At 56.8% G+C, this 52,211-nt stretch carries 53 protein-coding genes and 5 pseudogenes (1 of these 58 only partly in view); 44 read left to right on the top strand and 14 right to left on the bottom strand.

What is annotated here, in order from left to right:
- On the bottom strand, positions 1-354 hold a 354-nt coding region (locus AC2TCY_RS19395; protein ID WP_480849925.1), incomplete at its 3' end, for an IS6 family transposase.
- A 1,042-nt stretch (positions 355-1,396) separates the two neighbouring features.
- Between AC2TCY_RS19395 and comD the strand changes: the two genes are divergently transcribed.
- From comD to AC2TCY_RS19375, 4 genes are all read left to right on the top strand, one after another.
- Positions 1,397-1,903 (top strand): sulfopyruvate decarboxylase subunit alpha, encoded by a 507-nt coding sequence (gene comD, locus AC2TCY_RS19390; protein WP_480849923.1) that lies wholly within the window; start codon positions 1,397-1,399, stop codon positions 1,901-1,903.
- A complete protein-coding gene (gene comE, locus AC2TCY_RS19385; RefSeq protein ID WP_480849921.1) occupies positions 1,900-2,454 on the top strand; it encodes a sulfopyruvate decarboxylase subunit beta in 555 nt (184 codons plus the stop codon). The genes comD and comE overlap by 4 nt, the downstream gene beginning before the upstream one ends.
- Positions 2,455-2,517: 63 nt before the next feature.
- Positions 2,518-3,450 carry a hydroxyacid dehydrogenase gene (locus AC2TCY_RS19380; RefSeq protein WP_480849919.1) on the top strand — a complete coding sequence of 311 codons (933 nt, stop codon included), beginning with the start codon at positions 2,518-2,520 and terminating at the stop codon, positions 3,448-3,450.
- Entirely contained in the window at positions 3,434-4,546 is a 1,113-nt protein-coding gene (locus AC2TCY_RS19375; RefSeq protein ID WP_480849929.1) for an alpha-hydroxy acid oxidase, read from the top strand. The genes AC2TCY_RS19380 and AC2TCY_RS19375 overlap by 17 nt, the downstream gene beginning before the upstream one ends.
- On the opposite strand, the gene AC2TCY_RS19370 is transcribed toward AC2TCY_RS19375, so the two are convergent.
- Complete coding sequence (locus AC2TCY_RS19370; protein WP_480849917.1) at positions 4,527-5,408, bottom strand: LysR substrate-binding domain-containing protein; 882 nt, start codon at positions 5,406-5,408, stop codon at positions 4,527-4,529. The genes AC2TCY_RS19375 and AC2TCY_RS19370 overlap by 20 nt on opposite strands.
- Before the next feature lie 198 nt (positions 5,409-5,606).
- On the opposite strand from AC2TCY_RS19370, the pseudogene AC2TCY_RS19365 reads away from it, so the two are divergent.
- Both AC2TCY_RS19365 and AC2TCY_RS19360 read left to right on the top strand, forming a co-directional pair.
- Positions 5,607-6,299, top strand: a pseudogene (locus AC2TCY_RS19365) (DDE-type integrase/transposase/recombinase).
- A gap of 421 nt (positions 6,300-6,720) precedes the next feature.
- A pseudogene (locus AC2TCY_RS19360) lies at positions 6,721-6,911 on the top strand (DDE-type integrase/transposase/recombinase); the annotation flags it as partial.
- Positions 6,912-6,986: 75 nt separating this feature from the next.
- Here the strand turns inward: AC2TCY_RS19360 and AC2TCY_RS19355 are convergent.
- Positions 6,987-7,934, bottom strand: a complete 948-nt coding sequence (locus AC2TCY_RS19355) for a LysR family transcriptional regulator (protein WP_480849915.1) — start codon at positions 7,932-7,934, stop codon at positions 6,987-6,989.
- Positions 7,935-8,037: 103 nt separating this feature from the next.
- Between AC2TCY_RS19355 and AC2TCY_RS19350 the strand changes: the two genes are divergently transcribed.
- The 6 genes from AC2TCY_RS19350 (at position 8,038) to AC2TCY_RS19325 (ending at position 15,056) form a co-directional block, all read left to right on the top strand.
- Positions 8,038-9,411 carry an aminotransferase gene (locus AC2TCY_RS19350; protein ID WP_480849913.1) on the top strand — a complete coding sequence of 458 codons (1,374 nt, stop codon included), beginning with the start codon at positions 8,038-8,040 and terminating at the stop codon, positions 9,409-9,411.
- A 25-nt stretch (positions 9,412-9,436) separates the two neighbouring features.
- Positions 9,437-10,867, top strand: a complete 1,431-nt coding sequence (locus AC2TCY_RS19345) for an NAD-dependent succinate-semialdehyde dehydrogenase (RefSeq protein ID WP_480849911.1) — start codon at positions 9,437-9,439, stop codon at positions 10,865-10,867.
- A 264-nt stretch (positions 10,868-11,131) separates the two neighbouring features.
- Entirely contained in the window at positions 11,132-12,127 is a 996-nt protein-coding gene (locus tag AC2TCY_RS19340; protein ID WP_480849910.1) for a taurine ABC transporter substrate-binding protein, read from the top strand.
- A 76-nt stretch (positions 12,128-12,203) separates the two neighbouring features.
- Positions 12,204-13,010 (top strand): taurine ABC transporter ATP-binding protein, encoded by an 807-nt coding sequence (locus AC2TCY_RS19335; RefSeq protein WP_480849908.1) that lies wholly within the window; start codon positions 12,204-12,206, stop codon positions 13,008-13,010.
- Positions 13,007-14,272 carry an ABC transporter permease gene (locus AC2TCY_RS19330; RefSeq protein WP_480849906.1) on the top strand — a complete coding sequence of 422 codons (1,266 nt, stop codon included), beginning with the start codon at positions 13,007-13,009 and terminating at the stop codon, positions 14,270-14,272. The genes AC2TCY_RS19335 and AC2TCY_RS19330 overlap by 4 nt, the downstream gene beginning before the upstream one ends.
- A gap of 397 nt (positions 14,273-14,669) precedes the next feature.
- A complete protein-coding gene (locus AC2TCY_RS19325) occupies positions 14,670-15,056 on the top strand; it encodes a hypothetical protein (RefSeq protein ID WP_480849904.1) in 387 nt (128 codons plus the stop codon).
- A 198-nt stretch (positions 15,057-15,254) separates the two neighbouring features.
- On the opposite strand, the pseudogene AC2TCY_RS19320 reads toward AC2TCY_RS19325, so the two are convergent.
- Both AC2TCY_RS19320 and AC2TCY_RS19315 read right to left on the bottom strand, forming a co-directional pair.
- Positions 15,255-15,410 (bottom strand): annotated as a pseudogene (locus AC2TCY_RS19320) (aldehyde dehydrogenase family protein); the annotation flags it as partial.
- Positions 15,411-15,644: 234 nt separating this feature from the next.
- Positions 15,645-15,815 (bottom strand): hypothetical protein, encoded by a 171-nt coding sequence (locus AC2TCY_RS19315; protein WP_480849902.1) that lies wholly within the window; start codon positions 15,813-15,815, stop codon positions 15,645-15,647.
- Between the two features lie 226 nt (positions 15,816-16,041).
- On the opposite strand from AC2TCY_RS19315, the gene AC2TCY_RS19310 reads away from it, so the two are divergent.
- From AC2TCY_RS19310 to AC2TCY_RS19275, 8 genes are read left to right on the top strand one after another with little or no spacing between them, the layout of a single operon-like run.
- Positions 16,042-16,779, top strand: a complete 738-nt coding sequence (locus AC2TCY_RS19310) for a succinate dehydrogenase/fumarate reductase iron-sulfur subunit (RefSeq protein WP_480849900.1) — start codon at positions 16,042-16,044, stop codon at positions 16,777-16,779.
- Positions 16,780-16,782: 3 nt separating this feature from the next.
- Positions 16,783-17,124: a succinate dehydrogenase gene (locus tag AC2TCY_RS19305; RefSeq protein ID WP_480849898.1), complete on the top strand. Its 342-nt coding sequence runs from the start codon at positions 16,783-16,785 to the stop codon at positions 17,122-17,124.
- A complete protein-coding gene (sdhC, locus tag AC2TCY_RS19300; protein ID WP_480849896.1) occupies positions 17,121-17,462 on the top strand; it encodes a succinate dehydrogenase, cytochrome b556 subunit in 342 nt (113 codons plus the stop codon). Before AC2TCY_RS19305 ends, sdhC begins: the two co-directional genes overlap by 4 nt.
- 3 nt (positions 17,463-17,465) lie before the next feature.
- Positions 17,466-19,265, top strand: coding sequence for an L-aspartate oxidase (locus AC2TCY_RS19295; RefSeq protein WP_480849894.1), 1,800 nt, complete (start codon positions 17,466-17,468; stop codon positions 19,263-19,265).
- Positions 19,262-20,230, top strand: coding sequence for a fumarate hydratase (locus tag AC2TCY_RS19290; protein WP_480849892.1), 969 nt, complete (start codon positions 19,262-19,264; stop codon positions 20,228-20,230). The genes AC2TCY_RS19295 and AC2TCY_RS19290 overlap by 4 nt, the downstream gene beginning before the upstream one ends.
- Positions 20,194-20,874 (top strand): fumarate hydratase C-terminal domain-containing protein, encoded by a 681-nt coding sequence (locus AC2TCY_RS19285; protein ID WP_480849890.1) that lies wholly within the window; start codon positions 20,194-20,196, stop codon positions 20,872-20,874. Before AC2TCY_RS19290 ends, AC2TCY_RS19285 begins: the two co-directional genes overlap by 37 nt.
- A gap of 5 nt (positions 20,875-20,879) precedes the next feature.
- Positions 20,880-21,884, top strand: coding sequence for a YeiH family protein (locus AC2TCY_RS19280; RefSeq protein ID WP_480849927.1), 1,005 nt, complete (start codon positions 20,880-20,882; stop codon positions 21,882-21,884).
- A 16-nt stretch (positions 21,885-21,900) separates the two neighbouring features.
- The gene (locus AC2TCY_RS19275) at positions 21,901-22,215 is read left to right on the top strand and encodes an NIPSNAP family protein (RefSeq protein WP_480849888.1); all 315 of its coding nucleotides are present in this window, start codon (positions 21,901-21,903) and stop codon (positions 22,213-22,215) included.
- Between the two features lie 150 nt (positions 22,216-22,365).
- On the opposite strand, the pseudogene AC2TCY_RS19270 reads toward AC2TCY_RS19275, so the two are convergent.
- From AC2TCY_RS19270 to AC2TCY_RS19260, 3 genes and pseudogenes are all read right to left on the bottom strand, one after another.
- Positions 22,366-23,343 (bottom strand): annotated as a pseudogene (locus tag AC2TCY_RS19270) (NAD(P)/FAD-dependent oxidoreductase); the annotation flags it as partial.
- 59 nt (positions 23,344-23,402) lie between these two features.
- Positions 23,403-24,140: a sulfite exporter TauE/SafE family protein gene (locus AC2TCY_RS19265; RefSeq protein ID WP_480849886.1), complete on the bottom strand. Its 738-nt coding sequence runs from the start codon at positions 24,138-24,140 to the stop codon at positions 23,403-23,405.
- A 22-nt stretch (positions 24,141-24,162) separates the two neighbouring features.
- Positions 24,163-25,053, bottom strand: coding sequence for a LysR family transcriptional regulator (locus AC2TCY_RS19260; RefSeq protein ID WP_480849884.1), 891 nt, complete (start codon positions 25,051-25,053; stop codon positions 24,163-24,165).
- A 154-nt stretch (positions 25,054-25,207) separates the two neighbouring features.
- Here AC2TCY_RS19260 and AC2TCY_RS19255 point away from each other — a divergent pair, with 154 nt between their 5' ends.
- The 16 genes and pseudogenes from AC2TCY_RS19255 to AC2TCY_RS19180 form a co-directional block, all read left to right on the top strand.
- Positions 25,208-26,191: a Bug family tripartite tricarboxylate transporter substrate binding protein gene (locus AC2TCY_RS19255; protein ID WP_480849882.1), complete on the top strand. Its 984-nt coding sequence runs from the start codon at positions 25,208-25,210 to the stop codon at positions 26,189-26,191.
- A 114-nt stretch (positions 26,192-26,305) separates the two neighbouring features.
- Positions 26,306-26,770 carry a tripartite tricarboxylate transporter TctB family protein gene (locus AC2TCY_RS19250; protein ID WP_480849880.1) on the top strand — a complete coding sequence of 155 codons (465 nt, stop codon included), beginning with the start codon at positions 26,306-26,308 and terminating at the stop codon, positions 26,768-26,770.
- On the top strand, positions 26,767-28,281 hold the full coding sequence (locus AC2TCY_RS19245; protein ID WP_480849878.1) for a tripartite tricarboxylate transporter permease: 1,515 nt from the start codon (positions 26,767-26,769) through the stop codon (positions 28,279-28,281). Before AC2TCY_RS19250 ends, AC2TCY_RS19245 begins: the two co-directional genes overlap by 4 nt.
- A 331-nt stretch (positions 28,282-28,612) precedes the next feature.
- Positions 28,613-28,897: a DDE-type integrase/transposase/recombinase gene (locus tag AC2TCY_RS19240; protein WP_480849876.1), complete on the top strand. Its 285-nt coding sequence runs from the start codon at positions 28,613-28,615 to the stop codon at positions 28,895-28,897.
- Positions 28,898-29,284: 387 nt separating this feature from the next.
- A complete protein-coding gene (locus AC2TCY_RS19235) occupies positions 29,285-29,863 on the top strand; it encodes a sigma-70 family RNA polymerase sigma factor (protein WP_480849874.1) in 579 nt (192 codons plus the stop codon).
- Entirely contained in the window at positions 29,860-30,162 is a 303-nt protein-coding gene (locus tag AC2TCY_RS19230; RefSeq protein WP_480849872.1) for an anti-sigma factor family protein, read from the top strand. Before AC2TCY_RS19235 ends, AC2TCY_RS19230 begins: the two co-directional genes overlap by 4 nt.
- A 90-nt stretch (positions 30,163-30,252) precedes the next feature.
- A complete protein-coding gene (locus tag AC2TCY_RS19225) occupies positions 30,253-31,530 on the top strand; it encodes an alpha/beta hydrolase (RefSeq protein ID WP_480849871.1) in 1,278 nt (425 codons plus the stop codon).
- A gap of 132 nt (positions 31,531-31,662) precedes the next feature.
- Entirely contained in the window at positions 31,663-32,910 is a 1,248-nt protein-coding gene (locus AC2TCY_RS19220; RefSeq protein ID WP_480849869.1) for a cation:proton antiporter domain-containing protein, read from the top strand.
- A 48-nt stretch (positions 32,911-32,958) separates the two neighbouring features.
- Positions 32,959-34,569: a glutamate synthase-related protein gene (locus tag AC2TCY_RS19215; protein WP_480849867.1), complete on the top strand. Its 1,611-nt coding sequence runs from the start codon at positions 32,959-32,961 to the stop codon at positions 34,567-34,569.
- Positions 34,566-34,943, top strand: a complete 378-nt coding sequence (locus AC2TCY_RS19210; RefSeq protein WP_480849865.1) for a hypothetical protein — start codon at positions 34,566-34,568, stop codon at positions 34,941-34,943. Before AC2TCY_RS19215 ends, AC2TCY_RS19210 begins: the two co-directional genes overlap by 4 nt.
- Positions 34,940-35,986: a Rieske 2Fe-2S domain-containing protein gene (locus tag AC2TCY_RS19205; protein WP_480849863.1), complete on the top strand. Its 1,047-nt coding sequence runs from the start codon at positions 34,940-34,942 to the stop codon at positions 35,984-35,986. Before AC2TCY_RS19210 ends, AC2TCY_RS19205 begins: the two co-directional genes overlap by 4 nt.
- Positions 35,986-36,750 (top strand): hypothetical protein, encoded by a 765-nt coding sequence (locus AC2TCY_RS19200; protein ID WP_480849861.1) that lies wholly within the window; start codon positions 35,986-35,988, stop codon positions 36,748-36,750. The genes AC2TCY_RS19205 and AC2TCY_RS19200 overlap by 1 nt, the downstream gene beginning before the upstream one ends.
- On the top strand, positions 36,747-37,013 hold the full coding sequence (locus AC2TCY_RS19195; RefSeq protein WP_480849859.1) for a hypothetical protein: 267 nt from the start codon (positions 36,747-36,749) through the stop codon (positions 37,011-37,013). The genes AC2TCY_RS19200 and AC2TCY_RS19195 overlap by 4 nt, the downstream gene beginning before the upstream one ends.
- A gap of 53 nt (positions 37,014-37,066) precedes the next feature.
- Positions 37,067-39,049: a thiamine pyrophosphate-binding protein gene (locus AC2TCY_RS19190; RefSeq protein WP_480849857.1), complete on the top strand. Its 1,983-nt coding sequence runs from the start codon at positions 37,067-37,069 to the stop codon at positions 39,047-39,049.
- An 86-nt stretch (positions 39,050-39,135) separates the two neighbouring features.
- Positions 39,136-39,792 (top strand): hypothetical protein, encoded by a 657-nt coding sequence (locus AC2TCY_RS19185; protein WP_480849855.1) that lies wholly within the window; start codon positions 39,136-39,138, stop codon positions 39,790-39,792.
- Positions 39,793-39,961: 169 nt separating this feature from the next.
- Positions 39,962-40,162: pseudogene (locus tag AC2TCY_RS19180) on the top strand (IS6 family transposase); the annotation flags it as partial.
- A 123-nt stretch (positions 40,163-40,285) separates the two neighbouring features.
- On the opposite strand, the gene pcaQ reads toward AC2TCY_RS19180, so the two are convergent.
- On the bottom strand, positions 40,286-41,215 hold the full coding sequence (pcaQ, locus tag AC2TCY_RS19175; protein ID WP_480849853.1) for a pca operon transcription factor PcaQ: 930 nt from the start codon (positions 41,213-41,215) through the stop codon (positions 40,286-40,288).
- Between the two features lie 100 nt (positions 41,216-41,315).
- On the opposite strand from pcaQ, the gene pobA reads away from it, so the two are divergent.
- Genes pobA through AC2TCY_RS19135 form a run of 8 tightly spaced genes read left to right on the top strand, consistent with a single transcriptional unit; the run spans position 41,316 to position 47,832 of the window.
- Positions 41,316-42,485, top strand: a complete 1,170-nt coding sequence (gene pobA, locus AC2TCY_RS19170) for a 4-hydroxybenzoate 3-monooxygenase (RefSeq protein WP_480849851.1) — start codon at positions 41,316-41,318, stop codon at positions 42,483-42,485.
- Positions 42,485-43,270, top strand: coding sequence for a 3-oxoadipate enol-lactonase (gene pcaD, locus AC2TCY_RS19165; RefSeq protein ID WP_480849849.1), 786 nt, complete (start codon positions 42,485-42,487; stop codon positions 43,268-43,270). Before pobA ends, pcaD begins: the two co-directional genes overlap by 1 nt.
- Positions 43,267-43,644 carry a 4-carboxymuconolactone decarboxylase gene (gene pcaC / locus AC2TCY_RS19160; RefSeq protein ID WP_480849848.1) on the top strand — a complete coding sequence of 126 codons (378 nt, stop codon included), beginning with the start codon at positions 43,267-43,269 and terminating at the stop codon, positions 43,642-43,644. The genes pcaD and pcaC overlap by 4 nt, the downstream gene beginning before the upstream one ends.
- Before the next feature lie 45 nt (positions 43,645-43,689).
- The gene (pcaH, locus tag AC2TCY_RS19155; RefSeq protein WP_480849846.1) at positions 43,690-44,418 is read left to right on the top strand and encodes a protocatechuate 3,4-dioxygenase subunit beta; all 729 of its coding nucleotides are present in this window, start codon (positions 43,690-43,692) and stop codon (positions 44,416-44,418) included.
- A 2-nt stretch (positions 44,419-44,420) separates the two neighbouring features.
- Positions 44,421-45,041: a protocatechuate 3,4-dioxygenase subunit alpha gene (gene pcaG, locus AC2TCY_RS19150; protein ID WP_480849844.1), complete on the top strand. Its 621-nt coding sequence runs from the start codon at positions 44,421-44,423 to the stop codon at positions 45,039-45,041.
- 59 nt (positions 45,042-45,100) lie between these two features.
- A complete protein-coding gene (locus AC2TCY_RS19145; protein ID WP_480849842.1) occupies positions 45,101-45,946 on the top strand; it encodes a 3-oxoadipate:acetyl-CoA acetyltransferase in 846 nt (281 codons plus the stop codon).
- On the top strand, positions 45,943-46,761 hold the full coding sequence (locus tag AC2TCY_RS19140) for a universal stress protein (RefSeq protein WP_480849840.1): 819 nt from the start codon (positions 45,943-45,945) through the stop codon (positions 46,759-46,761). The genes AC2TCY_RS19145 and AC2TCY_RS19140 overlap by 4 nt, the downstream gene beginning before the upstream one ends.
- Before the next feature lie 3 nt (positions 46,762-46,764).
- Entirely contained in the window at positions 46,765-47,832 is a 1,068-nt protein-coding gene (locus tag AC2TCY_RS19135; RefSeq protein WP_480849838.1) for a 3-carboxy-cis,cis-muconate cycloisomerase, read from the top strand.
- 15 nt (positions 47,833-47,847) lie between these two features.
- Here the strand turns inward: AC2TCY_RS19135 and AC2TCY_RS19130 are convergent, their stop codons facing one another.
- The 5 genes from AC2TCY_RS19130 to AC2TCY_RS19110 all read right to left on the bottom strand — a co-directional run.
- Positions 47,848-48,786, bottom strand: coding sequence for a ketopantoate reductase family protein (locus tag AC2TCY_RS19130; protein ID WP_480849836.1), 939 nt, complete (start codon positions 48,784-48,786; stop codon positions 47,848-47,850).
- Positions 48,787-48,797: 11 nt separating this feature from the next.
- Entirely contained in the window at positions 48,798-50,153 is a 1,356-nt protein-coding gene (locus AC2TCY_RS19125; protein WP_480849834.1) for a TRAP transporter large permease, read from the bottom strand.
- 1 nt (position 50,154) lies between these two features.
- Positions 50,155-50,676 carry a TRAP transporter small permease gene (locus tag AC2TCY_RS19120; protein ID WP_480849832.1) on the bottom strand — a complete coding sequence of 174 codons (522 nt, stop codon included), beginning with the start codon at positions 50,674-50,676 and terminating at the stop codon, positions 50,155-50,157.
- A 3-nt stretch (positions 50,677-50,679) separates the two neighbouring features.
- Positions 50,680-51,726: a TRAP transporter substrate-binding protein gene (locus AC2TCY_RS19115; protein ID WP_480849830.1), complete on the bottom strand. Its 1,047-nt coding sequence runs from the start codon at positions 51,724-51,726 to the stop codon at positions 50,680-50,682.
- A gap of 88 nt (positions 51,727-51,814) precedes the next feature.
- Positions 51,815-52,211, bottom strand: the 3' portion of a protein-coding gene (locus AC2TCY_RS19110) for an acyl-CoA thioesterase (protein ID WP_480849828.1). Its footprint extends 17 nt past the window's final position; 397 of the gene's 414 nt are visible here — the last part of the coding sequence; its start codon lies beyond the right edge, outside the window — the gene reads right to left on this strand; it ends in the stop codon at positions 51,815-51,817.

Below are 52,211 nucleotides of genomic sequence, written 5' to 3'. Positions count from 1 at the left end.
GAAGATCTTCGTCGCAGCGGCTTTATTCCGGCGCTCAGACAACATGAAATCCAGGATTTTGCCGTGTTTGTCGATCGCTCGGTAAAGATAAACCCAGTCGCCCTTCACTTTCACATGTGTTTCATCCATGCGCCACGAACGGTCTGCGGGACGCTTTCTATACCGCGCTGCTTCACCAATGAGGCCTGCATATCGACTGACCCAGCGGTTTAGCGTTACATGATCCAGATCAACACCACGTTCCGACATGATTTCTTCCAGATCCCGGTATGAAACACCGTAGCGCAGGTAGAAGAAAACCGCGTGCAAGATCACGTCCTTCGGAAGATGCGTGCCCTTAAATGTGACCGTCACGGCCTGCTCCTGTCATGTTCTAGTGCGCGCTACCAGAAATGCACTCGACCTGACAGGTAAGGGCGAAGTTTGCGACAGAACCCGAATCGCCTCTTCGGACCATCCGGGCCGTACGCCGCGATACGGTCGAAAAACTGATATTGCTCCTTTTATGTTCGATCGGCGCGACCTGGACTTGTCGAGGTTTGCAGGCGACGAATGCGAAGGTGGTAGCACACCTCGTTCAGCAATGGATGTTCGATTATTGCACATGTCGATGCTTGCCCGATGGCAATAAGCGGCCCAATCCCTGTTGCCGTCATCAGGCGACGCGCCATTTCATTGTCTCGCGCATGACGTACTATCTCCGTATCAAGTCGCTTATCCGGCTGTTAAACGGGTCAGCATTTCTATTAGCCCCTTTACGCAAGACTGCGCCGCTTCCAGTATCGCGGTCTCATAATCTTCTACTATCTCGACCAGCTTGCGGCTGTTGCCAACCCGCCGCGGAGCTACGTGACCCAGTTCTTTGCGGTGGTCCTGCAGGGCATTGATCAGTTGTGGGCGTTACCGAACCAGAAGCTCAAGGGTCCGAAACATGATCACCGCCGCTTATGCCTCTTCGCTCTTTACAGGGACACACTGCATCGTTTTTTTGTCGCTTCACAAACGGTCTCACATACAGTGGAGGATTAAGCCTGACATCACGACCCAGTCGCCACCTAACACCTCGGTAACCAGGCAAAAACTCAAGGACTTGACCTCTACGTAATCTCCTCTGAAAAACTGCGTGACTCGTCGGATCCATTTCGTGCACCCGGGAAATGTTCTTCTCCAAGTCCGGGCCAATCACGGTATCCGCTTCCTTAGATGCCTCCATTCAGGTCGTCTGCAAACCCGCCATGACACATCAAGGCCAGCTGGGGCGTCTACACCTTCAGTGCCACCGATGGTTCGGCTTGTAAGTAAATGTTTGATTTACATTATGTCAAAAAACTATGGATTGATTTCAAGTTCCGCTTGCGCGACAGAAGGATGAAATCTTCAGAAAGCGAAATCAATCATGTCCATCCATGCCAGGATAGCGGATGATCTGATTGCCAATCAGATCGAGTTCGTGACCACGGTACCCTGTAAGCAACTCGCCGGAGTTATCGAAGAAATCGATGTGCGCGCCGAAATCCACCACGTTCCTTCTAACAAGGAGGACGAGGGTATGGGGCTCTGCGCGGGTGCGTGGATGGGCGGCAAACGCCCGGCTATAATCATGCAGAACACTGCCATCGGTGTGACGATCAACACGCTGGCAACGCTAATTCAGTTCTATCGTATGCCTTTGCCGATGCTGATCTCTTATCGTGGCGAGTTACGGGAACCGGTTGCATGTCAGGTTGAGATGGCGGTGCACACCAAGGCCTTGCTAGCCCAGCTCAACATCCCGACCTATCACTTCCACAAACAGTCCGATGTCGAAGAACTCGACATGATCCTGAAATACACTTTCATGTGCAACAAGCCGGTTGCGATCCTGACCGATGCCAATTTCTGGGGAGGCTACGGCGACCAATGATCCGTTCTGAAGTTCTAAAGAGAATTGCACCGATCCTCAGCGATCAACTGGTTGTCTGCAACATCGGCATTCCCAGCCAGGAACTGCATGCCATCGACGACCAGCCGACCAACTTTTACATGCTGGGCACGATGGGATTGGCTTCATCCATTGGTCTTGGATTGGCGTTGTCACAGCCGAAAACGGTCATCGTGATTGACGGCGACGGTTCGGTCCTGACCAATCTGGGCACGTTGCCGACCATCGCGAACAATGTGGCGGACAACTACATCCTACTGATCGTGGACAATGGTTCTTACGGCTCCACCGGGGACCAGCCAACCTATGCGGGCCAAAAGACCTCGCTGGCGGCCGTGGCGCAGGCTTGTGGCTGCGAGAATGTGGTCGAGTGCCGGGCCGAAGATACCGGGGCCGCCCTGCAGGCGGCACTGGATAGCTGCAAAATGACAGTCATCGTCTGTAAATGCGAAAGCGGGAATGCCAAGATGCCGGTAATCACCATGGACCCGGTAATCATCCGCGACCGCTTCATGAAGGCGGTTCAGGCTTGATCTCAAACTCTTGCGGGATAGCCAACGGCATTCCCCAACCATCCTCCCACGGAGACACCGGCCATGGCCGAACGCATAGTCATTTCCGAATTTATGGATGAGGCTTCGGTCGCTGATCTCGCCTCGGATCATGACGTTCTCTATGATCCTTTTCTGGTAGATGATCCGCAGCGCCTGCATCGGGAGTTGGGGACTGCTGCAGCTTTGATTGTCCGGAACCGGACCCGCGTGAATCAGGCTTTGCTGGAGGCCGCACCCGGCCTGAAATGCGTCGGTCGGCTTGGAGTCGGTCTCGATAATATCGATCTGGAAGGTTGCAGGGAACGTGGGGTCACCGTGCATCCCGCAAGCGGTGCCAACGATAGCTCGGTTGCCGAATACGTCATCACCAGCGCTCTGGTGTTGTTGCGCGGGGCTTATCTGGGCAATGCCCGGATGGTATCTGGCACCTGGCCCCGGCAGGAGATGGCCGGACGAGAAGCCAATGGAAAGGTTCTAGGGTTGGTTGGCTTCGGATCGATCGCACGAGAGACGGCACGGCTGGCGAGGGCGATAGGATTGAAAGTTGCCGCAATGGATCCGTTCCTCATGGCCAATGACCCGGTCTGGAACGGTGTGATCCGGCAGGATTCATTGAAAGAACTGTTGGCGGTAAGCGATGCGCTCAGCCTGCATGTTCCGTTGACGGATCAGACACGGCATATGATTGACCGCAAAGCGATTGCGGCGATGCGAACCGGTTCAGTTCTGATCAACACCGCGCGGGGTGGGGTCGTTGACGAGGCCGCCGTGATCAGGGCGCTGAAAGCAGGCCATCTTAGCGGGGCGGCGCTGGACGTATTCGAAATTGAACCGTTGACAGAGGCTGCGGCCGGTTTTTTTCAAGATGTGCCCAACTTGATCCTGACGCCTCATATCGGTGGGGTGACCGAGGAATCAAACGTACGGGCGAGCGCAGTAACGGCACGAAATGTCCGAAATGCTCTGGCGAGGTGACATTCACACCCATCGGGACGCGCAACGTCTTGCCCGCAAGCGGTTGCCATGGATGGTCTTTGACTACATGGAAGGGGCCGCCGGGACCGAGCTTGGTGTCTCGCGAAACCGTCAATCTCTGGATCGGGTTCTGCTGGCCCCGCGCGTATTGCGGGACGTGCAACACCGCAGTCTGGCCGTCCCAGTTTTTGGAACTGAACGCAGCTTGCCCTTTGGGATAAGCCCCATGGGGATGTGCAATCTGGCGGCGCCTGGCGCCGATCTGATGTTGGCGCGGCTATCCGCGCGGCATCAGTTGCCGCATGGCGTGTCAACGCTGGCCTCTACCAGCCTTGAGCGCATACAGGAGGTTGCCGAGGGGTATGCGTGGCTGCAACTCTACTATGGTGAAGACTCCTGGCGACTGGTCCCGCGCGCGCAAGCGGCCGGTTACGATACCATCATTCTGACCGTTGACGTCCCTGAGGTTGGTCGCCGACCGCGAGATTTGAAAAACGGATTCAGGATGCCATTCCGCATCGGCCCGCGTCAGTTTCTCGATTTCGCACTACATCCCCGCTGGTCACTGTCCGTGTTGTTCAAAGGCAAACCGACGCTCGCCAATTTCGGTGGACAGTTCGGGGATTTTGACCGCGAGGCAAGCCGGGCCGCTGCCGATTGGGACTATCTGAAACGACTGCGACAGGAGTGGCCTGGCAAACTGGTAGTCAAAGGGGTAATGGATCCTGGCGATGCCCTTACGCTGCGCGACGAAGGCGTTGATGCTGTGCAGGTTTCCAACCATGGCGGGCGTCAATTGGAATGTGCGCCAGGAGCAATTGATGCATTGTGTCGGGTTCGCGAAGCTGTTGGTCCTGATTATCCGGTGTTCTTCGATAGCGGAGTTCGGTCAGGTGAGGATATCGTCAAAGCATATGCTGTAGGGGCTGATTATGTCTTCCTCGGGCGTCCACTGCTTTATGCCATTGCCGGGGCGGGTGAGGCTGGTTTGGTACAGTATTGCGAGGCTCTGCAAGCTGAGATGCACCAGGTCCTGGCGCAGATTGGCATCTGCTCGTTATCCGAAATCGGTCAACCTAACCTTTCCGTCTTGTGACCGTCGCAGTGACTGCGTCATGAAGCCCATCCACGAGCTTTGTTTTTGCGCAATCAGCGCGGGTCATAATGCCTAACTGCCGCTCCATCCCATTTGCATCGAGTGGAAGGCGGCGCAGCGCCGAGAAAACCGTGTCCGGCACGCAGATATCTGGAACAACGGATACGCCAAGATTATGCGCAACCATGCTGGACAGAGATTCCAGCGAATCCATTTCCATCGAAACCTGAACCGACAACCCCGATTTTGCCAACCACCGGTCCACGAGCTGCCCGACCGCAGCGCGACGGGTGTGGCGGATGAATGGCATGTTCCGCAATATCCGGCGAGGATCCGTTTCGGTGATTTCCTTGGCCGTGATCAGGACTAGAGGTTCGGCCGCAAAGCGGCGCCAGACCAGTTCCGGCCCTAGCGGTCCGGATACGCTAAGAATAGCGGCGTCCAGCGCGTTACGTTCGACCTGTTCCACAAGGTCTCCGGACAGACCAGGCACCACGCGCACGTGGATTTGCGGATATAGCTCCATCAGGTGCTTGAGCGCTCTGGGTACCAACTCGCGAATGGTCGAAGGAACGGCACCTAGCGTCAGCTCACCGTACAAACGAGCTTCGCCGACCAGGTCGTCGACCAGATCGTCATAGGCCAGCAGGACCGCTCGGGCACGGGGGATCAATGCTAGCCCGGTTGCATTGAGTTTCGGCGACTTCTGGCTGCGGTCGAACAGTTCGGTTCGCAACAGATCCTCAAGCCGGCGCATCTGCTGACCAACGGCGGCGTGGGTGACACAAACCTGATCTGCGGCTCGAGAAAAACTGCCGCGCTCGGCCACGGCGACAAGCGTGCGAAGCAAGATCAGCGACATCGTTCAGACCTCTTACTTGGGCTGACCATCAAACATCTCCCGGTGCTGCCGGGGCCGCGTTGGTCGCAAAATAGTCCTGACAATTGTCGATAAAGGCCTGTGTTGATATTGCCAAGTTGCTTTTGCCCGTCGCTCGGGTATCCAGTGTTAACGATTTGGATGCCTCGCCTGAAAGGCTTTCGCTGTCCTTGAGAATTTATCGCTAACACTGTCTGGGCCTATCACCAGTTCAACATGAGCACTGCCGACGTCAAAGACCTGCTTGCAGAACGGGGTGTGATTTCCATCAGGGAAGCGATCGGGCTCAGGTGCTACCGCTTTGGCCGGCGTTTTCCCAGACTGCATCAGGCGCGACCGCCCCGTACCGCGCGAGAAAATGGTACTTCAATGAGATGGTTATCTTGATCTGCGATAAGAGATATGGCTATGGCTGGTCATCGAAACGGATAAGAACGTGCCGGATATCCTCGGAAAATCCAGAGAATATGTCCCGGCGACAAAGCGCTTTCTGAACCGGTTGGTCCTGCTTTTTAGCCAACTCCGTGTTGGGATAACGGACAAACTGCATAGCTTTATCAAACCAATAAAGGCACTGTCGCCAACCACGGATCATCGGGTTCAAAAAGAGTTTTAGCAACTCAGTTGAGGTTTCGCACAGGTACCTTGAAAACAAAATGATTCCTGGTCGCTTCAAATTGTCGTGGCAAGACCCAAAGTTCCTCACCGTTCACGATCTGGTCGATCTAATCTTTCACCCTCGTCGCTATAAATTTTCCGCTGTCATATTTCGCTAAACCCGATCAGATGTTTTTTAGCCTGTGGGCAGACTACACCTTGGAAATGGCGGCTAGGTCGCCGTTCAATCGGTTTAATAGCACAAAGCTTAAATAACTTGGCGATACCATCCCACCTCATCTGCCCTTCTCCACCATTTCTACAAAGCCGACTGCTGCAGGGGAAGACGTTGCATGGGGATGCACAGCGAGGCCGACGGTGCGCTTTCTGGCCGGATTTGGTGATTTGTCCGCTTTTAGAGGTTTTGTGCCAGTTGGCCACCTGATCTAAGAGAGGATCTGGCTCACACTGTTGGCTTGATTATGCTGCGGAATAGCTGTGAAGCAGGCGCCGGGTTTCGATGGCCCTTCGTTCGATCCTTTCTCTTTGTTTCAGAATGACTTGGCCGCGCCCGAAGATGACGTCAGCGGGAATTATTGCTATCGACAAGAGTGGTGCGAACATTGTGGGAATCAAAGCAGTCAACAAAATGCTAAAGGGCTTTGGCTGCCCGACCCCGATTCAGATGATCCGGCGGAAACTTCTCAATAACTTGGTTGAGCAAGATCACCGCTTTATCAAACGACGGATACGGCCGGTACTTGGCTTAAGTCCTTTGTTTCCGTATCCGCGACGTTGGATGGATTCGAAGTAGCTCAGATGGTCGCTAAAGGCCAGATCGGAGGCCGAGTCTGTCCGTTCGAGCAGTTTGCTCAGTTGGCGGCTTGAGACCTAAAACCTTTCCGCGAAGTTCCTTCTTCAGGTATATTGCGGTGGATCCCCATCACCGACAAACAAGCCGGATCACTTAGTTGAAGCAAATGGGTTCGTTATCACGCGGTGTGATTGGGCGGTTTCAGACCGGAAATAATCCAGACAACCGTCTATAAAGGCCTGCGTCAGCATTCTGAGCTGGCCGGGCAAATAACCGATAACAAGATCGAGCGTCCGATCCGGCGGATCTTTTAATGGAATGCATCTGATCTCCGAACCATAATAAGTCAAATTGACATTGGGCCGCATGTTCAGAACCGAATACCCCACTCCCGCAGCCACCAGAGAACGGACAGCTTCTACGCTGGAGGCCCCGACAATTACGTTCGGACTTACGCCAAATCGCTTCAACATCGAAGTATAATATTCAAGTGTGGCTGGTAGATTCAGAATAATGAAATTTTCGCCTTCCAATTCGGAAAACCGGACGCTTTCGTTTGAGGAGAACCTGCTGATCTTAGGGGCCACCAAATAGGGTGGAATCGACAAAAGCGGTTGCCACGAAATTTCGGGGCGAACTGCATAATCTTGAAAGATGGCCACATCGAATGAACCGTCAAGGAGACCGTTTTGGGCTTGCTCGTTATTGCAGTCTACCAGGTCGATCTGAACGCCATCGCTTTGTTGAAGAAGGGGACGGATGATTGATGGCAAAAAGGCAGGGCCGACAGGTGCAAAATACCCGACCTTCAGATTGCCGCGAAATGGTGCGCCCAACCTATCATTACCACTTGAGAAAAGATCGAATTCCTCAAGTAGGCGCTTGGCCCTGGCCAGAACCTCGCGCCCAGCCGGCGTCATTGTGATCCCCTTGGCGCGCTGACGGAAAATGAGCTGGGTGCCGAACTCTTCTTCGAGGGTCGAGATCGCAACAGAAATGGCAGAGTTGGAAATCCTAAGTTGATGGGCTGCTTTTGTCAGACTGCCCAGCTCACATGCGGTGGCGAAGTAGCGTATGGCCTTAATGGATACATTCATCGGATTTTTCGACATTAATTCGCAGTTTTATACATTTTTCTAAATAGCTTGTCGAGTGCTAGAAGCTTCAAAGAAGATCAGCGGCTACATCCAGGAGGTTGTCGTGGCAACAGAACCTAATAACACTTTGTCCAGGTTGGATGCTAAGCATCATATCCATGGCAATACGGACCCCCATCAGGTGGCCGAGAACGGTGCGATGATCGTGACCGGTGGGCGGGGCATCCGCATCACCGACGATAACGGCGACAGCTATATTGAAGGGCTGGCAGGGCTTTGGTGCGCCTCGCTAGGCTTTAATGAGGAGCGCTTGGTCAAAGCGGCCGAAATGCAGATGCGCGAGTTACCGTATTATCACGGCTTTTTTGGGCGCGCACCGGTGCCGACGGTCAAGTTGGCGCAGCGGCTGGCTGAGATCACACCCAATGGCATTGAGAAATTTTTTTTCGCCTGCTCAGGATCGGAAGCGATTGATACTGCGATCAAGATGATCTGGTACTACAACAACGCAATCGGGCGGCCGAAGAAAAAGAAGATGATCTCGCGCCTGAACTCCTATCACGGTGTGACCGTTGCGGGGGCCAGCATGACTCGGATTAAGATCAATCAGGACGGATTCGACATTCCCATTGATGGTTTTCTTCAAGTGTCCTGCCCGCATTATTATCGTTTTGGCAAGGATGGCGAGACCGAAGAAGAGTTCTCGGCGCGTCTGGCAGCAGAACTGGAACAGACCATCCTGGAAGAAGGCCCCGATACGATTGCGGCATTCTTTGCCGAACCAGTGCAGGGTGCGGGCGGTGTAATACCTCCTTCGAAAGGGTATTTCGACCTGATCCAGCCGATTCTTAAGAAATATGACATCCTGCTGGTCGTGGACGAGGTGATCTGTGGTTTTGGTCGCACCGGCAATATGTTCGGTGCGAACACCTACGGGTTGAAGCCCGATCTGATGACCATGGCCAAGAGCCTGTCGGCCGGCTATCAGCCGATCTCGGCCGTGGGTGTGACCAACGAGGTTTTCGAAGGTATCGAAAAGCTTGCGGGCGAGAAGGGCGTCTTTGGCCACGGCTTTACCTATGGCGGCCATCCGGTGGCGGCGGCGGTGGCGCTGGAAACTCTGAAAATCTATCGCGAGCGTGACACCATCGGTCATGTACAGCGCGTCGCGCCCAAATTTCAAACCCGCCTGAAGGCACTGTCGGATCACCCGCTGGTGGGGGAGACGCGCGGCGTCGGCCTGCTGGGCGCCGTCGAAATGGTGGCCAACAAGAAGACCAAGGACAAATTCGACCCCGCCATGGGCATGGGGGCCAGGGTTTTTTCCGAGACCAGGAAGAACGGCCTTTTGTTCCGCAATGCTGGTGACACGCTTTTGTTCTCGCCGCCGCTGATCATCAACGAAAGCGAGATCGACGAGCTGTTCGACATTCTTGAAAATGCGTTGAACACCGTTGCGGCGCAGGCATTGGCTTAATCCAAACCCTGACTGGAGGGACAGAATGAACCAAGACGTCAAACTGTTTATCGACGGAGCTTGGGTGGATGCTTCGGACGGCGGCACTCAGGATTTGGTGAATCCTTCGAACGGAGAGCTGATCGGCCAGGTCGCCGTCGCCACACCCGACGATATCGAGCGCGCGCTGCACGCTGCAAAAAAGGGGTTCGCCATCTGGCGCAAGACCTCGGCCTGGGACCGGGCGGCGGTCCTGCGCAAGGCGGCGCAATTGATCGACGCGCGTCAGGAAGAGATGGCGCGGCTGTTGACGCGCGAGCAGGGCAAGCCCCTGGCCGAAGCACGCGGCGAGTTGAGCCGCTGCGCCGAGACCTTCGAATGGTGCGCCGCCGAGGCAATCCGGTCCTATGGGCGGGTCTATCCGCAGCGCGCCGCCTCGGGCCGTCAGATGACGGTTAAGGAACCGGTTGGTCCGGTTGCCGCCTTTACCCCGTGGAATTTCCCGGTGGTGCTGAGCTGCCGAAAACTGGCAGCGGCCCTGGGGGCGGGATGCTCGATCATTCTCAACCCCGCTGATGAGGCCCCAAGCGCGGTGTCAGGCATCATTCAGGCGCTCCACGAGGCGGGCGTGCCCGCAGGTGTTATCGGCCAGTTGACCGGCAACCCGGCGCAACTGTCGGAAACGCAGGTCAATTCTGCGGTCATTGCCAAGGTCTCTCTGACCGGTTCGATCCGGGTGGGCAAACTGCTAAGTTCGATGGCTGGGGCGCAGTTGAAACCGGTGACGATGGAACTGGGCGGCCACGCGCCGGTCGTGGTGTTCGACGATGCCGATATCGAACGCGCCGCCGCCCTGACCGCCGGGTTCAAATACCGCAACGCCGGGCAGGTCTGCCTGGGCGTCAGTCGCATCTATGTGCAGGATGGCTGCTTCGAGCAATTCTATGAAGCTTTCGCCAAGCATGTCGAGGCCATTCGCATGGGTGACGGGATGGACCCGGAATCCACCATGGGACCGATGGCCAACGAACGCCGGGTCGAGGCAATGGAGCAGATCGTGGCGGATGCAATCGCGCATGGAGCAACGGTCACCCATGGCGGCAAGCGCGGCGAACAGGGCTGCTATTTCGAGCCGACACTGCTGCGCGACGTGCCTGACAACTCGGTCCTAATGACCGAGGAGCCGTTCGGCCCGGTCGCACCTGTCGTGTCCTTCAGCACCTATGACGAGGTTGTCGAGCGCGCCAACGCATTGCCCTATGGGCTTGCCGCATATGCGTTCACCAATTCGCTGAAGACTGCAACCGATATCGCCGACGATTTCGAGGCGGGCTGGGTCGGCGTTAACGAATTCACTCCTGCCCTGGCCGAGGCGCCGTTCTGCGGGTTCAAAGACAGCGGGTTGGGTGCTGAAGGTGGCCCGGAAGGGTTTGACGCCTATTTGACAACGAAATTCGTTAGCCAGCTTGGCCTGTAATCTCCCAAACTTGTCCCCGCAGCACCGGTTGCGGGGATTTTTTTGGCCCCTAAGACACCGGCGACTATCCGAGTTATGCGGATTTCTGTTGAAACGTTGAATTTCACCAACCGGCAGGCAAACTCTACTTCATCGGTTTTTCGAAACAAAATTAGCGATATTTTGTTTTTTTTATTTGTTTTGACGCGGTGCTAAGGTTTTTGCGCATTCAAATGCGCGGGCGGTTCACGTCTAGATCCCGCCTATCCAACAAGGGAGAAGAATATGAAGAAGATAGTTTGCGGCGTGCTGACCTCGGCGCTGACGATTTGCACAGCGGTAAATACCGCCCTTGCCGCGGATGAGATCACGGTGGCTTACTTCTTGGAATGGCCGATGCCTTTCCAATATGCGAAGGTCAACGGAACCTATGAGGAAGAGCTTGGTGTCAAGATCAACTGGGTTTCCTTCGATACCGGAACTGCAATGTCGGCGGCGATGGCATCAGGTGACGTGCAGATTGCCGTTAGCCAAGGTGTACCGCCCTTCGTGGTGACCACTTCGGCAGGTCAAGACCTGCAGATCGTTGATGTGGCGGTCAGCTATTCCGACAATGACAACTGCGTTGTGGCCGAAGCGCTGGAAATCGACAGGGACAACGTCGAGGAACTTAACGGCAAGAAAGTCGGTGTGCCGATCGGAACCGCGGCCCATTTCGGCTTCTTGTCGCAGATGGCGCACTTCGGCGTTGATGTCAGCACAATGGAAATCGTCGACATGGCACCGGCCGATGGCGCCGCTGCTTTTGCCCAGGGTAATCTCGACATGGTTTGCGGTTGGGGCGGAGCGCTGCGACGGATGATGGAGCACGGGAACATCCTTCTGACCGGCGCAGAAAAGGAAGAGCTGGGTATCCTGGTGTTTGACGTCACCAGCGCCCCAGCAAGCTTTATCGAGGCGGAAGGCGACTTGCTATCCAAATTCCTGAAGGTCACCGCCGATGCCAACGAGCAGTGGAAATCTGGCTCCAAGAACGACGAAATGTTGCCGGTCATCGCCCAGGATGCCGGAATGGACGTCAGCGAAACCGAAGCGACAATGGCCACGTTCACCTTCCCATCCGTTGAAGAACAGCTTTCCGACAAATGGCTTGGCGGTGGCGCACAAAGCTTCATGAAGGGTGTCGCCGACGTCTTCGTGTCTGCGGGCAGCATTGAATCGGCTCTGAGTTCATATGATGCAGCGGTAAACTCTGGTCCGCTTTCTGCGTCGCAGGATTGAACTCGATCAAATCACTATGGCGATCGGCTCGTTTCTCGGGCCGTTCCCATATTTCTGTTAGCAGGAAGGAAGCAGGATGTCGGGATTGGACATTAAAGACCTGTCCATGCGCTTTGATCTGCCCAATGGCACATCGGTTCAGGCGCTTCAGGATGTGTCGCTCAGCCTGAAGGACGGCGAGTTGTTGTCCGTTTTGGGGCCGTCGGGATGCGGTAAGACGACATTACTAAACATCGTTGCCGGATTCTTGGCGCCGACCTCGGGCACCATCGAAATGAATGGGCATTTGGTGAAAGGTCCGGATGCTGAGCGTGGCATGGTATTCCAAAAAGGCGCGCTGTTTGAATGGATGAGCGTGCGGGAAAACGTCGACTTCGGCCCGCTCATGAAGGGTATGGCAAAGGAAGAACGGGTCAAGATTTCGGACCATCTGTTGGAAATTGTCGGCTTGCAGGATTTCAAGGACAAGGCGGTCTACGAATTGTCCGGGGGGATGCAGCAGCGTGTCGCGCTGGCACGCTGTTTGGCCAATGAGCCGGATGTCATCCTGATGGATGAACCGCTGGGTGCGCTGGATGCGCTTACACGGGAAAAGATGCAGGGCCTGGTCCTGAAGCTTTGGAAAGAAACCAGCAAGACCATCATTCTAATTACCCACTCGGTCGAAGAAGCTTTGTTGCTAGGTGAGCGTCTGATCGTGATGGCGCCGCGACCTGGACGTATTCATCGCGAATACAAATTGCCTTTTGCTGAGAGGGGGGTGAACGCGGACTTGCGCGACGTCAAGAAATCGGAAGGTTTCGCGGAAACTCGTGACGAAATCTTGTCGATGATCTGGGAGATGGAGGAGGAAATCATGGGGCGCACGGAGCAGGTTACATGATTGTACTACTGTTTTACCTGGGACTATTCGCGGGCGCTTTTTTCATCGTTCACTTCCTGCGAAAGGGGTTGGAGAACCGTCACGACTTCATCAGTCTAAAAACGGTGACCTTTGGTGACGAAAGTGCCGTGCGGGCAGATCGGGCAGCGTCGATCATATCAATCATAGTGATCTTTGTGATCTGGGGGGCATTCACCGGATCGAAGATTAGCCCGATACACGTTCCAGGCCCGTTTGTTGGCGAGACTCAATTCACCTATACGGTAGAAGCCGCCGACGGTTCGACCGATGACGCTACAGTTTTCGTTCGCGTCCCGGAATTCGGTGGGGAGGTCGAAAAATTCGAAGCCGAACCGGGTTCGGGGATTGCCAAGGATGATGCCATTGTTGCGGCCCCGGGGCGCGCGTCGACCATTCTGTTTGACAAAAATGACGAGGTCACGCGCAAGGAAGGAGCCAAGATCGTTGCTATCAACGGCAATCTTATCGGACCTGACACCACGGTCGATACGGGTGACGGCAAAGTCAGTCTGACCAAAAAGGGGGCGATAAGCTTTACCCCTAACCAGGGTTTGCAGATGAACCCGATCTGGTTGCCTGCGCCGGAAACAGTAGTATCCCGGTTCTTTGAGATCGCAAACGAAGGTTATCAGAACTTTTCGTTGTGGCAGCATCTAGGCTGGTCGCTCTTGCGGGTGGTAGCGGGTTTTGTGGCCGGCGCAGCGGTCGGCATCCCGCTTGGATACGCCATGGGTCTTTCGGGGTGGTTCCGCGGCTGGTTCGACCCGATCGTCGAATTCATGCGGCCGGTGCCACCGCTGGCCTTGATCCCGCTGGTGATTATCTGGTTCGGCATCTGGGAAACCGGCAAGATCGTTTTGCTGTTCTTGGCAGCGCTCTGGATCATGGCCATCGCCGCGCGGGCCGGTGTGTCGGGTGTGAACATCTCGAAAATCCACGCGGCTTATTCGCTCGGTGCTTCAAAATGGCAGATCATGCGATATGTGATCGTCCCGAACTCGCTGCCCGAGATCTTCACTGGAGCAAGGGTTGCAATGGGGGTCTGCTGGGGCACCGTGGTAGCGGCTGAACTGGTTGCCGCCCAAAAAGGCGCGGGCATGATGATCATCGCGGCCTCCAAGTTTCAGCTGACCGATATCGTCATCATGGGGATCATCCTGATCGGCATCATCGGCTATGGCATCGACATTCTTATGCGCAAAGCTGAAGACTATCTGGTGCCCTGGAAAGGAAAAAGCTGAGTTCTGGCCGGTTATTTCAAGAAAGCGCCCGGAGGAACCCCCGGGCTCTTTGCTGGTTTGGTGGTTGGGTCACAAACGTTCTGAAGGACCGAATATATCGAAAACCAAGAAGATCTAGGTGACTGCGCAAGGAATTGATAATCTACGTAGGTTGTCAGACCATTAAATGCCGCGCGTCACAAAAGGATTGATGTATTTTGGTGCGATCAGGCGCACCGAATGCCCCGGTGGTTTAATTTCTCGCCGCCAATAATGGCTCACGGAACAAACCTCCATCGCTACGGTGCACACCGGTAGTTCAGCAACGAACGATAGAAGTTTTTTTGCTGGAGATATCATCCGGCTGCTCGGCGCCCTAGACCGGATCGTGGACGGCGAGGATGAAGATCCGAGCTAAATGTTTAGGGATCTGCTACGTGACGCTAACAATGAGTTGGCCGAGCTGGACAAACGTAGCATTGGCTATGACCGACGGATCAGGAACCTCTTCCGTTCAAACGAGATGTGCCGACGCACCGGCAAGATTGAGCGGAGGGAAGGCCCGCTTGTTCTCGGCATCAGCAAACGTAGCGACCGATACCTGCGTACCTTGCTGACACACACGGCGCGCATGCTGATCTTAGAAAAGCAGAGGAACGGCGGATCCAAATATGAATGGATCAGACGGACGCGTGAACGGCAGTACCCGAACGTGGTTGCCGTGGCGCTGGCGAACAAGAACCCCAGGAAAGCCCGGTCAGCTTTATCCAGCGAGGAACCTTGTCATTCTGCCGTGGCGACCTGAAATTGCGGGGAAAACCGAACGAAGGAGATCGCGAGCAGGAGCATTGCGGCAATCTGCCAGGAGATGGAAAAGGGTCATGCCCCTTGCTTCTTGCACTTGATGTGTGGGCCGGCAGGGTTACCACCGATGCCTCGGGGCGACGAGGGACAAGCAAGCGGAAATTCGTTGGGGCTCGCGGCAAAGATATATAGGGCTGTCTCAAGAAGCCGGATGTTCGTGGTGATGGAACAGGTCGATAGCGTCTTTGTAGGATTTGCGGCGAACAATCGAGAGAACCGGGCCGAATATCTCCTCCTTCCAGATCGACATGTCCGAAGTGAAATCGACGATCGACGTCCCGCCGATGAAGTAGTTGGCCTCGAAACCTGATGCTTGTCACTGGAAGCCGCGCCCATTGACGAGGGTGATGGCACCTTTCGCCTCTCCCTTTTGATGTGAACCGGTGACTCTCGCAGGATGCTTTGCCGTGATCAAAGGCCCATGTCAGAGGTTCGATCAGTTGTTCAGTGCGTTGATACGAGGTGTTAGTGTTTCGATCAGAGCATCCGCAACTTCGTTAGTAACAGGCACGACTACTGAGATGGCCATTCAACGTTCACCGGCCTGACCGCGACAAATGCCTCCGCGCTCTTGCTTTCGTTCTCGTTCAGCGGTGCGCTTCAGCGAATTCGACGCCTCTAGCCCCCGTGTGACCTCACCCAAGGCGTTATCATGTTCTGCGGCCAGCTTTTCAGTCAGGCAGGAGATTTCGGTGTCCAAGTCGGAATAATTCGGGGTGAACGATCGCTGGAAAAGTTGCACGTGCCTGGTAACGAACTGGTACGCTCGAGGATTTTGCGCGGCCCCCTCCAAGCCTATAGCAGTGTTCGAAGTATTGCTGAGCGTAAGAAAAACTTACAAGAAATGTTATAATTAATCGCTTTTTGTTACCGTCATTTACGGTTAGCTTTAATACACGTCAAATACAACGCCAGATATCGATGGGGTGCGGAACGTGGCAGAAGCCAAAAAGAGTTTGAACGTCTCGGTCTGGCGCGGCGATTCAGAGGGTGGGGGCTATCAAGATTTCGAGGTGCCCGCGCAAGATAGCCAAACGGTTCTGGACGTCGTTGCCTGGATTCAACAAAACAGTGATCCGTCTGTCTCGTATCGGTATGCGTGCAGGGTCGGGATGTGTGGATCCTGCGCCATGATGGTCAATGATAAACCGCGCTGGACCTGCCGAACCCATGTCAAAAAAGTTCTCAACGGGGACAGCATAAGGATTGCACCGCTGCGCAATTTACCTGTGATCAAGGATCTGGCAGCGGACATGGATCCTTTTTTCGACAAATGGGTCAAAGCTGGCGGGGTTTTTCACCCCACCCGAAACCGGCAGGAACCGGTCGAGGAAATCAGCCCGCAGGACGCGTCCCGCCAGAACGCCGATGCGGGTATCGAATGCATCAACTGCGCGGTCTGCTATGCGTCCTGCGATGTTGTGGCAGCAAACCCCGATTATCTGGGACCGGCGGCGCTCAACCGAGCGTGGACGCTGTTTAATGATGCCAAGGATGGCGCAAAGCAGCCCATTCTGGATGCCGTCAGCCAGAATGGCGGCTGCCATAACTGCCATTCGATGGGCAATTGCGCGCATTTCTGCCCGAATGAACTCAGCCCGATGAATTCGATTGCCGGGCTGAAACGCGCTACGACGCGCGCCTTCTTCCGGCGGGAGGACTGAACGATGCTGGGGTTGAAGCTCTATCTTTTGCAAAGGCTGTCGGCGCTAGTCATGGCGCCGCTGGTTCTGGTCCATATCATCGTCATGATCATCGCGATCCAAAACGGGCTGACTGCGGACGAAATTCTGTCGCGCACGCAGGGTAGTTTTGGCTGGGCGCTGTTTTACGGCACATTCGTCGTTGCTGTGGCCATCCATGCCGCCATTGGATTGCGTGTTATCGTGTTCGAGACATTCGGCCTTGGCAGCAGCACTCTGAACACGCTGACCTGGCTGGTCTTTCTAGGCCTGTTTTTTATGGGTGCCCAAGCCGTCTGGTCGGTCACTTCGGGAGGCATAGCATGATCCGCCCGCATCGTTCGCACCCGTTGTGGTACGCTTTCATTCTTCACAGGTTGTCCGGTCTGGTGCTGGCGCTGTTTCTGCCTGCGCATTTCTGGGTTTTGTCTCTTGCGCTGACCAATAAAGAGCGTCTGGATGGACTCTTCTATCTGACCGAAAATACTCTGGTCAAACTGGCCGAGTTCGGACTGGTGTTCCTGTTGGCTGTACATGTCTTTGGCGGATTGCGGCTGCTGGCGTTGGAGTTGCTGCCCTGGACCTCGCAACAGAAGACGCTCGCGGCGGCAGCGGTGGGCGTATCCATTCTGATTTCCGGAACCTTTTTCTTGCAGGCGGTGTAAGATATGCCACTTAAAAGCGATATCGACCGACACGACACGGACATTCTGATCCTTGGTACCGGTGGGGCGGGGTTGTTCGCGGCACTGCATGCCCAGCAATCGGCGCCTCAGGGGACGAAAATCACTATTGCGGTCAAAGGTCTGATCGGCAAATGCGGTTGCACGCGGATGGTTCAGGGCGGCTACAATGTGGCTCTAGGACCCGGTGATTCCGTCGAGCGCCACTTCATGGACACGATCGTGGGCGGGAAGTGGCTGCCCAATCAGGACATGGCGTGGAAGCTGTGCGAACAGGCGGTTGTCCGAGTGCGTGAGCTTGAAAACGAGGTTGGGTGTTTCTTTGACCGCAATACCGACGGATCACTGCATCACAAGGCGTTTGCAGGGCAAACCGCCGACCGCACGGTTCACAAGGGCGATCTGACCGGGATCGAAATCATCAACAGGCTGATGGAACAGGTCCTGTCGCGGCAGTTGGAAAAGCTGCAGGAACACCGTGCTATCGCGCTTATCCCGACGAAAGACGGAACAGCCCTATCCGGTGTTCTCTTCATCGACATGCGCACCGGCAGGTTCCGGTTCGTGCGGGCCAAAACGGTGCTGATGGCGACCGGCGGCGGGCCGACAATGTACAAGTATCACACGCCATCAGGCGACAAGACCATGGATGGTCTGGCCATGGCGCTGCGCGCAGGGTTGAAGCTGCGCGACATGGAGATGGTTCAATTCCATCCGACCGGACTGTTGGGCGGTGAAGGCACCAAGATGACCGGCACCGTGTTGGAGGAAGGCCTGCGCGGCGCGGGCGGTCAGTTGCTGAACGGATCCGAGCAGCGGTTCATGTTCGACTATGACGAACGCGGCGAGCGGGCAACCCGCGATGTCGTGAGCCGTGGGATCTATGCCGAGATGCGCAAGAACAATTCGTCTCCGAATGGTGGCGTGTTCATTTCGATGTCGCATCTGGGGGTCGAAAACGTCCGAACCAAATTCACCGGCATGGTGAAACGCTGCGCCGACTGCGGGTTCGACCTGGCGGGCGGCAAGGTCGAAGTGGTTCCGACTGCGCATTACTTCATGGGCGGTGTGGTGGTCGATCCGGACACGCGGACAGAGATGGAGGGCCTGTACATTGCCGGTGAAGACGCCGGTGGCGCACATGGGTCGAACCGTCTGGGTGGCAACGGCGTTGCGAATTCGACCGTCTATGGCGGAGTGGCCGGAGACGTTATGGGCGCCGATATCCGCAGGATGGGTCCGCTGCGCGACCCCGACGAAGACCTGCTGACCGCCGAGTTGATCCGGGCGGAACACCCGTTTGCCAAGCCGGCGAGCAACATTCAGGCGCTTCGGACCAAACTTCAGGATGCCATGTGGGAAGACGTCGGCGTGATGCGTACGGAAACCGGGCTGAACCGCGGGCTGCAACGGATCGACGAGATCAGCGCAGAGTTGATGGAAAGTGGCGTCGCCGACGACAACCGCTCCTTCAACCTAACCTGGCATGACTGGCTGAACATGCGCAGCTTGTGCGACATCTCGGAAGTGATTACCGAAGCGGCGCTGGCCCGCGAAAACTCTCGCGGCGCCCATTTCCGCGAGGATTTCCCCGATCAGGGCGATTTGGAAACGTCGTACTTTACCGTAGCCCGAAAATCGGGCGACGCGGTGAAGGTGGTACGTGAAGACGTGCAATTCACCATCGTGAAGCCGGGGGAAACCGTTCTATCCGAAGACGAACCCGAAACCCTGGTTGCGGCCCCGCCGGAACCACCTGAAAACCCGCAAGAGGCCGCACAATGATATCGATCGACCTCATCGAGAAAACTGCCGAAACCCTGATGGACAAAGCCGCTGTGGAAATCCCTGAGGATTACCTGTCCGGGCTCAAAACGGCAGCAGACACCGAGAGCGGTGATTTGGCTTCGTTCGTGCTACAGGCGATGCTGGAAAACTACGAAGTGGCGAAAGAAGACGGCCGCGCCATGTGCGGCGACACTGGTACACCGCGTTGGTACGTCAAGATGAGCAATTCGGTCACGATTGACGGTGGTCCCATTGCCCTCGAGGCTGCCTTGAGGCGGGCGACAGCAAACCGCACCGTGGGCCTGCCTATGCGACCCAATCGCGTGCACCCGTTGTGGCGCACGGATCACGACAACAATGTGGGTATCGGAGCCCCTGAGATCGAATACGGCTTTGAGCCTGAACCCGACGGGGAATGGATCGACTTGATCACGGTGCATAAGGGCGGGCTGTTTGGGACGGACTACAGAATGCTGTTTCCGTCGGATGGCATTCAGGGGATCAAACGTTTCTATCTCGACAGTCTGGTCGCTTTCGGCAAACGCGGTCTGGCCTGTCAACCCGCCATCATCGGCATCGGTCTAGGCGGGTGCAAGGACACTTGCATGGTTCTGGGTAAACGCGCGGCCTGCCTGCGCACGGTTGGATCGCGCAACGCCGACCCGAAAATCGCAGAGCTCGAAGACGAGCTGAAGGAAATGGGCAACAATATCGGCATGGGCGCAATGGGCTTTGTCGGAAAGAACATGGTCATCGATTGCAATATCGAGGTCGGCTACTGCCATACCGGCGGCATGCAGATGAGCGTTCATGCCTTTTGCCTCAGTTCGCGCCGCGCCGTTGCGCGCATCTGGTCCGACGGGCGGGTCGAGTATCGCACGGACCCCGATTGGTTCACCAACTATCAACGCAGGGAGACTGTGGAATGGGAAGGCCTGCAAAGCCACGCGAAATCCGCCTGAGTACGACGCCGTCCCGGGAAGACCTGGCTGCGTTGCGACTGGGCGACATCGTCTATCTCGACGGGTTGATCTATACGGCGCGCGAAGGCGTTTATATCCGCGCACTGGAAAAGAAGGCGAATATTCCAATGCAGCTGCCACAGGCGAGCGCGGCCAATTTTCATTGCTCGCCAGCGGCATCGATCAACCCCGACGGCACGTTCAACCTGGGCGCGGTAACGGCCACGGCCTCGTTCCGGTTTGCAAAATGGCTGAGCGAGTGGATGGACAAATCCGGCGCCCGGATCATCATCGGCAAGGGCGGCATGACGCGCCAGCACTATCAGGACATCTTTGTCCCGCATGGGGCGATCTACCTCAGCACTGTCGGCTATGGCACCGGCGCCCTGCTGGGCCGCGGCGTAAAGCGTGTTGTCGATATCCACTGGGAAAAGGAAGTGGGCCTTGCTCAGGCGATGTGGGTGCTGGAGGCCGAAAAGATGGGGCCGTTCATCGTTGCATCCGACATGGACGGCAATTGTTTGTTTGAACGCGAAAACGAGAAGATCGCGGAAAACCTTGCGGCGGTTTACGAGGGAACGAAACCAGCCGTGCTGAAGCGTTTCGGCGAAACAGACGATCGTAAAGACGAACTGATCGGATGACCGTCATTTCAGGCCTGAAGGTCACCCGGGAAACACGAACACTGTTTCCCGGGCTACTCATCGCGTTGGTTGTCGGCATGGCCGCCAGATTCCTGTCCGAGCATTACGGCGCGCCAGTCATGCTGCTGGCATTGCTATTGGGTATCGCGTTCAGCTTTTTGAGCGAAGATGACACACGCTGCGCGCCGGGGATCGAGTTTGCTGCAAAAAAAGTTCTGCGCTTTGGCGTCGCCCTTCTGGGGCTCGGCATCACGGTGCAGCAGGTCATCGCATTGGGCGGCGGTGTTGTCGCTATTACCATCGTGGGTGTACTGGTGACGTTGTTGGCGGGTCTGGTGTTCTCCCGCGCTTTCGGGCGCCGCTCCCGGTTCGGAGTGCTGACCGGAGGCGCGGTGGCAATCTGCGGCGCCTCCGCGGCACTGGCCATATCCTCGGTCCTGCCCAATTACGCCAACAAAGAGCGTGATACTGTTTTTACCGTGATCGCCGTGACCACGCTCAGCACCGTTGCAATGATTGCCTATCCGATCCTGACCGACCTGATCGGCCTGACGGATCGCGAGGCGGGGATATTCCTGGGCGCTACAATTCACGATGTCGCGCAGGTAGTCGGGGCCGGTTACAGTATCTCGGAAGAAGCCGGTGACATCGCCACCATCGTCAAACTGCTGCGCGTGGCACTTCTGGTTCCAATTGTGCTAACCATCTCATTCTTTTTTGCAGCAACCGGTGCAGAAACCAGAAAGAGCGGCCTTCCGATGCCGCTATTCGTCATCGGCTTTGCCGCGCTGGTGCTGATTGGCTCTTACGGTCTAGTGCCGCAGGCGCTGTCCGATCTGGTGCTGGAGTTTTCCCGCTGGTGTCTGATCACCGCGATTTCCGCGCTCGGCATGAAAACTTCCCTGAAGAAACTGGCCGATGTCGGCGGATCGGCAATCGGGTTGCTGTGTATCCTGACCGTTCTTCTGGCGGTACTTCTTCTGGTTCTGATCCTGACCATGAACATCTGACTACCGGAGCTATGAAATGTTTGTTGACCAACGCACCTATACGCTGAAAAACGGCAATGTCCCCGCTTTTCTGAAACTGTACGAAGCCGAAGGGATGGAAGTTCAGACCCGCATTCTCGGAAAGATGGTTGGGTATTACTTTACCGATATCGGCCCGCTGAATCAGATCGTCCACATGTGGGGCTACGACAGCATGGATGACCGTTGGGAGCGGCGCAAAGCCCTGCAGGCCAACGACGAGTGGCAGGCCTACGCCGTGCAGATGCGCCCGCTTGTCGACAATATCGAAAACAAGATCCTGATCCCGGCACCGTTCTTCATGGTCCCTTGAAGTACTTATCCCGGTGCACGATTGGCGTTGTTGATCGTGCCATTGCAAGGAAGCGAAAGGCTCGCAGACGCTTGATTCCGAAACGGTCACTCGGAGCGTTCCGTTGCTGCGCCAAGTGTCGGCTTCGCCGGATCGGTGATTGGATATTGATCGCGTATGTGGGCCGGCGCGCGGGCGAATTCCGCAGGTATCCGGGTGCAACCCGCCCTCTGGCATACCGGGCCAGAAATTCCGGATGGCGGCTTCGAATGGTTCCGGTGCGGCATCGTGTCGATAGTCGATGGAACCGGTAACCGGAAAGCTGAGGCTCGGCCCGAACCGGGCCTGCCCGGCGGTATCTCTTAGGGCATGCACGCCGGAAGACCCCGGTTGCGAAACCGGATATATCAGCCGCTCGAACGGCGCGCGCCTCGATGCCAGCGAGAAATAACATGCCTTTGCATAAGTTTGATGCGGAACGTACGCTGCCGGATACCCGAGCAGGTTGCGCGCCACATGCAATGGGCCCAGGCCCGCGGCGTTGAACATGTTGCGGCAGCCTAGAGTCATTCCATTCTCGCTGCCGACATGCAGGATGAAACCACCATCTGTCGCCTCGGCGGCATCAAGCGGCGCGTTAAAGGCAAATGTCGCGCCCTGCGCCTGCGCCTCGCTCTGCAAGGCGGTCATGAAGGATGGTGCATCCAGAACAACGGTCGACGGCGACAAAAGAGCACCAGCGCATCGTAGTTAAGGCTCTAGCGCGACAACTTCCTGCTGCGAAAGAAGGTGCAGATCGTCCAGACCGTTTCGCTCCCCCTGCGTTTTCAGCGTTGCAAGGGATGCCAGTTGCCGGTCATCGGACGCGATAACTTGCTTTCCGCATCGCACGTAATCGAGATGCCGCGTGCCGCAGAAATCGAAGACCATGCGCTGCCCGACCGCGCAAAGCGTCGCCTTCAGCGTTCCGGGCGTGTTGAGCCAACCCGCGTGCAAGACCTGGGAATTGCGCGCGCTCGTGTGGTGAAAACCGGAATCCTCTGCCTCAAGCACCGGTATCTCGCGTCCCGAACGGGCAAGCCTTCGTGCGATCGCCAGTCCGACGACGCCGCTGCCGACAACGACTGACTGATCCTGATCCTCGGACATTGGTTTCTGCATCATTGTCTCGCTAGTCAATAAGACCCATTTGAGTCGCCGTCACGGGGCTACACGAATTCCTTCACAACGATTGCCGCGCCCGAAATGAACATCATGATGATCAGCAATCTTCGGAACTGGGCATCGGTCAGCTTTTTGAATGTAAACAGCCCGATCTGAGCGGCAATCATCGCGGCCGGAAGTGAAATCGCCAGGTAGGTCAGGGTTTCGATCGTGTACGCCCCGCCAATTGCCAGCAGTACCGCCGAAATCCCCAGAACGGCTATATTGAACGGCTGGAGAATTGCTCGGCTTTTTTCTTTTGGCCAGTCCCGCATCGACAACCACATCGTTGGCAATGCGCCAGACAATCCCGAGATTGCCCCCAATATCCCGCCAAAGAACCCAAGACAGCTATCCATTATGGGGGTCGCACGGGTTATGTTGGGTAGGTCACGCCGAAAGATGAAAAATCCGCCATATAGCAGCATGAACCCTGCAATCACAATCTTGAGCGTTTTTCCATCTATCGCATCCAGTAGTTGCAGGCCGATGGGTATGCCAAAAAACGCAGGAACCAGGAACATCGCCAACGCGCGCGGACTGATGGACTTCCGCACCAGTATCGCCCCCTGAATTCCTGTGAAGACAGACGCGATTAGTGACATAGCAACCGCCTGCATCGGGGGCATGACCTGCAGCCACCATCCCAACGCGAAAAGGGATGTGCCGAACCCGGCCAGACCATTGATAAAACCACCGCTCATAGCGCCGGCAACTACAACCGGGAGCACCTCTGGTGTCATAGATGAAAATCTCCTGTAGGGATTAAGCGTTACCGCTTTCGCTGGTTCCGGCCACAAGGCAAGCCTTATCAAAAACTGCATCAAGGACCTTGGGTTTGATATTGTCGTCACGCGACAGCAACCCAAGTGTTCGTGGCGGGGGCGAGGGTTCGAGAGGCAGGACGGTCAATGGGTACTGTACCGCAGGTGGAACACAAAGACTGGGACAAATCGAGACGCCCAAACCTTCATGGACCATGCTGCCAATGTCATCCAGCGTTTCCAGTTCCATACTTTCCTCAACATCAAAATCCTGTTTTTGCAACCAGTTATCGATCATTCCCCCAACGACTGCTTTTCTCGAGAACCGGATGTACGGGTTGGACTGAAGTAACTCGACCGCATTGTCGCAATCGGTCCCCGGCGCGGCGATCAACACCATTGGTTCGGTCGCGATTTCGCGCCAGACGTGTTTTCTGGGAATGACGGGCGGTTGAGTCAGAATCGCTGCGTCGATGACACCCCGTTCGACCTGCCCAACCAGTTCGATCGTCAGACCCGGAACAATCCTGACATGCAGATCCGGGTACTCATCTTTCAGATGCCGGAGCATCAAGGGAACCAGTCCGGCAATGGTTGTTGGTACTGCGCCAAGAGACAGTTCACCTTTGAAACCGCCATCGCTCAAGACCGAGCTGACAATGCCTTCATAGGCAGCAACTACTTCGCGTGCTCGTGCCACTAAGGCACGCCCGACCGGGGTTAATTCTGGTGTACGTGAAGATCGGTCAAAAAGATTGACGTCCCATTCCTCCTCCAGCGCTTTCATTTGTAGGCTTACTGCCGCGTGGGTCACGTGCACAGCCGCGGCGGCGGCCGTAAAACTGCGGTGTTCGGCCACGGCAATCAGGGTTTTCAGATTTCTAATGGACATCCGGAACTGTAACTTTCACTTACATTTTTTGTTAGTATTCGTCACTTTTATAAAAATATTCTTACTGGTAGATTTTGTCAACGCGATGGGTCGGATCGTTTCACGGTTCACCGTTGAATACTCCAAGCGTCACTAGCCATTCTGGGAGGAAGACATGATGTTACTGAAATTGACCGCCGCAATGGGCTTTGCAGCTGCACTTGTTGCCAATGCAGCCCTTGCTGAAGATTACCCCGCCCGACCCATCAACATGATCATACCTTACGGTCCCGGAGGCGCCACAGACATATCGGCCCGCACCCTGGCGGAACCACTTGGTAACTCGGTAGGTAAACCGCTGGTTATGGTAAATCAGGCAGGGGCAGGCGGCGCAACGGGTTCGGTCGCAGTTCAGAATGCAAAACCGGATGGGTACACGCTCCTCTTTGCGCGTGTCGGATCTCATACTGTAAGCCCCGCGATGAAAGCCACTCTGCCGTATACTCTTGACGATTTTCGGTTTGTCGGTGTCTACGAAATCAACCCGGTGGCCTGCGTTGTAGATGCCAAATCGGACATCACGTCCATTGACGATCTGATAGCGAAGGTGAAAGCAGGGGACAACGTAACCTTCAGTTCGTCCGGTGTCGGATCTCTGCAGCATCTTGCCGGTGCAATGGTGCTGAAAACCTTCGGAGTCGAAGAACCCCTGAAACAAGCAACCCACATTCCGCTGAAAGGTGGTGGGGCGGCTGCGACTGCAATTCTGACCGGCACGGCAACCTTCCTTTGCCAGAACTCTTCGTCCGTTGCGAGTTTTGTAGAAAACGGGCAAATGCGCCCGATTTTGGTTACAACCGCAGACCCGGTGGCTGGCTTTGATGCACCGACTTCGACCGATATGGGAAAGCCCGAACTACAGCAGTTGGTTGGCTGGACAGGTATCGCTGGCCCATCTGACCTGCCCGATGACATTGCATCCACGTGGGGTGACTTCCTTGCAGCCGCGATCGAAGATCCGGCGTTCAAGGAAAAAATGGAAGCCCGAGGATCGGTTATCAATCTGATGACGCCTGAGGAAAGCCAGGAGTTCATCGTGAATCAGTACAGCGTTTTTCGCGGCCTGGTCGATGACCTCGGCATGAGGATTGAAGGCTGATCGCGTGTTTACGCAAAACTGAAAACGAACAAATGCCGGCCGTGGTCTTAATGGCCACGGCCGGAAACGTGAACCTGCAATGATTGAGGCGAAGAATTGTCCAGAACGACCCATATGCGCATAGGTTTCGCGGCCATCGCGTTTTCTCTGTTTCTGTTTGTTTTCGCAATTCCATACGGTGTGTCCAGCCCGGGTTCTGTGAGCAACGTCGTACTTTCGCCGAAATTCTGGCCATTGGTTCTGGCTGCAATTCTGGCGGCAGGTGGCGTCGGAATGATCCTGACCTCCCGCAACCTTGACGACGACGAATTCGAAGGATTTCTGGGGGGTGTAAAAGGGTCTGTCCTGCGACTGACCCTCATGGCAGTTCTGATGACCGGCTATCTGAAGCTGGTTCCGGTTCTTGGAATGGTCTGGACGTCAATGATTGCGTTCGTCCTTCTGGCATTGCTGATCAAAACCGACCACCGCGTACATGCCTTGATCGCCGGTATTGCGGTTCCGTTGCTTCTGTACGCTTTCTTTGCTCACGTGGCGGGCATCGCGATCCCGCAAGGTGAATTTGTGAGGTTGCCATGAGCCTGATCGAAAACATCGAAGCCGGATTTGCCGTTGTCGCGAATTTCGAGGCCATTCTTGCGCTGATCATTGGCGTCGCAGTGGGCACAGTCGCGGGCGCCATTCCAGGGCTGTCAGCAACCATGGCCGTGGCCCTTACTCTGCCGTTCACGTTCGCGATGGAACCGATTACGGGCATTCTGCTGCTTCTCGGCGTTTACAAGGGTGGGATTTTTGGTGGATCTATCCCGGCAATTCTGATCAAGACGCCTGGCACGCCGGCCTCCAGCGCTACGATCCTGGATGGATATCCTATGGCGGAGCGTGGCGAAGCCGGGCGCGCGCTGACAATGGCGCTATATGCGTCCTGTACAGCGGACATGTTCTCCAATCTCGCGCTGATCCTATTCGCCGGTTGGCTGGCATCCTTTGCCCTCAGCTTTGGGCCGCCAGAGTTTTTCACGTTGATATTGTTTTCTTTGACGATCATCGCGGGCGTTTCCGGAGACAGTCTGCTCAAAGGGTTGATATCAGCGATTCTGGGGCTGCTGCTTGCAACTGTGGGTCTGGATTTGGTCTATGGAACCAACCGATTTAACTTCAACGACCCGAACCTGATGGGCGGATTGAATTTCATTGCGGTTCTGATTGGCCTTTTCGCAATACCAGAAATCCTGTCCATGGTTTGGGATCCGCATGGCACGGATAAAAATGTCCGCAGCCTGGGCAGGAACAAGGTGAGCTTTTCGGAGTACCGGAGGTGTTTCAAGACGATCCTCCGGGGCAGCGCTATCGGAGCCTTCCTGGGTTCGATCCCTGGGATCGGCGCGGCACCATCGGCCTTTCTGTCGTATAGCGAAGCGCGCCGGACCTCGCCCAACAAAGAAAATTTCGGCAAAGGCGAAATCGAAGGTGTAGCTGCATCCGAGGCCGGCAACAACGGTGTTGCGGGTGCGACTCTGATCCCCTTGCTGGCGCTGGGAATCCCCGGTGATGTGATCACGGCCATCATAATCGGCGCATTTATGATCCACGGATTGCAACCCGGGCCGACAATGTTCGTGGTGAATTCGGACATTATCTACGGCTTGTTTGTTGGGCTGATCGTAAGTTCGATTGCGTTGTTCTTTATCGGCGGGGCGGCCATTCGCATCTTCCAATACGTCGCCGACATTCCACGTGGAATCCTATTTCCGCTGGTGTTCATTCTGTGCGTCTACGGGTGTTACGCGGTCAACAACAATCTCTTCGATGTTGGTGTGATGTTTGCCATCGGTTGGCTTGGTTTTATCATGTTACGCATAGACCTTCCCGCGGCGCCATTTCTGATTGCTTTCATCCTTGGCCCATTGCTGGAGGACAATTTCCGGCAGGCCATGCTTATGTCCGGAAGTGCGCCCGAGATACTGTTCCGGGGGCCGATTACATGGTTCTTCTGGGGCCTGACCGCCATCACTGCCTTTGCAATCGTGCGAGCTGGTATTCGTTCCACAAAATCGAACCGGACTCTTCACACTGACAATCAGGAGTAGCCTATTGGCAACCACCGCGGGTTCTGTCGCATTCTTTTTTGGCTTGATCGCCTAAGTTACATTGATCTACACGAAGTTTCGATAAGTCGATCAAGCAGGTTTCCAAAATGGTATCCTTCAAGGGTTGCCAGTTTCCGCTGCATGCCATTCTCCACGCGGACTGTATTTACCTGGTGTATTCGGTTTCCTTACGAGAATTGGAGGAGATTCTGGGCAGACGCGGTATTGCTGTAAATCACACGGCACTCGGTAGATCGGTAGCGACGTTCTCACCTTAGGTCGCTGTCCCGGGCGCAAGAAAAGAAAGAAGCCCTGCGCTCATCCCTGGCGAATGGATGAGACCCATCTCAAAGTTTGCGGCCATTGGATATATCTCTATCAGGTGGTTGTTCTTGATGAGTCTACTCTTGATTTCATGCTGTCGGGCCGACGCGACTCCTCAGCGGCAATGCAATTCTTTGGGAAAGCAATGGCCAACAATGGCATTCCATTGCGGATTGTGATCGACAAGAGCGGGGCAAATGGCGCCGGTTTCAAGGTCATCATAACACTGCGGAAGCGCTTTGGCTGCCTTGCCAAGATCACTACCGTGAAATCCAAGCGCCTCAACGATTGAATTTAGCGAGAACCTCGGTTTACCAAAACGACGAACGCCCCCAAAGCTTGGGTTCAAGCCCGTAATTTCAGCTTCGGCTACATTTGAAGGTATCGAGGTAGCTCAGATGATCAGAAAGAAACAATTTTGATCTGAAGGGTGATGGCTACGCACAGTTTGCGGTCCTCACAGGATAACAGTGTCTGGTCGATTGGATGCTTTTCGGCTGACTAAAAGCCTGCGACAAAGCCCGGTCTATACCTTCTGAAACCGCGAAATGACGTGTTCTGAACCACGGAGTATCAAACAGTTATGGTTGTTCGAGCTCCTTGGTATCCGTAGATTGACTGGTGTAGGGCTAGCTTTGGAAACTCGAAACGTGTTGGTACTTCTTCTGGCGAATGGCAAATGAATGAACCGCGTCCAGGTCCGGATCAGAATTCAGAGATGGATTTTGAGCAAATCGTTAGGGATAATCTCGCCTGGATGCTTGCTGTCGCCCAGCGGATTCTGAAGGATAGATCCTTGTCAGAAGACGCGGTTCAAGTGGCGTTCTCTAAGATATACCGAAACCTGGACGGGTTCGAAGGCAGATCGAGCCTCAAGACATGGATGCACCGGTTCGTAGTGAATGAGGCCTTAATGGTGCTGCGAAAGCAAAAGCGCATCAACGAACAACCGATTGATCCACTGCTTCCCGAGTTTGATCGCAACGGGTGTCGTGTGGATGATCCGTTCAAGCTTCCAAAGACGTCCGAGGACCACCTGCAATCGCGCCAAGTGCGGGAAATCCTGAAAGAGAAGATTGATGCTTTGCCAGACCAATACCGTATCGTTCTTATACTTCGAGATATCGAAGAAATGTCGACAAGCGAAGTCGCGAAAGCGCTTGAATTAAGCGAGGCGAACGTGAAAGTGCGGCTGCATCGTGCACGGGCCGCCCTGAAGAAACTCCTGGAACCGATGATGCGAGGAGGTGCTCTATGAAGAAAACCGCGCAAACGCTGAAGCGCCGGATGCACGGCGTGATGTTCAGGTTTCCTGGGATGATTACCTGCAACGAGTTTGAGGACTTCATCCTCGCGTATCTCGAAGACGAGTTGCCGCCGACAAAAAAACGCGTGTTCGAGCTGCATCTGCGGGTCTGCCGTTCCTGCCAGCTCTATCTTGCCGCCTACAAACGCACGCTGGCGGCAACAAAGGCTTCCCGGGAGGACTTTGACGAACTCGAAGCATCCGTACCCGAAGATTTGATTGCCGCGATACTGGCCGCAAAGGGAAGCTGACCCGCAAAGGTTTGTAACCTTTTGGTCGCCACCGGCATCCATATCCCTGCAATTGTGCTGTATAACGGGGGAAAGATGTGGAAGCGCAGGTTGAGAGGTGGGAAGGCTTGTGTCGCTGCATTTGCCTTTGGGCTGAATGCTTCATGTGTCGGGCCCAATACCTTGGTAGAGACGCCAAATATCTACACCACACCGGCGTCTTACCCAGCCGAAAAAGTGCCACCCTTCAACCGCGAGCCTGCAGCCGAATTGCTTTACGTTACCGACCGGTTTCGCGCCAACGATGAGAGTTACGGTTCCGAACGGTCTCAGTCCATGGTCGCCGGAACAGTTCGTGTGGGTTTCGGCGAGCGCACAAGTTGGGAGAGCCTTGCAGCTGCCAGTAGCACGCAAGATCGCGCAAATCCGATCCGCCTAAACGTTAGCGATATTCAGGAACAAGTGCGGTTTCCTGCGACGCCGCTTCCTTTTCGGCTGAACGGTCATAAGCCGGTTGTCATTGACGAAGCGCGGCGTGCCTACGACCGCACCATACAGTCATTTCAGGCGCTTGTTCGTAAACGCCTGAAACAATCGGGCAGCAATGAGCTTCTGCTCTTGATACATGGGGTGAACACGGATTTCGAAGCTGGTGCGGTATCCCTTGCCGATGTCTGGCATTTCACCGGCCGGCGCAGCGTTCCCATCCTGTATTCGTGGCCATCGGGCCGCGGAGGTCTGTTCGGCTATTTCACTGACCGGGAATCCGGAGAGTTCACGATATTCCACCTGAAGGAGACATTACGGATGCTGCGCGCGATGCCAGAAGTGAAGCGGCTGCACATCATCGCGCACAGCCGCGGAACGGATGTCACAACCACGGCCCTTCGCGAACTGGTGATCGAGGCGCGCGCGTCCGGACGCGATCCACGCAAGACCATCAAGGTCGAAAATCTGATACTCGCAGCCCCGGATCTCGACTTTGGAGTGGTCAGCCAACGGCTGATTGCTGAGCAGTTCGGCCCCGCCATCGGGCAGATAACCATCTATACAAACCGACGCGACCGTGCACTTGGCTTGTCGCAGAGCCTGATGGCAGGTGTCCGGTTCGGCCGTTTGGAGGGCGAAGAGGTCGGACAGACGGAAAGCGAGATATTCGCTAACGTACGCAATGTGCATTTCATTGATGTCAAAGGTGCCTCGGATCTGCTTGGACACACTTATTATCGCGACAATCCCGCAGTTTTGTCAGACGTCGCCCTTTTGATCGGAACCGGCGCTGAACCGGGCAGCGAGACGCGTCCGCTGATTTTCAGGCAAAAGAACTTCTGGGAAATCCCCGAAGGGTATCCTGCTGTTCGAGCAGAACAGGTCCCGGCTGCCCGTTGATTGAAACCTCAGGGCATGTGTCCGGGGCAAAAAATGTCCCAACCGCTGTAACGCAGTGACGCGCGGCAGCATCCAAGACGGCAACCGGGTCCGTTTTTCATCCCCGGTACAGGAAGCTGTGGAGGACAGAGCTTGTCAGGATTGATCATCGTCTGTTTCGTCACGGCGACTTATTGCCTACTGGCTGTCCGCCTGTCGCGCACGATTCTGACTGCGCCGATGCTGTTTCTGGCGATGGGTGTTGCGCTGTCGGAAACCGGGCTATTGCCGGCGGAGGGGATCGAGGAGCTTCTGCATCCGGTTGCCGAGGTCGCCCTGATCATTCTGCTGTTTCTCGATGCTGCCCAAACTAATCTCGGTTCGCTGAAGAAAAGGCACATCTGGCCGCAGCGGATGCTGCTGTTGGGGCTGCCGCTGGCAATCCTGATCGGGGCTTTGGCGGCTTGGGCAATTGTCCCGGGATGGTCGCTTTTGATGGCGGCGCTTGCTGCAGCGATTTTGTCACCGACCGACGCTGCACTGGGACAGCCTGTGGTCACCAACCCGGATGTCCCCCTGCGTCCGCGTCGGGCACTGATCGTTGAGAGCGGGTTGAACGACGGGCTTGCCCTTCCGGCGATCCTGTTATTGGCTGCGGTGGTCGCGCATGACATGACCCACAGCTCGACGGATTGGTTACTGTTCGTCACGAAACAAGTCGTGTTGGGTCCGCTCGCCGGTGCGGCTATAGGTCTTGCCGGAGGTTGGGCGCTTTTGCAGGCTAAAAGCCTGTCCTCGACCTCGGATGCTTATGAAGGGGTCGCTGCGATTGCGATGGCTGGCGCGGCATACCTTCTGGCCGGGCTTGTCGGCGGAAACGGATTTATTTCGGCCTTTGCCGCCGGGCTGTGCTTTGGCAACATCGTCAAAGGTCGGTGCAAATTCGTCTACGAATTCACAGAAGGCGACGGGCAAATCTTGGCCTGGGCCGCTTTTTTGCTGATTGGCGCAGGGCTTGTGCCCGAGGCGGTGGCGCATCTGACCTGGCCCATGATGGGCCTGATCCTTGCCAGCCTTTTTGTTGTGCGGCCACTGGCCATCTGGTTGTCATTGATTGGAACCGACGCTTCCTCAGTCACGCGGCTATTTTTTGGATGGTTCGGGCCGCGGGGTCTGGCGACCGCGCTGTTTGCGCTGCTGGTGCTGGAAACGCTGCCGCCTGAATTTCAAGACCACATTCTGCATCTGGCGATCAATACAGTCTGGATCAGCGCCGTGTTGCATGGGGTCACTGCAGCCCCTGCCGCGCGCTGGTACGGCCGGATGATTGCAGCACGCGGTGATTGTCCGGAAACACGGCCCGAGGCCGATACCGGAGAACCGATAAAAACCGGAACCTGAACACCACTCACCCAACGCCAGCCCAACAGCAAGTACAGGGAGAAACTCATGAACAAAGTATCAGTCGCCAATCTGGACGACCTGCCGGACCGAAAGCCCAAATACGCCCTGGTGGGCGAGGTCGATCTGGTCGTCGTGCGATTTGATGAGGAGGTGTCGGTATTCTACGGGCGCTGCCTGCATCGCGGGGCGTTGATGGCGGACGGGTTCGTGCGCGGCAACAACTTGATCTGCGGTGTGCACTATTGGGATTATCGGGTCGACAGCGGCGTGTCGGAATATGCCAATGACGAAGCATTGCCGAAATTTCAGTCCTGGGTCGAAAACGGCGAGGTCTGGGTTAATGAGGATGAAATCAATACCTGGGCGCAGGAAAACCCGCAGCCCTTCAAGCGGGACCAGTATCTGGGGCTCTATACCGATACCAGCCACGGCACCGAGGAAGAGCCCTATAACGGGCTGATCCAGCAATATGCCAAACAGGGGCTGACGAAGACCGGTCATCACGGTGCGGTGGAATCCATGGGGGTGCCGCGCACGCAACTGCCCGACTGGGACGATATCCAGATCCTGACCGCGCAGTTGCACAAAGCCCCGTTGCTGGATGACGACCCGGTTGGAACCGAAGTCGTTATCGGGCCTAACGCCAAGAAACCGCTAAAGTTGAAAATCCCGCTTTTCGTCTCTGACATGAGCTTTGGTGCGCTGTCGGAAACCGCCAAGGTCGCGCTGGCCATGGGGGCGGAAATGGCCGGAACCGGGATCTGTTCGGGTGAAGGCGGCATGCTGCCTGATGAACAGGCCGCCAACAGCCGGTATTTCTACGAGTTGGCCTCGGCCCGGTTCGGATTTTCCTGGGATAAGCTGCAAAATGTTCAGGCGTTCCATTTCAAAGGCGGGCAGGGGGCCAAGACCGGAACAGGTGGCCATCTTCCCGGCAACAAGGTCAAAGGAAAAATCGCCGAAGTGCGTGGCCTTGAACCCGGCCAGAGCGCAATTTCGCCGCCTCGGTTTCCAGAGTGGACTGAACCGGCCCAGATCCGGGAATTTGCCGATGAGGTGCGCGAGCGCACCGGAGGCATTCCGATCGGTTACAAGCTGTCGGCCCAGCATATCGAAAAGGATATCGAGGCCGCGCTGGAGGTGGGCGTCGACTATATCATCCTCGATGGCCGGGGCGGCGGCACCGGGGCGGCACCGATCATCTTCCGCGACAATATCTCGGTTCCCACCATCCCGGCGCTGGCACGGGCGCGTGCGCATCTTGACTGGCTGGACCGCCGCGATGTGACGCTTGTCATCACCGGGGGCCTGCGGAAACCGGCGGATTTCATCAAGGCCCTGGCGCTGGGTGCAGATGCGATTGCGGTGTCCAACGCGGCCATGCAATCGATCGGCTGCATTGCCATGCGCGCCTGCCACACCAACAATTGTCCCGTCGGCATCGCGACGCAGAAACCGCATCTTGTCAGCCGGTTGGTGGCGGAAAAGTCGGCCAGGCAACTGGCGAACTTTTTCGAGGCCTCGGTCGAGTTGATGCAGGTGATGGCCCGCGCCTGCGGTCACGATCACCTGTCGGGTTTCAACATCGACGATCTGACCGCCTGGAAGCGCGACCTAGCTGATCTGTCAGGCGTAACATACGGAGGCATGAAATGAGCGCCCCGGATGTCATAATCGCAGCCGTGCGATGGTGGTTTATCGCCGGGGGCGTGGTCGCCGCATTCTTTCTGACGATCGGAATCGACCGAATAGACGACGATGCACGAGGGGCCTACGTGTTTCGCCCGTTGCTGGTGCCCGGTGTTCTTTTGATTTGGCCCTTGGTTCTGTGGCGTTATTGGGTTTTGGCATCCGGTCGCGCGCAAGAAACGAGACGTTTTCGCGTCGTCCGCGCGGCTCATGGCAAGGTTGCTGTCCTCCTTGCCGTGGTGATCCTGCTGATCTTCGGGTTGGGTCTGAGCATGCGTCAGAGCTGGCCGGCCGATTACATGCCCGTACGTATTTCTGAAGCAGGGGGAGAAGGGCAGTGAGCGTCAAATACATCCCCGTTCAGTGGAATCGGAACAAGTGGATCTATGACGGTATCCTGCTGACTGGTGTTGCCACTTTCTTGTGGCTGTTTCTGAATGTCAGCCCCGCTTTGCTGGATCATGAACGCCAGATCAACCCGCAGATTCAAAACGCCCGTGCATTTGGAGCCTGCGCCTTTCTGATGCTCAGCGTGATCCTGTGCCTAGGGCCTTTGGCGCGGCTGGACCGACGGTTTTTGCCACTTCTCTACAACCGGCGCCATTTCGGGGTGATGACAGCCGCCGTTGCCCTGACCCATGCGGGATACGTTCTCAACTGGTATTTTGCGTTTTCGAATACCGGCAAATACCAAGCCCTGCTGTCTGCCAATACCAGCTATGGGCAGATTGTCGGATTCCCGTTCGAGATTTTCGGCGTCTTCGCTTTGATCTGCCTTTTGATTCTGGCGGCGACCAGTCATGATTTCTGGCTCAAGTTTCTAACTGCGCCGGTGTGGAAGCGTCTGCACTACTTGATCTATCCGGCATATGTGGCCGTAGTGGCGCATGTCAGCCTTGGTGTCTTGCAGGATCAGCAGAATCCCCTGTTCCCGGGTATCTTCCTAGTCTCTGCCCTGACCGTCGCCGTTTTGCATCTGTTGGCCTATCAGCACGAACGCCGAAACGGCGATGCCGTGGCTGCACTGGTTTCGGACGGCTGGGTTAAGATCTGTAATGCGTCCGAAATCCCGGAAGGCCGGGCAAGGATCGGAGTGCTGCCAAACGGGGATCGCGTTGCGATATTCCGGCATGAGGGCAAATTATCTGCCATTTCAAATGCCTGCGCACATCAAAACGGCCCGTTGGGAGAGGGCCGGATCATCAACTGCCTCGTGACCTGCCCGTGGCACGGGTTCCAGTACCGCGTTACCGATGGGCAATCTCCCGCGCCCTTTACCGAGAAAGTGCCGACCTATCGGATCACCGTAAAGGACGGTGCGGTCTTGGTTGACCCCGAGGCCAATCCCCCCGGCACATTTGTCGAACCTGCGGAGGTCGCGTAATGTCGGACAAGAAACAAGCTCCCTTCTTTGTTGGCTACCTGAAGGCCCCTAAGCAGCTGCGCCCGTTCCTGTTGGCAGCAGGTGCCGTACTCGTGGCTTTTCTGGCAGCGGCCGGGCTGAGCATCGGGGCCACGCAGGATGACCCCGGCCAGGGCGCGTTCCGGTTCGATTATGGACGGCAAACGGTGACCGGCGTGATCGAATTGCTGCCCTATCCGATCCTGCGGGTGACCGAAGGCAACGACAGGATCAAGGCGGGACATACGCTCATGCTGTCGGCACAGGGCAAATTCAGTCTTTTGAACAGAGTGTCCGGTCTGGACGGCAAGCTGGTGACGGTGTCCGGTATCATCCTGCAACGCGGAACGCTGGACATGATGCAACTCGCGGGTGGCGAACGGGGGTTGAAGCCCGCAAACGGATTTACGCCACCGCAAACGTCTGAATCTTTGGGGCGTTGGCGTCTGGCTGGCGAAATCTGCGATGGCAAGTGCCTTGCCGGGGCAATGCGACCGGGGCGGGGCATCGCGCACAAGGCCTGTGCCAACCTTTGCTTGCTGGGGGATATCCCGCCGGTCTTTGTTTCGACAAACCCCGTGGAAGGATCTGAGGTCCTGATGGTTGTCGAACAGAATGGCGGGACGTTGCCGGACACGATCTATGATTATGTAGCCAAGTACATTTCGGTTGAAGGCGAAGTCATTCGTCATGGCGATCTGTTGGTTCTCAAGATGGATTCCGGCACGGTTGAGGTGGTGAAATGAGGCGGCGTGTCATCTGGATGGTGGTCACAGTGCTTGTCGCTGTCACGCTACTTTATCTCTCACGGTTCTGGGTATTTGAGCTTTGGTCGCGGGATGGCCTGCTTGGAATAAAGGAGCTTCGCCCGCAAGGAGGCCTCCTAGCGCGCTGGTTGCAGGGGACGGCCTTCGCTCCGTTTGAGCTGCTGATCTGGATTTTGGCTGGCTTTCTTACCCTCACCGGGTTGCAGAAAATCTACGACCGGGTGGCCGACAAAAATGCCTGACACGACACGCGCGGCAACCGCCTCGCGCCAAGCAAACTGACAAGGAGAATACGATGCCCGATCAGGAACTGGACTGGATTTCGGTGGGCCATGTTGACGACCTGCCGGAAGGCCGGGTCAAGACCGTTACCGCACGTGCCACGTCGCTCTGTCTTGTTCATTTCGATGGCCAGTGGACGGCCATGGACAACCGCTGTCCACATCAGAACGGGCCGCTGGGTGAAGGCTCGATCGAAAAGGGCGTGGAAGGCAAGTGCTGGTTGCGCTGCCCCTGGCATGGTTGGGATTTCGATCCGCTGACCGGTGCCCCACCCGGCGGCCACGAAGATACCGGGCAAAAAACATTTCCGGTCGAGCTTCGGAACGGCGAGATCTTTGTCGGGCTCGAACCCGAGCCACCGCGTGAGCGGACCGTAACCGATGTCATGGTCGAGACGTTGACGAACTGGGGGCTGCAGTCGGTTTTCGGTATGGTGGGCCATTCCAATCTTGGCCTCTCGGATGCGATCCGGCTGGCCGTGGCGGATGGCAGGCTGCACTATTACGGCATTCGCCACGAGGGGGCCGCCGCCTTTGCCGCGTCGGCCTATGGCAAACTGACCGGTAAACCCGCCGCCTGCCTGACAATCGCGGGGCCCGGGGCCACCAACCTGATCACCGGCATGTGGGACGCCAAGGTAGATCGCGCTCCGGTATTGGCTCTGACGGGGCAGGTCCAAACTCAGGTCATGGGCCCCGGCGCGTTTCAGGATATCGACCTGCGGTCGGCCTTTCAGGCAGTTGCCCGTTTCTCGCAACCGGTTCTGGGCAGTTCGAACCATGCAGAGCTGGCTGCGCTGGCCTGCAAGAACGCGATTGTCGAACAGGATGTCGCGCACCTGATCTTCCCCGACGACGTGCAAACCAAGCCGTCGGACCAGCCTGCAGCCCAGCCTGCGGGCCGGTTGACCAGGGCTGACATTTCTCCTGACCCCCTGGATCTGAAAATGGCCGCTCAGATGATCGCAGAGGCCCGCCGCCCGATCATCATCGTGGGTCACGGGGCCTTCGGCGTGCGCGACCGGGTGGCGGAACTGGCGGAACGGCTGGGCGCGCCGGTTCTGACCACCTTCAAGGCCAAGGGTCTGGTGCCTGACGACCACCCCAACGCCGCAGGTGCTCTGGGGCGTTCCGGTACACCGATCGCAAGCTGGTTCATGAACGAGGCGAATCTGATCATCGCACTTGGAACCAGCTTTTCCAACCACACCGGTATTGCGCCTTCGAAACGGATCATTCAGGTGGATTACGACCGGATGCAACTGGGCAAGTTCCACCCGGTGTCTCTACCTGTCTGGGGTGACGTGGGTGCGTTTTGTGCGGCAATCGAGGATCGCGCAACGCGCAATCCCGAGGCGCCGGACCAGATTGCCGAACTGGCGGACCGCTGGCGCATCTGGCGGGCCGAAAAGCAAAGCAGACTGGCCGAGATGCGAGAGGGAGGTGGCCTGCACTCCTTCGCCATTTTCGACGCTCTGTCGACCCTTGCGCCAAAGGATGCGATCTTTGCCGTCGATGTGGGCAACAACACCTACTCTTTCGGACGCTACCTTGAGACCAAGGGCACGCAACGGGTGTTGATGTCGGGGTATCTGGGTTCGATCGGTTTCGGCTTTCCAGCCGCGATGGGGGCCTGGGCCGCCACTCAGGACATCGAGGCACTCAGGGGGCGCAAAGTAATTTCGGTATCGGGCGATGGTGGCTTTGGCCAGTACCCGATGGATTTCACCACAGCGGTCAAATACGGCATGGATATCACCCATATCCTTCTGCACAACGGTGAGCTGGGAAAAATCTCGAAAGAACAGCGGGCCGGCGAGTGGCCGGTCTGGGAGACCAATCTGGTAAACCCCTCCTTCGCAGCCTTTGCCCGCCTGTGCGGCGGTCACGGTAACAAGATAACCAGCGCCGAAGATATCGAGGTCGCAATTGGCGCGGCTCTCGATGTCAAAGGACCGTCTCTGGTTGAATTCATGACCGACGCCGACTTGGTCTGACAACAGGTCTCTTTGTCGGATAGGCATCCGGCAAAAAGCTCTGAAATACACTCAATCAAGGGTGGATCCAAACCCGGAGACCTAAAATGATCGCTGCACTGACCTTGCTACTTCTGCTGGCCCTGTCAATGTCCGTTGTACGGGTCGGCAGCACGGCCCTGAGGCTAACAGGAATGGAACAGAACGCGGCCCGATTCCAAGCCCTTTCAGCCTTTTCGGGCACCGGCTTCACAACCTCGGAATCCGAAGAACTGATGCGTCATCCCATGCGTCGCAAGGTCTTGGTATTGCTTATAATCATCGGCAACCTCGGTGTTGTGACAGTTCTGTCCACCGTTGTTCTCGGACTGCTACGTGCGGATGACGGATCAGAAACTCTGACAATATTCTATATGGCGTTGGCTGTTATGGTGATCTGCTTTCTTGCTGTTAGCAAACGGCTCGATCAATCCATGTGTGCTCTCGTCGAAAAAGGACTTGTGCTGCTTGGATGGGACCACGGTGCCGGCTCTGTACTCATCGTAGAAATGCCCAGCGGCGACCAACTGATCGAACACCGCTTTCCCGGCACCGAGACTGTCTCGCTGAAGACAGTCAGTATTGCCTTTCCAGAATTAACAATCCTGCGGATTAACGGGGCTGAGCCGTCTGGAAAAGCAAGAATAAGTCCCGGTGACGTCTTACTGTGCTTTGCGCATCGTTCGATCCTCGCAGGTCTCTCAGGCAAGATGGTCGATTTGTAGCACGCCGGTAGCGAGCGGCATCCAAAAGCGATGATTGCGGAAATGCGGTACCGCCAAGTTGTTGGCGTGGCGGTATGATGTTGCGGTGAGTTGATAGCGGCCAGGGCGGAAGACCAGGTTGATCAGGTCATGTGCGGATAGAAACCACTGAGCCTGCCGGTGAGATTTGAACCGGCCGACCCGAAAGCGAGAAAAGATGATGGGTCGGTTCAAGTCACCACGCCAGGCGCAACGATTTCGCGTCGCCCACGACCAAATCAGTACGATCTTTCGTCCCCGCCGCTATCGCCTTTCCGCTCTCTCCTACCGCCATGCCAGAGCCGACGCGTTCAAGCTGTGGGAAGGTTATGCTGCGGAACTATCGGCCTGATTGTGCGGTCTCACGCATATTCCATTCCATGTCAGATAACGTGGCAATGCCCTAAATACTATTAGTTGGGCTGCTTAAATGCCTAGACCCTAACCTGTGTGCTTTTGCAGGCGAATCAATGGTTCAGGGATCGTTTACAGCCGAATTGAGTTTCTCCATGGCTTGCCGGATTGCGATCTGGAATATTTGGGCCTGTGGTGTGGGCGCGGACTCCGCGCGCTGCATCAATCCGACAGCGCCTTTTGTCACGCTGGTATCAAACGGAAGCACCACCAGCCGCCCGTCCGCGATCTCGTTTGCGACGACACCTGCTGAAATGATCCAGATCGCATCGGATTGACGGGTGTAAATCCGCCCGAACGCGCCAGAAACCGTTTCCAGCTTGTTCGGGATATCTCCGATCCCGTTGCTGATCAGATATCGATCCACAAGTGGCCGGATGGCCGAGCCTTCTGGCGGAAAGATGACTTTCCATTGCGAAATCCGTTGCAGTTCCGGTTTCTTGAGCAGCGGGTGTCCCGCGCGCACCACAAACTCGACCTTCTCCTCATAAAGTTGAGTAAACGAAATCCCCTGCATGGTATCCGGACGTCCCAATCGACCGATCACAAGATCCAGTCCGCCGACCCGAAGCCGCTCCATCAAATGACCGTGCGAGCCGTCCAAAATCCGCAGCTCGGTATTTGGTGCAAGTTCTTCGAATTCCCTGGCCACCGTCGGCATCAAACGTGCAGCCACCGAAGGCAATGCGCCAACCGTCAACCGGACTTTTCCCGTTGAGCCGATTTGTTCTATCCCCGTCAACGCCTGCTGCAAAGAAGCCAGGGACATTTCCGCAAAATGCAGGAATACTTCTCCCTGCTTAGTCAGGAATACGCCGGAACGGTTGCGGATCAGTAGTTCTGCGCTCAAAATATCCTCCAATTCCTTGAGAGTTTTTGAAATCGCAGGCTGGGTCAGAAACAGCTTCTCGGCTGCCTTTTTCAGGCTTTTCTGGCGACATATTTCGACAAAACACTGAATGTGGCGGAACTTGATACGGCGGTCGATCATTTAGTTTCCTAATTAGGTATCTAAGTTGCACGATATGTCATTTTACTTAGCGGATATTGGCAATCAATATAAGACTGAACATCAGTTAGAGGACGGAATCATGCGCACTCAGGTTGCAATCATCGGCGGAGGTCCTTCGGGGCTGTTGCTCAGCCAGCTTCTGCACCGCAAAGGCATCGACACTGTCGTTCTGGAGCGCAAAACGCGGGAGTATGTGCTGGGTCGCATCCGTGCGGGCATACTTGAGGTTGGATTTGTCGAGTTGATGCGCGAGGCCGGAGTATCGGAGCGGATGGACAAGGAGTGCTTTGTTCATGACGGCACTGTCGTTTCTTTCGGCAACGAACAGTTCGACATCAATTTCAAGGACCTGACCGGATCGCATGTGGTAGTCTATGGTCAAACCGAGGTAACCCGCGACCTGTATGACGCACGCGAAGCGATGGGCGGCAACATCGTATTTAACACGGAAAATGTGGTTATTCACGATGCCGACAGCGACGCACCTTACGTGACTTACACCGTGGATGGCACCGAACACCGGATCGACTGTGATTACGTTGCGGGTTGCGACGGGTTCCACGGGGTCAGCCGTCAGACAATCCCACTGACTGTGCGCAGGGAATATGAAAAACTGTATCCGTTCGGCTGGCTCGGCATCCTTTCGGAAACACCGCCGGTGCATGACGAACTGATCTATTCCAGCTCCGAGCGAGGTTTTGCTCTGTGCTCGATGCGCAACGACAATCTGAGCCGCTATTACATCCAGTGCTCGCTGTCGGACAGCCCAGAAGACTGGACCGACCACGCCTTCTGGACCGAACTAAAGCGGCGTATCCCCGAAGAGGCCGCCGAGCGTCTGGTTACCGGCCCGTCGATCGAGAAGTCCATTGCGCCGCTGCGCTCTTTCGTGACCGAACCGATGCGCTGGGGTCGGTTGTTCCTGTGTGGCGATGCCGCCCATATCGTGCCACCGACCGGTGCCAAAGGGTTGAACACCGCCGCAAGCGACATTCACTATCTCTATAACGGGCTGGTACAATTCTATCAGGATGGCAACAGCGACGGCATCGACCAGTACTCGGAAAAGGCGTTGGCGCGCATTTGGAAGGCCGAGCGGTTCAGCTGGTGGATGACTAACCTGCTGCATCGCTTTCCTGATCAAAGCGCCTTCGATCTGAAGATGCAGCGCGCTGATATTGAATTCCTGCGCTCCAACCGCGATGCACAGAGCGTCATGGCGCAGAACTATGTAGGTCTGCCCTACTGATGCAGATGGCCGCACTCGATAAGGTGCAGTTGCACTGGCGTGAGGATGGCGACGCAGATGGATTTCCTATTGTGTTCGCCAATTCGCTGGGCACCGATCTTCGGCTGTGGGACAAGGTTGTTCCGCTGCTGCCGCGAGGCTTGCGGCTGATCCGGTTTGACATGCGGGGGCATGGCCTCTCGTCCTGCCCGCCTGATCCATACACGCTGGAAGACCTTGCCGACGACACCGAACAATTGCTGAATCTATTGGAAATCGAGACATGCGCCTTTGTGGGCCTTTCTATCGGTGGCATGATCGGTCAGATTCTGGCAGCGCGGCGACCCGGCCTGATCCGTGCGATGGTACTGTCGAATACCGCCGCGCAAATGGGAACAGCGCAGATGTGGACCGACCGGATCGCCGCCATCGAGGCAGGTGGTATCACCGCTCTGGCCGATCCGATTATGGAGCGATGGTTCGCCCCGACGTTTCGACAGTCGGAAGAGGCCGCGGTTTGGCGAAACATGCTGATCCGGACCCCGCATCACGGCTATCTGGGCTGCTGTCACGCCATTGCGGGCGCCGATCTGACCAAGACGACCGCCACTCTGCGCTTGCCGGTGCTGGGTATTGGCGGAAGCGAGGACGGGGCCAGCCCGACACAGCTTGTCCAAGACACGGCGGCATTGATTCCGGGCAGCCGTTTTACCGAAATCGACGGGGTGGGCCACCTGCCTTGCGTGGAAAAACCAGAAGAATACGCCGCAATTCTAACGGCCTTCCTGAGGGATACAGTGAGATGACAGAGCGTTACGAGACCGGTATGGAAGTTCGCCGCAAGGTGCTGGGTGATACTCATGTGGACCAGGCCGAAGCCACTAGGACCGAGCTGGACACCCCGTTTCAGCAACTGATCACCGAAAGCGCATGGGGCACCGTCTGGGCCTCGGACAGGATCAGCGACCGCGAACGCTCGATGCTGACACTGGCGCTGCTGGCCGCACTTGGCAATTTTGAGGAAATCCCGATGCATATCCGCGCAACGGCCAACACCGGCGCCAGCAAGCAGGACGTGCTGGAAGCGTTTCAGCATGTTGCCGTCTATGCCGGTGTTCCCCGCGCCAACTACGCGCTGAAACTGGCCAAGCAGACATACGCCGAAATGGAACAGGACTAACACCGGAAAACGCGCACGATCCCGGACCGAAAAGGAGACCCGCCCATGCTCGCACAAGGCGAATTCTACCAAAGAGACCGCGACAGGCATCCGCCCGCTCTGGCGCGAGACTACAAGACGTCCGTATCACGGTCGCCGCAATATTCACTGATCTCGCTGCAAAACTCGGCCAGCGAAATCACCGGGCCCGTCTTTGGCCACAACGATGTCGACCCTTTGGACAACGACCTGATTTACAACTACGCCCAGCCCGAGCAGAGCGCTATCGGTGAACGGATCATCCTGCATGGCAGGGTACTCGATGAAAACGCCCGTCCGATGTCGAATACTCTGGTCGAGATATGGCAGGCCAACGCCGGAGGCCGCTACCGCCATAAGAAAGACACCTATCTGGCCCCCATCGACCCGAATTTCGGCGGTTGTGGGCGGACACTTACGGATGAAAACGGCTATTTCTTCTTCCGCACGGTCAAGCCGGGCGCCTATCCTTGGCGCAACTATGTCAACAGCTGGCGGCCGGCGCATATCCACGTCTCGGTCTTTGGTACAGCTTTTGCTCAACGCCTGATTACCCAGTGCTATTTCGAGGGCGATCCACTGATCCCGAAATGCCCGATCGTCAACACGATCCCCGACCCCGAGGCGATCGAGCAATTGGTGGCGCGGCTTGACATGAACGCGACCATCCCGCTCGACACAATTGCCTACAAGTTCGACATCGTGCTGCGCGGGCGCCGGTCCACCCTGTTTGAAAACCGTCTGGAGGGGAACTGATCATGGCACAGGAACTTCACTATCTCAAAGAAACTCCTTCACAGACTGCCGGGCCCTACGTCCATATCGGGCTGGCCCCCGGTGCTGCGGGATTTGATATCTACGCGCAGGAACTTGGCTGGGACATCGCCGGTCCCAATGCCAGGGGCGAGCGTATTCGGGTCGAGGGGCTGGTGGTCGACGGCACCGGATCTCCGGTCAAGGACGTGCTTCTGGAGGCGTGGCAGGCCAATGCCGACGGAATCTATGCGCATCCCGAACGTAGCGGTGACGTGGAAGAGGGCTTTCGCGGCTGGGGCCGTGTAATCACCAATTTCGAAACCGGCGAGTGGGGGTTTGACACTGTCAAACCCGGGCCGGTTATGGGGCGTTCCGGCAAGCTGATGGCGCCGCATATCAATCTGTGGGTTGTGGCACGCGGTATCAATGTGGGCCTGAACACGCGGCTTTACTTCGAAGATGAGACCGAAGCCAATGCTCAGGACCCGGTCATCAACCTGATCGAATGGGAACGCCGCCGCGCCACACTGATCGCGAAACGAGGCGAGCGGGACGGTCAGATCGTCTATCGTTTCGACATCCGGCTTCAGGGTGAGGATGAAACGGTCTTCTTTGACATCTAAGGCCCCAACCGTCCGGGCCTGACCCGGGCGGTTTTCGTACTTCTTTGAGGAATTTCAAGATGACCAAACCCTGCATCATCTGCGTTGCGATCACTGGATCCCTGCCCACCAGAGAAAACAACCCGGCGGTGCCGATAACCGTCACCGAACAGATCGAAAGCACGCATGCAGCGTTCGAAGCCGGCGCTTCCATCGCACATTGCCATGTGCGCAACGACGACCAGACGCCCAGCTCGGACCCCGAGAAATTCGCCCGCCTCAAGGAAGGGCTTGAAAAACACTGCCCCGGCATGATCGTGCAATTTTCCACCGGCGGTCGATCTGGTGCCGGTCAGGCCCGCGGCGGCATGCTGCCTCTGGCGCCTGACATGGCATCGCTGTCAGTTGGCTCGAACAACTTCCCGACCCGTGTCTATGAGAACCCGCCCGATCTGGTGGACTGGCTGGCCGGAGAGATGCAGAGCCACGGGGTGAAGCCAGAAATCGAGGCTTTTGACCTCAGCCATATCCATCAGGCCGTGGCGATGAACCGGGATGGGCGGATTTCCGGAAAGCTCTATGTCCAGTTCGTGATGGGTGTAAAGAACGCGATGCCGGTGGATCGCGACGTCTTTGATTATTACATCCGAACGATGGAACGTCTGGCCCCTGATGCCGAATGGTGCGCCGCAGGGATCGGACGGCATCAGCTGACTGTCAACGAGTGGTGCATCGCCTCTGGTGGACACACCCGCACCGGGCTGGAAGACAACGTGCGCCTCGACCGCGATACACTTGCCCCCTCAAACGCGGCGCTGGTGCAACGCGCGGTGGAGCTTTGCGAGAAATACGAACGTCCGGTAGCGACCTGGCAACAGGCGCGCGATATACTGGACCTGAAACCGGCAACCGGAGACAGCCGATGACCACGCGAAACATCCTTTGCGCCTATAGCGGCGAAGAGGCCGGGCTGAACACCCTCGACTATGCGCTCAAGATCGTCCGTCACCACGACGGCTGGCTGACTGGCGTCGTACATCACGGACAGCCGATCTTGGAATCCCGGTTTGCCGGGCAGTTGCCAAAAGAGGTCATCGACACCCTGCACGAGGCGGATGCCGAGCGGGTTCGGGAAATCTCGACCGTGTTCAACCGCGAGGTCGAACGCGCCGGATTTGCCGAGAGGGCAGAATTCGTGGAGGTTGACAACATCTCGGAGTTTGCGCTCAGCAAGTTTGCACGCAGCTTTGACCTGATCGTGACCGGTGTTCAGACCGACAACACGCAAGAGGCACATCTGGCCGCCAATCCGGACTTACTTGCCCTGCGCAGCGGTCGCCCGGTTTTGGTGATCCCAGATGAATACAAAAGCGACACTCTGGCCAGCCATGCAGTCGTCGCATGGGACGGCAAACGCTCTGCCGCGCGTGCTATGGGCGACGCGATGCCGGTGCTGGAGGAAAAGGCCAAAGTGACCATCCTGTCGGTCGGCAAAGTAGCGCCCGAAGGAATGGACCGCGTGCTACTGAATCTAAAGCGACATGGGATTGATGCTGAGACAATCGTGAAACCGCGCCATCACTCCATCGGGCAGACCATTCTTGAAACAGTATCGGAACTGAACGCGCAGCTGATTGTCATGGGCGCATACGAGCACAGCAAGTTCAGCCACGACTTGTTTGGGGGGGCGACGACAGACGTGATGGGAAAAGCGAAAGTCCCTGTGTTCATGTCGCATTAAGCCATGACAGCAGACGTGTTTTTCCACCCTTGGTTGAGCGGATTATTCGGTGATCCCGAAACGGCGGATCTGATATCGCCACAGGCCCAACTGACCCATATGCAACGGGTCGAAGCGGCACACTCCCGAGCACTAGGAGAGTTCGGGGCGGTTACGCAGGAACAGGCCCGGATGGCAGCGGATGCCATCGATGCGGCACCGGTTGCGATGTCGGTACTGCGCGACGGTACGGCACGGGATGGCGTGGTCGTGCCCGCTCTGGTTCGCGCCCTAAAAAGGGTAATACCCCCAGAGGCCCACGACGCTGTTCATGCGGGTCTGACTTCGCAGGACATAATCGACACTGCTCTGGTGCTATCGTTGCGAGACGTGTGCGAACTGTTTCGCACACGATTGGACATCCTCGCGCAGGATTTGCAGCGTCTGAGCAACACCCAAGGCCTGAACAGCCTGACCGGCCGAACCCGCATGCAGGCGGCTCTGCCGATCACGGCCGCCGACCGACTGCGCGTCTGGTCCGACCCTTTGATCCTGCATGTCGAACGTCTCGATCAACTGAGGCCCCGGCTGTTGCAGCTGCAACTGGGCGGGGCTGCCGGGGATCGTAAAGCCCTTGGCCACTTTGCCGGGAAAGTAAGCGCTTTTATGGCGCACGCACTACAACTTGAAAACCCCTCTGACTGCTGGCATTCAAACCGCGAGTCGGTGGCCGAGTTTGCGAGCTGGCTGTCGCTGGTATCGGGCACGCTGGGCAAATTGGGGCAGGACGTTGCGCTGATGGCCCAACAGGGGGTGGATGAAGTGGCGCTGAGCGGCGGCGGCGGCTCTTCGGCTATGCCGCATAAACAGAACCCGGTTCTTGCAGAACTCTTAGTGTCTTTGGCCCGGTACAACGCGACACAGCTGACCGGAATGCATCAGGCGCTGGTGCATGAACAAGAGCGATCAGGTGTGGCCTGGACGCTGGAATGGATGATCCTCCCTCAGATGATCATGGCAACTGGCCGTTCCCTGACCGCGGCCCGCGAACTGGCGCAGCGGATCGAACGGATCGGCGACCCGAAGGGATAAGCTCAGGTTGAGCGTTCAGCCGCCGGACTGGTTCCTGCGGAATCTCACTGAATCCTCCATCAGTCGGATCAGATCGGCAGCGGTCCGGTTCGCCGGTGTGGCGATGCCGAGTTTGTCGCCCATCGCGGCAACCGCGCCGTTCAGAGCATCGACCTCAGTCGGACGCCCGCCATTGCGGTCCTGCAACATTGACGGTTCATGGTGCAAGTGATGCGCATAGGCATGCGCCATAAGCGCCTCAACGCGCTCCAGACTGGCTGCCACCGCCGAACCCCGCGCAACAGCTACCGCCTCTGCCGCCACGCGGCTGGCCAGGGCGCGCCCGGTGGCGGAACTGCCGATGGAACCCGGGGTCGCGTTGGACAGCGCGCACAACGCGTTCATGGCGCAATTGAAAGCCGCCTTTTCCCAGATCGCCACCTGAATATCCGGGTCTGGTGCAGCTTCGATCCCCCCTCGCTGCATGGCTTCGGCCAGCGCATGCAGCAGCGGTCGGTCCTGGCCATCCAGCGCATGAAACGCCGACTTTGCAGGCCCGTGGGATTCGACGCGACCCGGGCCTAGAAACTCTGCAGGAGTCATCGTCATCCCCAGCAGAATGTGGTCCCGCGGCACATGGGCGGCAATGCGTTCCGCATTACCGATCCCGTTTTGCAGACTCAGCACAGTCGCATGTTGCAACAGCCCGGCCACAGAAGTCAGAGCCGCCTCTGTGTGGAAAACCTTGGTGAACAGCAGGACCACGTCTGTCGGCCCGTCAAAGGCGTCGGGCCGCATGGCCGGAAGGCGCAAGGTATGCGTGCCGTCATCCAGATTGACCTGCAACCCATCCCGATTGATGGCATCAAGGTGCGCTTCGTTGACATCCAGCAGTGTCACTTCTGCTCCGCCCCGCGCGAGGCGGGCGCCAAAAACCGAGCCCATGGCGCCCGCACCCAGTACAGCAATTTTCAAATTGTCACTCCCTAACCAGCGAGAACTCGCGGCAACCACAAAGTCAGCGCCGGGAACAGGATCAGGAAACCAACCCGCACAACTTCGGCCCCGAAAAAGGGCAGGACGCCAATAAATGTCTCACGCATCGGAACGTCGCGGGCCTGCGCCGAGATTATGAACACGTTCATCCCCACCGGCGGCGTGATCAGGCCAAGTTCCACCACTATGAGCGCTAATATCCCGAACCAGATCTTCAGGTCCTCGGTATCCATGCCAAAGGGCGACATTTCGGCAGTGGCGTAATCACCACCGTTCATCTCGACCAGCACTGGCCAGAAGAATGGCATCGCCAGCAGGATCATCGACAGGCTGTCCATCAGACAGCCCAACACGATCAGTGCCAGCAGAAGGATCAGCAACGTCGTCATCGGCGCCAGCCCAGACGCTGCCATGAATTCGGCCATCGCCTGTGGGACACCGCCGCGAGACATGAAGATCTTGAGAAGTTCCGCCCCAAGCAGGATCAGATAAATCATCCCCGCGGTTCGCGCGGTTTCCAGTAGCGCCTCGCGGCTGTCCAACCATGACAGTTTGCGTCGCAACAGGCCAAAGATCGTCACCATCACGACGCCGACAGCTGCCGCCGGAGTCGGATTGAAAAAGCCTAGATAGATACCTCCGATCACTACGCCAAAGACCAAACCCACCGGCAGAACGTTCAGTGTGGCGGTGATGAATTCTTCGCGCGAAGCCTTTTCGCCTCGGGGCCCCGCGTTGGGCCAGACCATTACGTAGATCAGGATGGTCAGGATGAAGAACAGGACGGCGATCAGTCCGGGGATCAAAGCCGCCATGAACATCGTGACCACGTTGGCCTCGACAATAATCGCATAAACAATCAGCACCACCGAGGGCGGGATCAAGATGCCCAGAACGCCGCCCGCTGCAATTGTGCCGGTACCCAGACGAGAGGAGTACTTGTACCGTTTCAGTTCGGGCAGCGCGACGCGGCCCATAGTCGATGCCGTAGCCAGCGACGAGCCGCAAACAGCCCCGAACCCTGCACAGGCCGCGATCGCAGACATGGCCACCCCGCCGCGCATCCAGCCCAGCCAGGCATTCGCGGCCCGAAACAGATCGGCGCTGAGCCCAGAACGTGAGGCGACCGCGCCCATCAGTACGAACAATGGTACAACCGACAGATCGTAAACCGAGAACTGCCCGTACGCGAGGTCCTTGAGCTGGCTCATGACGATCATCGGGCCATTGAGGATGGCGATGCCAACCCCACCTACGGCGATCATTGCATAGGCAATGGGCAGCCGGATCGCGATCAGAAAAATCAGGGCCCCGAGGCCCAGCATGCCAATGGTGATGCTGTCCATGTCAGTAGGCCTCGCTTTGCCGTAGCTTTGACAGTGCCTCACCCAAAGTGATCAGCGAGGCCACAAACAAAAGGAACAGAGAGATCAAGGCAGGGACAAAGGCCCACCAGATCGGAATTTCCAGGATACCGGTGAATTCGGAGTATTCCCGGTAATCCTGCAATCCGGCGCTCATGCGCCAGATCATCAACGCGGCAAAGGCCAGCGCTATGAGACCTGCAAACACCGACATCAGGGCAATGGCCCGCGGGCTTGCCCGCATGGTGAAGATATCCGCCGACACGTTCGCCCCGACCAGTTGGCAATAGGGCAGGAAACAGAACACGGCGATAGCCGCCCCCATCTCTGTCAGCTCGAAATCACCCGGGAACGGCTTGTTGATGATTGCCCCGGCCAGGATCGACCAAGCATTCACCAGCACGACTCCGATCAGGACAAGACCACCCAGCAGTGCCCACCCGGTTATGGCGCGGCGGGCGAGGCCGACCAGCCCCGCCTCCTTGGTGTTTGCAGCCCCCGACATGGCTCAGTTCGTCGCCATGTTTTCGGACACCAGCTGTACTGCATGGTCATACAGCGCCTGACCGTCGATTCCCTTTTCGGCCATCTCTTCGATCCAGCGGGTCACTACCGGCGCCATGGCGGCCTCGAACTCGGCCCATTCCGCATCGTTCAACTGAATATGCTCGTTGCCAGCCTTAACTGCCAGCCCGATGCCAAACGCTTCAGCGCCATCCCAGATTTCACCAACCTCTGCGTGCCATTCGGGACCGGAGTTATCAATGAAGATCTGCTGGATATCCGCCGGAAGGCTGTCCCAACGCGCCTGGTTCATGACAACCGAGAACGAGGTGGTTCCAAGGCGCTTACCTCCCGGACCTTCGATCTGGTATTTGGTCTGCTCCTGAATTTTCAGCGGTGGAATAATCTCGAACGGGATCATCGCGCCGTCGATCACCTTTTTCGACAGGGCGACCGGGATCTCACCCACCGAGGTTTTCACCGGACTCGCGCCAAGCGCTTCCAGCACCCAGGCGCCGGTGCGCGATGGAATCCGCATTTTCTTGCCCTCCAGATCAGCGGGCGAGCGTACCTCGTCGGACACCATATGCAGGGCTTGACCGCCATGCACATGCTGGAACAGCGCGGTCATACCCTTGAAATCCTGGCTCAGTTCATCGGCATACATTTCCTGCATCGCCAAATTCACGGCAGCACTGCTACCTTGATGCACGCCGGGCAGTTCAAACACTTCGGTACGCGGGAATGACCCGGCCGCATAGGCGTTCACAATCCAGGCCATGTCGACCACACCGTCACGCACCTGACGCGGCAATTGCGGCGGCTTACCGCCCAGTGTCATTGAAGGGAAAATTTCGATGCTGATACGCCCGTCCGAGGCTTCCATGATCCTTTCGGCCCAGGGCTCCAGCATTTGACTGTGTGCCGGTGCCTTCGGGCTCAGGAAATGGTGCAACTTGAAATCGAACTCAGCCGCAGCTGAGGCGGTGGCACCCGCAGCGGCGACGGCGATGCCAAGGGCGATCGCCTTGGTTTTTGCAACAACGTTCATTGGTCTTCTCCTCGTAGACTAGCTTTGACTTCCCGTCGCCGACGTAACCCGGCGACCTCCCAATCAGCTTTACCCGTTCACACCCGGATCAGGCAGTGAACAGTGCTTTGACCTCCTCCGGCACAGGACAGGACATAATCCCCTTGCCATCTTCGCTCCGTTTTACCAGAACCCGCTTTTCGAACCCTTCCACGGCCAGTGTCTCTCCCCGCAGCAGCTTGTGTTCGACATCGAAACTTGCCCGCCCGAAACGGGTTATCCGGGTTTCGATGGTCACCGCCTCCCCATAGCTTGAGGGGACATGGAACTTGGCCCGTGTGTCAACCATCGGAAATCCGACAACGCCGTACCGGCCCACCAATTCGGGCTTCGGCAAGCCGGCTGCCTTGAAGTGGTTGGCGGTCGAGGCGTCAAACCACGCGAAGTATCGCGGATAAAAGACGATGTCGGCTGGGTCGCAATCGCCCCATTCGATCAAGACGGTC

It is taken from the genome of Ruegeria sp. HKCCD7181 (genome assembly GCF_057221055.1).
This window is presented reverse-complemented; position numbering and strand designations above follow the sequence as displayed.

Coding starts and splice junctions, on each gene's coding strand:
- AC2TCY_RS19145 (WP_480849842.1), top strand. CDS start 45,101: ATGACCAAACCCTGCATCATCTGCGTTGCGATCACTGGATCCCTGCCC.
- AC2TCY_RS19190 (WP_480849857.1), top strand. CDS start 37,067: ATGCCCGATCAGGAACTGGACTGGATTTCGGTGGGCCATGTTGACGAC.
- pobA (WP_480849851.1), top strand. CDS start 41,316: ATGCGCACTCAGGTTGCAATCATCGGCGGAGGTCCTTCGGGGCTGTTG.
- comD (WP_480849923.1), top strand. CDS start 1,397: ATGTCCATCCATGCCAGGATAGCGGATGATCTGATTGCCAATCAGATC.
- AC2TCY_RS19275 (WP_480849888.1), top strand. CDS start 21,901: ATGTTTGTTGACCAACGCACCTATACGCTGAAAAACGGCAATGTCCCC.
- AC2TCY_RS19285 (WP_480849890.1), top strand. CDS start 20,194: ATGGGAAGGCCTGCAAAGCCACGCGAAATCCGCCTGAGTACGACGCCG.
- AC2TCY_RS19245 (WP_480849878.1), top strand. CDS start 26,767: ATGAGCCTGATCGAAAACATCGAAGCCGGATTTGCCGTTGTCGCGAAT.
- pcaC (WP_480849848.1), top strand. CDS start 43,267: ATGACAGAGCGTTACGAGACCGGTATGGAAGTTCGCCGCAAGGTGCTG.
- AC2TCY_RS19340 (WP_480849910.1), top strand. CDS start 11,132: ATGAAGAAGATAGTTTGCGGCGTGCTGACCTCGGCGCTGACGATTTGC.
- AC2TCY_RS19210 (WP_480849865.1), top strand. CDS start 34,566: ATGAGCGCCCCGGATGTCATAATCGCAGCCGTGCGATGGTGGTTTATC.
- pcaQ (WP_480849853.1), bottom strand. CDS start 41,215: ATGATCGACCGCCGTATCAAGTTCCGCCACATTCAGTGTTTTGTCGAA.
- AC2TCY_RS19215 (WP_480849867.1), top strand. CDS start 32,959: ATGAACAAAGTATCAGTCGCCAATCTGGACGACCTGCCGGACCGAAAG.
- AC2TCY_RS19325 (WP_480849904.1), top strand. CDS start 14,670: ATGTTTAGGGATCTGCTACGTGACGCTAACAATGAGTTGGCCGAGCTG.
- AC2TCY_RS19135 (WP_480849838.1), top strand. CDS start 46,765: ATGACAGCAGACGTGTTTTTCCACCCTTGGTTGAGCGGATTATTCGGT.
- AC2TCY_RS19140 (WP_480849840.1), top strand. CDS start 45,943: ATGACCACGCGAAACATCCTTTGCGCCTATAGCGGCGAAGAGGCCGGG.
- AC2TCY_RS19185 (WP_480849855.1), top strand. CDS start 39,136: ATGATCGCTGCACTGACCTTGCTACTTCTGCTGGCCCTGTCAATGTCC.
- pcaD (WP_480849849.1), top strand. CDS start 42,485: ATGCAGATGGCCGCACTCGATAAGGTGCAGTTGCACTGGCGTGAGGAT.
- comE (WP_480849921.1), top strand. CDS start 1,900: ATGATCCGTTCTGAAGTTCTAAAGAGAATTGCACCGATCCTCAGCGAT.
- AC2TCY_RS19240 (WP_480849876.1), top strand. CDS start 28,613: ATGGATGAGACCCATCTCAAAGTTTGCGGCCATTGGATATATCTCTAT.
- pcaH (WP_480849846.1), top strand. CDS start 43,690: ATGCTCGCACAAGGCGAATTCTACCAAAGAGACCGCGACAGGCATCCG.
- AC2TCY_RS19195 (WP_480849859.1), top strand. CDS start 36,747: ATGAGGCGGCGTGTCATCTGGATGGTGGTCACAGTGCTTGTCGCTGTC.
- AC2TCY_RS19260 (WP_480849884.1), bottom strand. CDS start 25,053: ATGTCCATTAGAAATCTGAAAACCCTGATTGCCGTGGCCGAACACCGC.
- AC2TCY_RS19200 (WP_480849861.1), top strand. CDS start 35,986: ATGTCGGACAAGAAACAAGCTCCCTTCTTTGTTGGCTACCTGAAGGCC.
- AC2TCY_RS19330 (WP_480849906.1), top strand. CDS start 13,007: ATGATTGTACTACTGTTTTACCTGGGACTATTCGCGGGCGCTTTTTTC.
- AC2TCY_RS19120 (WP_480849832.1), bottom strand. CDS start 50,676: ATGTCGGGGGCTGCAAACACCAAGGAGGCGGGGCTGGTCGGCCTCGCC.
- AC2TCY_RS19295 (WP_480849894.1), top strand. CDS start 17,466: ATGCCACTTAAAAGCGATATCGACCGACACGACACGGACATTCTGATC.
- AC2TCY_RS19290 (WP_480849892.1), top strand. CDS start 19,262: ATGATATCGATCGACCTCATCGAGAAAACTGCCGAAACCCTGATGGAC.
- AC2TCY_RS19125 (WP_480849834.1), bottom strand. CDS start 50,153: ATGGACAGCATCACCATTGGCATGCTGGGCCTCGGGGCCCTGATTTTT.
- AC2TCY_RS19115 (WP_480849830.1), bottom strand. CDS start 51,726: ATGAACGTTGTTGCAAAAACCAAGGCGATCGCCCTTGGCATCGCCGTC.
- AC2TCY_RS19250 (WP_480849880.1), top strand. CDS start 26,306: ATGCGCATAGGTTTCGCGGCCATCGCGTTTTCTCTGTTTCTGTTTGTT.
- AC2TCY_RS19235 (WP_480849874.1), top strand. CDS start 29,285: ATGAATGAACCGCGTCCAGGTCCGGATCAGAATTCAGAGATGGATTTT.
- AC2TCY_RS19255 (WP_480849882.1), top strand. CDS start 25,208: ATGATGTTACTGAAATTGACCGCCGCAATGGGCTTTGCAGCTGCACTT.
- AC2TCY_RS19375 (WP_480849929.1), top strand. CDS start 3,434: ATGCTCTGGCGAGGTGACATTCACACCCATCGGGACGCGCAACGTCTT.
- AC2TCY_RS19305 (WP_480849898.1), top strand. CDS start 16,783: ATGCTGGGGTTGAAGCTCTATCTTTTGCAAAGGCTGTCGGCGCTAGTC.
- AC2TCY_RS19335 (WP_480849908.1), top strand. CDS start 12,204: ATGTCGGGATTGGACATTAAAGACCTGTCCATGCGCTTTGATCTGCCC.
- sdhC (WP_480849896.1), top strand. CDS start 17,121: ATGATCCGCCCGCATCGTTCGCACCCGTTGTGGTACGCTTTCATTCTT.
- AC2TCY_RS19370 (WP_480849917.1), bottom strand. CDS start 5,408: ATGTCGCTGATCTTGCTTCGCACGCTTGTCGCCGTGGCCGAGCGCGGC.
- pcaG (WP_480849844.1), top strand. CDS start 44,421: ATGGCACAGGAACTTCACTATCTCAAAGAAACTCCTTCACAGACTGCC.
- AC2TCY_RS19380 (WP_480849919.1), top strand. CDS start 2,518: ATGGCCGAACGCATAGTCATTTCCGAATTTATGGATGAGGCTTCGGTC.
- AC2TCY_RS19265 (WP_480849886.1), bottom strand. CDS start 24,140: ATGACACCAGAGGTGCTCCCGGTTGTAGTTGCCGGCGCTATGAGCGGT.
- AC2TCY_RS19230 (WP_480849872.1), top strand. CDS start 29,860: ATGAAGAAAACCGCGCAAACGCTGAAGCGCCGGATGCACGGCGTGATG.
- AC2TCY_RS19355 (WP_480849915.1), bottom strand. CDS start 7,934: ATGAATGTATCCATTAAGGCCATACGCTACTTCGCCACCGCATGTGAG.
- AC2TCY_RS19345 (WP_480849911.1), top strand. CDS start 9,437: ATGAACCAAGACGTCAAACTGTTTATCGACGGAGCTTGGGTGGATGCT.